The sequence below is a fragment of the Pseudomonas sp. UV AK001 genome (genome assembly GCF_046097675.1).
Classification (GTDB): domain Bacteria; phylum Pseudomonadota; class Gammaproteobacteria; order Pseudomonadales; family Pseudomonadaceae; genus Aquipseudomonas; species Aquipseudomonas kribbensis.
In genome coordinates, this window is record NZ_JBJUVZ010000004.1 from 1 (window position 1) to 56,721 (window position 56,721).

General features: G+C 61.2%; 51 protein-coding genes (1 of these 51 only partly in view). 30 read left to right on the plus strand and 21 right to left on the minus strand.

Annotated features, from left to right (window positions below; translation table 11 throughout):
* Positions 1-161: type VI secretion system tube protein TssD (tssD, locus tag ACKLNA_RS13420; RefSeq protein WP_408986348.1), on the minus strand; the 161-nt coding region annotated here is incomplete at its 3' end.
* Positions 162-689: 528 nt separating this feature from the next.
* Between tssD and ACKLNA_RS13425 the strand changes: the two genes are divergently transcribed.
* The 14 genes from ACKLNA_RS13425 (at position 690) to ACKLNA_RS13490 (ending at position 15,974) form a co-directional block, all read left to right on the plus strand.
* Positions 690-2,312: a methyl-accepting chemotaxis protein gene (locus ACKLNA_RS13425; protein ID WP_085712799.1), complete on the plus strand. Its 1,623-nt coding sequence runs from the start codon at positions 690-692 to the stop codon at positions 2,310-2,312.
* On the plus strand, positions 2,312-2,848 hold the full coding sequence (locus ACKLNA_RS13430; protein WP_408986130.1) for a chemotaxis protein CheW: 537 nt from the start codon (positions 2,312-2,314) through the stop codon (positions 2,846-2,848). Before ACKLNA_RS13425 ends, ACKLNA_RS13430 begins: the two co-directional genes overlap by 1 nt.
* Positions 2,845-4,122 (plus strand): CheR family methyltransferase, encoded by a 1,278-nt coding sequence (locus ACKLNA_RS13435; RefSeq protein WP_408986131.1) that lies wholly within the window; start codon positions 2,845-2,847, stop codon positions 4,120-4,122. The genes ACKLNA_RS13430 and ACKLNA_RS13435 overlap by 4 nt, the downstream gene beginning before the upstream one ends.
* Positions 4,119-4,802 (plus strand): chemotaxis protein CheW, encoded by a 684-nt coding sequence (locus ACKLNA_RS13440; RefSeq protein WP_408986132.1) that lies wholly within the window; start codon positions 4,119-4,121, stop codon positions 4,800-4,802. Before ACKLNA_RS13435 ends, ACKLNA_RS13440 begins: the two co-directional genes overlap by 4 nt.
* Entirely contained in the window at positions 4,799-7,093 is a 2,295-nt protein-coding gene (locus ACKLNA_RS13445) for a hybrid sensor histidine kinase/response regulator (protein ID WP_408986133.1), read from the plus strand. The genes ACKLNA_RS13440 and ACKLNA_RS13445 overlap by 4 nt, the downstream gene beginning before the upstream one ends.
* Positions 7,090-8,100, plus strand: coding sequence for a chemotaxis response regulator protein-glutamate methylesterase (locus ACKLNA_RS13450; protein ID WP_114881546.1), 1,011 nt, complete (start codon positions 7,090-7,092; stop codon positions 8,098-8,100). Before ACKLNA_RS13445 ends, ACKLNA_RS13450 begins: the two co-directional genes overlap by 4 nt.
* A gap of 48 nt (positions 8,101-8,148) precedes the next feature.
* On the plus strand, positions 8,149-9,150 hold the full coding sequence (locus ACKLNA_RS13455) for a PleD family two-component system response regulator (protein WP_085712805.1): 1,002 nt from the start codon (positions 8,149-8,151) through the stop codon (positions 9,148-9,150).
* A gap of 106 nt (positions 9,151-9,256) precedes the next feature.
* A protein-coding gene (gene prfB / locus ACKLNA_RS13460; protein ID WP_114881547.1) for a peptide chain release factor 2 occupies positions 9,257-10,352 on the plus strand; the annotation gives its coding sequence in 2 pieces (ribosomal slippage) (positions 9,257-9,328 and positions 9,330-10,352; 1,095 coding nt in all).
* A 68-nt stretch (positions 10,353-10,420) separates the two neighbouring features.
* Positions 10,421-11,923: a lysine--tRNA ligase gene (gene lysS, locus ACKLNA_RS13465; RefSeq protein WP_119427139.1), complete on the plus strand. Its 1,503-nt coding sequence runs from the start codon at positions 10,421-10,423 to the stop codon at positions 11,921-11,923.
* Between the two features lie 118 nt (positions 11,924-12,041).
* Entirely contained in the window at positions 12,042-12,746 is a 705-nt protein-coding gene (locus tag ACKLNA_RS13470) for a TetR/AcrR family transcriptional regulator (RefSeq protein ID WP_011332647.1), read from the plus strand.
* Between the two features lie 72 nt (positions 12,747-12,818).
* Entirely contained in the window at positions 12,819-13,373 is a 555-nt protein-coding gene (locus ACKLNA_RS13475) for a hypothetical protein (protein ID WP_248738195.1), read from the plus strand.
* A gap of 33 nt (positions 13,374-13,406) precedes the next feature.
* Complete coding sequence (locus ACKLNA_RS13480) at positions 13,407-14,684, plus strand: flavohemoglobin expression-modulating QEGLA motif protein (RefSeq protein WP_085712808.1); 1,278 nt, start codon at positions 13,407-13,409, stop codon at positions 14,682-14,684.
* 58 nt (positions 14,685-14,742) lie between these two features.
* A complete protein-coding gene (locus ACKLNA_RS13485) occupies positions 14,743-15,648 on the plus strand; it encodes an alpha/beta hydrolase (protein ID WP_408986134.1) in 906 nt (301 codons plus the stop codon).
* Entirely contained in the window at positions 15,645-15,974 is a 330-nt protein-coding gene (locus tag ACKLNA_RS13490; RefSeq protein WP_408986135.1) for a hypothetical protein, read from the plus strand. Before ACKLNA_RS13485 ends, ACKLNA_RS13490 begins: the two co-directional genes overlap by 4 nt.
* A 65-nt stretch (positions 15,975-16,039) precedes the next feature.
* Here the strand turns inward: ACKLNA_RS13490 and ACKLNA_RS13495 are convergent, their stop codons facing one another.
* The 3 genes from ACKLNA_RS13495 to ACKLNA_RS13505 all read right to left on the minus strand — a co-directional run bounded on the left by ACKLNA_RS13495 (position 16,040) and on the right by ACKLNA_RS13505 (position 17,999).
* Positions 16,040-16,828, minus strand: coding sequence for an OmpA family protein (locus ACKLNA_RS13495; protein WP_085712811.1), 789 nt, complete (start codon positions 16,826-16,828; stop codon positions 16,040-16,042).
* 55 nt (positions 16,829-16,883) lie between these two features.
* Positions 16,884-17,288, minus strand: a complete 405-nt coding sequence (locus ACKLNA_RS13500; RefSeq protein ID WP_085697302.1) for a DUF4398 domain-containing protein — start codon at positions 17,286-17,288, stop codon at positions 16,884-16,886.
* Between the two features lie 366 nt (positions 17,289-17,654).
* Positions 17,655-17,999, minus strand: coding sequence for a pilin assembly protein (locus tag ACKLNA_RS13505; protein WP_085729780.1), 345 nt, complete (start codon positions 17,997-17,999; stop codon positions 17,655-17,657).
* Positions 18,000-18,212: 213 nt separating this feature from the next.
* Between ACKLNA_RS13505 and ppc the strand changes: the two genes are divergently transcribed.
* From ppc to ACKLNA_RS13535, 6 genes are all read left to right on the plus strand, one after another.
* On the plus strand, positions 18,213-20,843 hold the full coding sequence (gene ppc, locus ACKLNA_RS13510) for a phosphoenolpyruvate carboxylase (RefSeq protein ID WP_408986136.1): 2,631 nt from the start codon (positions 18,213-18,215) through the stop codon (positions 20,841-20,843).
* A 300-nt stretch (positions 20,844-21,143) separates the two neighbouring features.
* The gene (gene adk, locus ACKLNA_RS13515) at positions 21,144-21,791 is read left to right on the plus strand and encodes an adenylate kinase (RefSeq protein ID WP_085712812.1); all 648 of its coding nucleotides are present in this window, start codon (positions 21,144-21,146) and stop codon (positions 21,789-21,791) included.
* Positions 21,792-21,884: 93 nt separating this feature from the next.
* Positions 21,885-22,559: a tRNA (adenosine(37)-N6)-threonylcarbamoyltransferase complex dimerization subunit type 1 TsaB gene (gene tsaB, locus ACKLNA_RS13520; RefSeq protein ID WP_119427144.1), complete on the plus strand. Its 675-nt coding sequence runs from the start codon at positions 21,885-21,887 to the stop codon at positions 22,557-22,559.
* A 173-nt stretch (positions 22,560-22,732) separates the two neighbouring features.
* Complete coding sequence (locus ACKLNA_RS13525; RefSeq protein WP_085712814.1) at positions 22,733-23,041, plus strand: hypothetical protein; 309 nt, start codon at positions 22,733-22,735, stop codon at positions 23,039-23,041.
* The gene (locus ACKLNA_RS13530; RefSeq protein WP_085712815.1) at positions 23,041-23,901 is read left to right on the plus strand and encodes a DUF72 domain-containing protein; all 861 of its coding nucleotides are present in this window, start codon (positions 23,041-23,043) and stop codon (positions 23,899-23,901) included. The genes ACKLNA_RS13525 and ACKLNA_RS13530 overlap by 1 nt, the downstream gene beginning before the upstream one ends.
* 29 nt (positions 23,902-23,930) lie before the next feature.
* Entirely contained in the window at positions 23,931-24,767 is an 837-nt protein-coding gene (locus ACKLNA_RS13535; protein ID WP_408986137.1) for an oxaloacetate decarboxylase, read from the plus strand.
* A 12-nt stretch (positions 24,768-24,779) separates the two neighbouring features.
* On the opposite strand, the gene ACKLNA_RS13540 is transcribed toward ACKLNA_RS13535, so the two are convergent.
* Entirely contained in the window at positions 24,780-25,394 is a 615-nt protein-coding gene (locus ACKLNA_RS13540; protein ID WP_119427148.1) for an energy transducer TonB, read from the minus strand.
* A gap of 93 nt (positions 25,395-25,487) precedes the next feature.
* On the opposite strand from ACKLNA_RS13540, the gene ACKLNA_RS13545 reads away from it, so the two are divergent.
* Positions 25,488-26,270 (plus strand): class I SAM-dependent methyltransferase, encoded by a 783-nt coding sequence (locus ACKLNA_RS13545; protein WP_085712818.1) that lies wholly within the window; start codon positions 25,488-25,490, stop codon positions 26,268-26,270.
* Positions 26,271-26,315: 45 nt separating this feature from the next.
* Here ACKLNA_RS13545 and ACKLNA_RS13550 read toward each other — a convergent pair whose 3' ends face one another.
* Positions 26,316-26,951 (minus strand): TetR/AcrR family transcriptional regulator, encoded by a 636-nt coding sequence (locus tag ACKLNA_RS13550; RefSeq protein WP_408986138.1) that lies wholly within the window; start codon positions 26,949-26,951, stop codon positions 26,316-26,318.
* Positions 26,952-27,045: 94 nt separating this feature from the next.
* On the opposite strand from ACKLNA_RS13550, the gene ACKLNA_RS13555 reads away from it, so the two are divergent.
* From ACKLNA_RS13555 to ACKLNA_RS13565, 3 genes are all read left to right on the plus strand, one after another.
* Positions 27,046-28,146, plus strand: coding sequence for an efflux RND transporter periplasmic adaptor subunit (locus ACKLNA_RS13555; protein ID WP_408986139.1), 1,101 nt, complete (start codon positions 27,046-27,048; stop codon positions 28,144-28,146).
* Positions 28,147-28,152: 6 nt separating this feature from the next.
* Positions 28,153-31,221: an efflux RND transporter permease subunit gene (locus ACKLNA_RS13560; RefSeq protein ID WP_408986140.1), complete on the plus strand. Its 3,069-nt coding sequence runs from the start codon at positions 28,153-28,155 to the stop codon at positions 31,219-31,221.
* Between the two features lie 585 nt (positions 31,222-31,806).
* The gene (locus tag ACKLNA_RS13565; RefSeq protein WP_408986141.1) at positions 31,807-32,970 is read left to right on the plus strand and encodes a Fic family protein; all 1,164 of its coding nucleotides are present in this window, start codon (positions 31,807-31,809) and stop codon (positions 32,968-32,970) included.
* On the opposite strand, the gene ACKLNA_RS13570 is transcribed toward ACKLNA_RS13565, so the two are convergent.
* The 3 genes from ACKLNA_RS13570 to plsB are packed head-to-tail and all read right to left on the minus strand — an operon-like array spanning position 32,967 to position 36,636.
* Complete coding sequence (locus tag ACKLNA_RS13570; protein WP_134825628.1) at positions 32,967-33,656, minus strand: DUF4197 domain-containing protein; 690 nt, start codon at positions 33,654-33,656, stop codon at positions 32,967-32,969. The two genes, ACKLNA_RS13565 and ACKLNA_RS13570, sit on opposite strands and share 4 nt — an antisense overlap.
* A 25-nt stretch (positions 33,657-33,681) precedes the next feature.
* Complete coding sequence (locus ACKLNA_RS13575; protein ID WP_408986142.1) at positions 33,682-34,080, minus strand: YbaY family lipoprotein; 399 nt, start codon at positions 34,078-34,080, stop codon at positions 33,682-33,684.
* Between the two features lie 51 nt (positions 34,081-34,131).
* Positions 34,132-36,636, minus strand: a complete 2,505-nt coding sequence (plsB, locus tag ACKLNA_RS13580) for a glycerol-3-phosphate 1-O-acyltransferase PlsB (RefSeq protein WP_408986143.1) — start codon at positions 36,634-36,636, stop codon at positions 34,132-34,134.
* Between the two features lie 237 nt (positions 36,637-36,873).
* On the opposite strand from plsB, the gene ACKLNA_RS13585 reads away from it, so the two are divergent.
* Positions 36,874-37,083: a cold shock domain-containing protein gene (locus tag ACKLNA_RS13585; protein ID WP_007954750.1), complete on the plus strand. Its 210-nt coding sequence runs from the start codon at positions 36,874-36,876 to the stop codon at positions 37,081-37,083.
* 152 nt (positions 37,084-37,235) lie between these two features.
* Here the strand turns inward: ACKLNA_RS13585 and ACKLNA_RS13590 are convergent, their stop codons facing one another.
* The 4 genes from ACKLNA_RS13590 to ACKLNA_RS13605 all read right to left on the minus strand — a co-directional run bounded on the left by ACKLNA_RS13590 (position 37,236) and on the right by ACKLNA_RS13605 (position 42,454).
* The gene (locus ACKLNA_RS13590) at positions 37,236-37,613 is read right to left on the minus strand and encodes a hypothetical protein (protein WP_085729795.1); all 378 of its coding nucleotides are present in this window, start codon (positions 37,611-37,613) and stop codon (positions 37,236-37,238) included.
* Positions 37,614-37,689: 76 nt separating this feature from the next.
* A complete protein-coding gene (locus tag ACKLNA_RS13595) occupies positions 37,690-38,499 on the minus strand; it encodes a putative RNA methyltransferase (protein WP_408986144.1) in 810 nt (269 codons plus the stop codon).
* Entirely contained in the window at positions 38,499-39,650 is a 1,152-nt protein-coding gene (gene dapE, locus ACKLNA_RS13600) for a succinyl-diaminopimelate desuccinylase (protein WP_408986145.1), read from the minus strand. The genes ACKLNA_RS13595 and dapE overlap by 1 nt, the downstream gene beginning before the upstream one ends.
* Before the next feature lie 212 nt (positions 39,651-39,862).
* Positions 39,863-42,454, minus strand: coding sequence for a glycosyltransferase (locus tag ACKLNA_RS13605; protein WP_408986146.1), 2,592 nt, complete (start codon positions 42,452-42,454; stop codon positions 39,863-39,865).
* Between the two features lie 273 nt (positions 42,455-42,727).
* On the opposite strand from ACKLNA_RS13605, the gene tcdA reads away from it, so the two are divergent.
* Positions 42,728-43,546: a tRNA cyclic N6-threonylcarbamoyladenosine(37) synthase TcdA gene (tcdA, locus tag ACKLNA_RS13610; protein ID WP_085702578.1), complete on the plus strand. Its 819-nt coding sequence runs from the start codon at positions 42,728-42,730 to the stop codon at positions 43,544-43,546.
* A 25-nt stretch (positions 43,547-43,571) separates the two neighbouring features.
* On the opposite strand, the gene ACKLNA_RS13615 is transcribed toward tcdA, so the two are convergent.
* The 4 genes from ACKLNA_RS13615 to ACKLNA_RS13630 form a co-directional block, all read right to left on the minus strand.
* The gene (locus ACKLNA_RS13615; protein ID WP_408986147.1) at positions 43,572-43,976 is read right to left on the minus strand and encodes a SufE family protein; all 405 of its coding nucleotides are present in this window, start codon (positions 43,974-43,976) and stop codon (positions 43,572-43,574) included.
* A complete protein-coding gene (locus ACKLNA_RS13620; protein ID WP_408986148.1) occupies positions 43,973-45,178 on the minus strand; it encodes an aminotransferase class V-fold PLP-dependent enzyme in 1,206 nt (401 codons plus the stop codon). Before ACKLNA_RS13620 ends, ACKLNA_RS13615 begins: the two co-directional genes overlap by 4 nt.
* Before the next feature lie 108 nt (positions 45,179-45,286).
* Positions 45,287-46,321, minus strand: coding sequence for a 2,3,4,5-tetrahydropyridine-2,6-dicarboxylate N-succinyltransferase (gene dapD, locus ACKLNA_RS13625; protein WP_085712832.1), 1,035 nt, complete (start codon positions 46,319-46,321; stop codon positions 45,287-45,289).
* A 31-nt stretch (positions 46,322-46,352) separates the two neighbouring features.
* Entirely contained in the window at positions 46,353-46,661 is a 309-nt protein-coding gene (locus ACKLNA_RS13630; protein WP_042607053.1) for an arsenate reductase, read from the minus strand.
* Positions 46,662-46,921: 260 nt separating this feature from the next.
* Between ACKLNA_RS13630 and ACKLNA_RS13635 the strand changes: the two genes are divergently transcribed.
* Positions 46,922-48,553 (plus strand): Na+/H+ antiporter, encoded by a 1,632-nt coding sequence (locus ACKLNA_RS13635; RefSeq protein WP_192552966.1) that lies wholly within the window; start codon positions 46,922-46,924, stop codon positions 48,551-48,553.
* 8 nt (positions 48,554-48,561) lie between these two features.
* Here ACKLNA_RS13635 and ACKLNA_RS13640 read toward each other — a convergent pair whose 3' ends face one another.
* The 4 genes from ACKLNA_RS13640 to map form a co-directional block, all read right to left on the minus strand.
* The gene (locus ACKLNA_RS13640; protein WP_408986149.1) at positions 48,562-49,290 is read right to left on the minus strand and encodes a M12 family metallopeptidase; all 729 of its coding nucleotides are present in this window, start codon (positions 49,288-49,290) and stop codon (positions 48,562-48,564) included.
* A 166-nt stretch (positions 49,291-49,456) separates the two neighbouring features.
* The gene (gene dapC / locus ACKLNA_RS13645; protein ID WP_085712836.1) at positions 49,457-50,656 is read right to left on the minus strand and encodes a succinyldiaminopimelate transaminase; all 1,200 of its coding nucleotides are present in this window, start codon (positions 50,654-50,656) and stop codon (positions 49,457-49,459) included.
* A gap of 43 nt (positions 50,657-50,699) precedes the next feature.
* Complete coding sequence (locus ACKLNA_RS13650) at positions 50,700-53,402, minus strand: [protein-PII] uridylyltransferase (protein ID WP_085712837.1); 2,703 nt, start codon at positions 53,400-53,402, stop codon at positions 50,700-50,702.
* Positions 53,403-53,441: 39 nt separating this feature from the next.
* Complete coding sequence (map, locus tag ACKLNA_RS13655; RefSeq protein ID WP_085729805.1) at positions 53,442-54,224, minus strand: type I methionyl aminopeptidase; 783 nt, start codon at positions 54,222-54,224, stop codon at positions 53,442-53,444.
* A 373-nt stretch (positions 54,225-54,597) separates the two neighbouring features.
* Here map and rpsB point away from each other — a divergent pair, with 373 nt between their 5' ends.
* From rpsB to pyrH, 3 genes are all read left to right on the plus strand, one after another.
* The gene (rpsB, locus tag ACKLNA_RS13660) at positions 54,598-55,335 is read left to right on the plus strand and encodes a 30S ribosomal protein S2 (RefSeq protein ID WP_003222119.1); all 738 of its coding nucleotides are present in this window, start codon (positions 54,598-54,600) and stop codon (positions 55,333-55,335) included.
* A gap of 190 nt (positions 55,336-55,525) precedes the next feature.
* The gene (tsf, locus tag ACKLNA_RS13665; RefSeq protein ID WP_408986150.1) at positions 55,526-56,389 is read left to right on the plus strand and encodes a translation elongation factor Ts; all 864 of its coding nucleotides are present in this window, start codon (positions 55,526-55,528) and stop codon (positions 56,387-56,389) included.
* 209 nt (positions 56,390-56,598) lie between these two features.
* On the plus strand, positions 56,599-56,721 hold the 5' portion of the coding sequence (gene pyrH / locus ACKLNA_RS13670; RefSeq protein ID WP_011332683.1) for a UMP kinase. It continues 621 nt past the right edge of the window; only the first 123 of its 744 coding nucleotides appear in the window; the start codon lies at positions 56,599-56,601; its stop codon lies off the right edge, out of view.

Here is a 56,721-nt window from a genome sequence, read left to right on the forward strand (position 1 = left end):
GGGTCACGCGGGATGATCACGTCGTGGGTGAAAGCCTGAACCATGACCTGGTCTTCGTGGCCTTCCTGGTAGGTGTTGCCAACGGAGTCGGCAGTGAAGGCGCCGGCAGTGATCAGGCCTTGTTTTTCGCCGGTAACCGACATGTACGCTGGTGTTGCCATGGGAGGTGCTCCTTGCGGATAAAGTTAGGGTGCCCGGGAGGCGAAATCGCCCGGTGGGTGCCTGACTGTTATCAAAGAGCGTGCCAGCTTTGCCAAAGTCTCCGTGATGCGGGGCCGAAACTGCTGTCAAGTGCATGTTTAAAGATGTTTCATGCCAAATTTAGGCTGAAAGTGCGCAACTTCTTGCGCAGTGGTGTGCAAGAAGTTGCGCACTTGGCTACAGGCGACGGAATCCGGGGGCTGTAGCGGAATCAGGCGGCGATTTTGCGAAACAAGTGCGCAAGAAGTTGCGCACCATGGCACATGGCTATGTCAGTGCCAGACCTCTCCGTTGCAGAAATGGCCAATCCATCGCCCCTTTTTGCCATTGCGCCACTGGCACGTTGCCCTGCGATTCCTTGAAAGTCCTTATCCAGAGCCCGTCCTGTTTACGCTCGGGCGGCGCGAGCGCGGCAAACCGTCTTATAAATGAAACACCGCCCTCAGCTATACTCCCCCGCAATTTCGATCTGGCCCCGAGGACTGACTGTGAAGAACTGGACGTTGCGCCAACGCATTTTGGCGAGCTTTGCGGTGATTATCGCCATCATGCTGTTGATGGTGGTCGTCTCGTATTCACGGTTGTTGAAGATCGAAGCCGGCGAGCAGAGCGTGCGTCAGGACGCGGTGCCGGGGGTGTATTTCAGCTCGATGATTCGCAGTGCCTGGGTCGACAGCTATCTGCAGACCCAGGAGTTGCTGGGCCTGAAAAAAGGCCAGGGGATCAGTGCCGAAGACGCGGCGGACTTCAAGTCTTTCGAAGCGCGTCTCAACGAGCAGATGGGCAACTACGAAAGCACTGTCACCACTGCAGAAGACCGGGCCGAGTACACCGTGTTCAAGCAGGACGTACTCAACTACAACAAGATTCAGGCCCAAGTGCTCGACCTGCATGTGCGCAACCAGGAGGACGCGGCCGCGAAGTTGTTCAATGAACAACTGACCCCGGCCTGGACCGCCGGCCGCATGAAGCTCAACGACATCATTCGCGAGAACAAGGCCGTTGCCGATGAAGCCATGAACAACATCGACGACGCGGTCGCGGCGGCGAAAGTCAGCATGGGCATCTCCCTGCTGGTGGCCGTGCTGGCCGCCGGCCTGTGCGGTCTTCTGCTGATGCGCGCGATCATGGCCCCGATGAACCTGCTCGTGCGGATTCTCGACACCATGCGCACCGGTGATCTGAGTTCGCGCCTGAACCTGGGCCGCAAGGACGAATTCAACGCCGTGGAAACCGGCTTCAACGACATGATGACCGAGCTCACCTCGCTGGTGTCCCAGGCCCAGCGCTCGTCGGTGCAGGTCACCACCTCGGTGACCGAGATTGCCGCCACCTCCAAACAGCAGCAGGCCACCGCCACCGAAACTGCCGCCACCACCACTGAAATCGGCGCAACGTCCCGCGAGATCGCGGCGACCTCCCGCGACCTCGTACGCACCATGACCGAAGTCTCCACCGCCGCCGATCAGGCCTCGGTGCTCGCCGGTTCCGGCCAACAAGGCCTGGCGCGCATGGAAGACACCATGCACTCGGTGATGGGCGCGGCGGATCTGGTCAACGCCAAACTGGCGATCCTCAACGAGAAGGCCGGCAACATCAATCAGGTCGTCGTGACCATCGTCAAGGTCGCCGACCAGACCAACCTGTTGTCCCTGAACGCCGCGATCGAAGCGGAGAAGGCCGGTGAGTACGGTCGCGGTTTTGCCGTGGTCGCCACCGAAGTGCGGCGTCTGGCGGATCAGACCGCTGTCGCCACTTACGACATCGAACAGATGGTCCGCGAGATCCAGTCGGCGGTGTCCGCCGGGGTGATGGGTATGGACAAGTTCTCCGAAGAAGTGCGTCGCGGCATGGCCGAAGTGCAGCAGGTCGGCGAGCAGTTGTCGCAGATCATCCATCAGGTGCAGGCGCTGGCGCCGCGGGTGTTGATGGTCAACGAGGGCATGCAGGCCCAGGCCACCGGTGCCGAGCAGATCAACCACGCGCTGGTGCAACTGGGTGATGCCAGCAGCCAGACCGTCGAGTCGTTGCGTCAGGCCAGTTTCGCCATCGACGAACTGAGCCAGGTGGCCGTGGGCCTGCGCAGCGGCGTTTCGCGATTCAAAGTCTGATGAGCGAAATCATCGCCAAACGCAGCGCTGCACCGGTGGCGAAGCAGGCGTTGTTCCTGCTGTTTCGCATCGGCAGCGAACGCTACGCTCTGCGCGCCACGGAAGTGGCGGAAGTGCTGCCGCGCCTGCCGCTGAAACCGATTGCCCGGGCGCCGCACTGGGTGGCGGGAGTGTTCGCCTATCGCGGTTCGGTGGTGCCGGTGATCGACCTCAGTGCCCTGACGTTCGGTCAGCCTGCCGAAGCGCGCACCAGCACGCGGCTGGTGCTGGTGCATTACCGCGCCGACGATTCGCAACCCTCGCAATGGCTCGGGCTGATCCTCGAGCAGGCCACCGACACCCTGCGTTGCAACCCGGATGATTTCCAGCCCTACGGCCTCGACAATCGTCAGGCGCCGTACCTCGGTCCGGTGCGTGAAGACGCCCGGGGGCTGGTGCAATGGGTGCGGGTCAACGATTTGCTCGACGATACGGTACGCCCGCTGCTGTTCCCGACGCCGCCGCTGGATCCGGCGCGGCTTGAGGATCTGCCATGAGCAGCGACCAGCGCTTCTTCGATTTCCTCAAGGAACGCATCGGGCTCGACGTCGCTTCGGTAGGGCCGGCAATCATCGAGCGGGCGGTGCGCCAGCGCATCATCCTGGCGCAAATGGTCACGGCCGATGAATATTGGCAAACACTGCAAGGTTCGCGGGACGAGCAGCAGGCGCTGATCGAGGCAGTGATCGTCCCCGAAACCTGGTTTTTCCGTTACCCGGAGTCCTTCGCCACCCTGGGGAAACTGGCGCGCAAACGCCTGGCCGAGCTGAACAACATGCGGGCGCTGCGCATCCTCAGCCTGCCGTGCTCCACCGGTGAAGAACCCTATTCGATTGCCATGGCGTTGCTCGATGCGGGCCTCAAGCCCCATCAGTTCAAGGTCGATGGCATGGACGTCAGCCCTTTGTCGGTGGAGAAGGCGCGGCGGGCGTTGTACGGCAAGAACTCGTTTCGCGGTCAGGAACTGGACTTTCGCGAGCGGCATTTTTTCGCCGAGAACGAGGGCTATCGGGTGAATGAAATCGTCCGCGAGCAGGTGCGTCTGCAAGTGGGCAACGTGCTCGATCCCGCGTTGCTGGTCAACGAGCCGCCGTTCGATTTCGTGTTCTGCCGCAACCTGTTGATCTATTTCGATCAGCCGACCCAGCAACAGGTATTTGCCGTGCTCAAGCGCCTGACCCATGTCGATGGCGTGCTGTTCATCGGCCCGGCCGAGGGCAGTCTGCTCGGAAAGCTGGGCATGCGTTCGATCGGGATTCCGCAGTCTTTCGCGTTCAGTCGCCACAGCGATCCGCAGCCCGAACCGCTGCCGATGCCGGTTGCTATCCCGACCCCGTTGCCTGTGCGCCAACCGGTACGCAGCACGCCACCGCCGCCGGTGCGCAATCGCCCGTTTGCCGCTGTGACGCCGTTGCCCGCCACTGCCAAAAGCCCGAACCCCGACGCGGCGACCCTGCTGGCCAACATTGCCGCCCTGGCCAACGAAGGCAAAAGCGCCGAGGCCCGTGCCGCGTGCGAACAGTATTCGCGCAGTCATGAACCGGTGGCCCAGGTGTTCTACTGGCTCGGACTGCTCAGTGATGTCGCCGGCTCTGCTCTGGAAGCCCAGAGCTACTATCGCAAAGCCTTGTACCTCGAACCGCAACACCCCGAAGCCTTGATGCACCTGGCCGCGCTGCTGCAGGCCCAGGGCGATACGGCCGGTGCCAGACGATTGCAGGAGCGCGCCGCCCGCAGCGGCCGCACCGCCGACAGTGAGCGTAAACGATGATCCCGTCCGACACCTTGAACGTCACCCACGAAGACGCCCGGGCCATCGACGATTGCTGGAACCGCATCGGCATCCACGGCGACAAGTCTTGCCCGTTGCTGGAAGAACACATTCATTGCCGCAATTGCTCGGTGTATTCCGCCGCCGCCACGCGCCTGCTCGACCGTTATGCGTTGCAGCAGGACGAGCGCGACCCGGTGGCGAGCCAGGTTGAAACCGAGCTGAAAACCCGCTCGCTGCTGATGTTCCGTCTTGGCGAGGAATGGCTCGGCCTGGCCACCCGCAGTCTGGTGGAGGTCGCACCGTTGCAGGCGATTCACTCCTTGCCGCACCAGCGCTCCCGGGCCTTGCTCGGTGTAGCGAACGTGCGCGGAGCGCTGGTGGCGTGTCTGTCGCTGGTCGAATTGCTCGATCTCGACGGTAACGCCGCCCCGATGACCGGCGCGCGGATCATGCCGCGCATGCTGATCATCGCGGCCAAGGGCGGGCCGGTGGTGGTGCCGGTGGACGAAGTCGACGGGATTCACGCCATCGACGAACGAATCCTCGATGCCGCGTCGCGTTCCGGGGCGCAGGCCAGTGCCAAATACACCCGAGGTGTGTTGCCTTTCAAAGGTCGCAGCCTGCGTTGGCTGGATGAAGAACAGCTGTTGTCCGCCGTCTCCCGGAGCCTCACATGACCCCCGAGCAAATGCGCGACGCCTCCTTGCTGGAGCTGTTCAGCCTCGAAGCCGAAGCCCAGACCCAGGTCCTGAGTGCCGGGCTGCTGGCGCTGGAACGCAATCCGACCCAGGCCGATCAGCTCGAATCGTGCATGCGGGCGGCACACTCGTTGAAAGGCGCGGCGCGGATTGTCGGCATCGACAGCGGCGTCAGCGTTGCCCACGTGATGGAAGATTGTCTGGTCAGTGCGCAGGAAGGGCGGTTGTTCCTGCGCCCGGAGCATATCGATGCGCTGTTGCAGGGCACCGATTTGCTGATGCGCATCGCCACCCCGGCCAATGGCCCGCAACCGGCGGACATCGAGGCTTACGTGGCATTGATGGGTGGTTTGCTCGACCCGGCGGCTCCGGCCGTGGTGGCCGCTGCACCGAGCGCGCCACCGATGGCCGAGTTGCAGCTTCAGCCACCGCCAGTGGTTGAACCGGCGCCCGTTGAAATCCCCGTCGAGGTGGCCGAGCCAGAGCCTGCGCCGCGCAAAAGCAAACGCACCACCGAAGGTGGCGAGCGGGTGCTGCGGGTCACTGCCGAACGCCTGAACAGCTTGCTCGATCTGTCGAGCAAATCCCTGGTGGAAACCCAGCGCCTCAAGCCGCACCTGGCCACCATGCAGCGCCTCAAGCGCATGCAGAACAATGGCCTGCGGGCGCTGGAAAGTCTCAACGTGCATCTCAAGGAACATGCCCTGAGCCTCGAAGCTCAAGAAGCGCTGGAAGATGCGCGGCGCCTGCTCGCGGAATCCCAACAATTGCTGGCGGAGAAAAACGCCGAACTCGACGAGTTTGCCTGGCAAGCGAGTCAGCGCGCGCAGGTGCTCTATGACACCGCACTGGCCTGCCGCATGCGACCATTCGCCGATGTGTTGTCTGGTCAGGTGCGCATGGTGCGCGATCTGGGCCGCAGTCTCGGCAAGCAAGTGCGGCTGGAGATCGAAGGCGAGAAAACCCAGGTCGATCGCGACGTGCTGGAAAAGCTTGAAGCGCCGCTGACCCACCTGCTGCGCAACGCGGTCGACCACGGCATCGAAACACCGGAAGAACGCCTGCTCAAAGGCAAACCCGAAGAAGGCCTGATCCGTCTGCGGGCCTCACACCAGGCCGGGCTCCTGGTGCTGGAGTTGAGCGATGACGGCAACGGTGTGGACCTGGAAAAAGTCCGCCGCAGCATCGTCGAACGTCAGTTGTCGCCGGCAGAAACTGCCGCTCAGCTGAGTGAAGAAGAGCTGCTGACGTTCCTGTTCCTGCCGGGTTTCAGTCTGCGGGACAAGGTCACCGAGGTGTCCGGTCGGGGTGTCGGCCTCGACGCTGTGCAGCACATGGTCCGCCAGTTGCGCGGTGCGGTGGTGCTGGAGCAGACGGCGGGCGAGGGCAGCCGCTTCCATCTCGAAGTGCCGCTGACTCTTTCCGTGGTGCGCAGTCTGGTGGTGGAAGTCGGCGACGAGGCTTACGCCTTCCCGCTGGCGCACATCGAACGCATGTGCGACCTGGCGCCGGACGACATCGTGCAGGTCGAGGGCCGCCAGCATTTCTGGCACGAGGGCCGGCATGTGGGGCTGGTCGCGGCCAGTCAGTTATTGCAACGTCCAGCCAGTCAGAACAGCGGTGACACGCTTAAGGTCGTGGTGATCCGCGAGCGTGATGCGATCTACGGCGTTGCGGTCGAACGTTTCATCGGCGAGCGCACGCTGGTGGTGCTGCCGCTGGACGAGCGACTGGGCAAGGTGCAGGACATTTCCGCCGGGGCCTTGCTCGACGACGGTTCGGTGGTGTTGATCGTCGACGTCGAAGACATGCTGCGCTCGGTGGACAAATTGCTGAACACCGGGCGTCTGGAACGCATCGCCCGCCATGGCAATCAGGCCGCAGAAGCCGCGCGCAAACGGATTCTGGTGGTCGATGATTCGCTCACCGTGCGCGAACTGCAACGCAAGTTGCTGCTCAATCGCGGCTACGACGTCGCTGTCGCGGTAGACGGCATGGACGGCTGGAACGCGTTGCGCTCCGAGGATTTCGATCTGTTGATCACCGACATCGACATGCCGCGCATGGACGGTATCGAACTGGTGACGCTGTTGCGCCGCGACAATCGCCTGCAATCGCTGCCGGTGATGGTGGTGTCCTACAAGGATCGAGAAGAAGACCGCCGCCGTGGACTGGATGCCGGGGCGGACTATTATCTGGCCAAGGCCAGTTTTCATGACGATGCCCTGCTCGACGCAGTGGTTGAGCTCATCGGAGGAGCGCGGGCATGAAGATCGCAATCGTCAACGACATGCCCCTGGCGGTGGAGGCCCTGCGCCGGGCGCTGGCCTTCGAGCCGGCGCATCAGGTGGTGTGGGTCGCCAACAACGGCGCCGAAGCGGTGCGCCTGTGCGCGGAAAACACCCCGGACCTGATCCTGATGGATCTGATCATGCCGGTGATGGATGGCGTCGAGGCCACCCGCCGAATCATGGCGGAGAGCCCCTGCGCGATTGTCATCGTCACCGTGGACCGCCAGCAGAATGTGCACCGGGTGTTCGAGGCCATGGGTCACGGAGCGCTGGATGTGGTCGACACCCCGGCCCTCGGTGCCGGCAATGCCCAGCAGGCGGCCGCGCCACTGTTGCGCAAGATTCTGAATATCGGCTGGCTGATCGGCGAGAAAACCGCTCGCGCCCGCCCGGCGCAGACCACGCCGCGCAGTTCGGCGTCGTGCCAGCGGCTGGTGGCGATCGGCTCGTCAGCCGGTGGCCCTGCGGCGCTGGAGGTTTTGCTCAAAGGCCTGCCACGCAACTTTTCTGCGGCCATCGTGCTGGTGCAGCATGTCGATCAGGTGTTCGCCGCCGGCATGGCCGAATGGCTGGCCAGTGCCAGCGGCCTCGATGTGCGTCTGGCCCGGGAGGGCGAGCCGCCGCAGGCCGGCGCGGTGTTGCTGGCCGGCACCAATCATCACATCCGGCTACTCAAGAACGGCACGCTGGCCTACACCGCCGAGCCGGTCAACGAGATCTACCGCCCCTCGATCGACGTATTTTTCGAAAGCGTCGCCAATTACTGGAACGGTGACGCAGTAGGGGTTTTATTGACCGGGATGGGACGCGACGGGGCTCAAGGGCTTAAGCTCATGCGCCAACAGGGTTACCTGACCATCGCGCAGGATCAGCAAAGCAGTGCGGTGTACGGCATGCCCAAGGCCGCCGCGGCCATCGATGCAGCCGTAGAAATCCGTCCACTGGAAAAGATAGCGCCACGATTGCTGGAGATTTTCCCCAAATGAACGCATTACTCCGCAATCCAGGCCCCCGCAGCACTCAGGTGACCGCCCATGAATGACTTACAGATCGATGACATCAAAACCGACGAGAACGCCGCCATGGTGTTGTTGGTGGACGATCAGGCGATGATCGGCGAAGCCGTGCGCCGCGGGCTGTCGAATGAAGAGAACATCGACTTTCACTTCTGCTCCGACCCGCATCAGGCCGTGGCCCACGCCGTGCGGATCAAGCCGACCGTGATCCTGCAGGATCTGGTGATGCCCGGCCTCGACGGCCTGAGCCTGGTGCGCGAATACCGCAATCACCCGGCGACCAAGGACATTCCGATCATCGTCCTGTCGACCAAGGAAGATCCGCTGATCAAGAGCGCGGCGTTCTCCGCCGGGGCCAACGATTACCTGGTGAAACTGCCGGACAACATCGAACTGGTGGCGCGCATCCGTTATCACTCGCGCTCCTACATGACCCTGCTGCAACGGGACGCGGCCTATCGCGCGTTGCGGGTCAGCCAGCAGCAATTGCTCGACACCAACCTGGTGCTGCAGCGCCTGATGAACTCCGACGGCCTGACCGGGCTGTCCAATCGCAGGCACTTCGACGAGTACCTGGAGCTGGAATGGCGCCGCTCGCTGCGTGACCAGAGCCAGTTGTCGTTGCTGATGATCGACGTCGATTACTTCAAGTCCTACAACGACACCTTCGGCCACGTCGAAGGTGACGAGGCCCTGCGCAAGGTCGCCACGGCGATCCGCGAGGCCAGCGCCCGGCCGTCGGACCTGCCGGCGCGTTATGGCGGCGAAGAATTTGCGCTGGTGCTGCCCAACACCTCGCCAGGCGGGGCGCGGCTGGTGGCGGAGAAGCTGCGCCAGACCGTGGCGGCGCTGAAGATTCCGCACAATGCTCCGGCCGAAGGGGCGAGCCTGACCATCAGCATTGGCCTGGCAACCATGGTGCCGGAGGCGGGCAGCGACTGCCGGTTGCTGATCTCGGCGGCGGACCGTGGCCTGTATCTGGCGAAGAACAACGGGCGCAACCAGGTGGGGATCGAATGAACCATCGGGTTCATTCGCCTCAAGAGCCGCCAGACGGGCTGCCGTGACAGCTTGATTACGTTATACTCGCCGGCTTTCAAAAGTTCGCCAACGAGTGCTGCCCGTCATGGAAATCAATCCGATCCTGAACACCATCAAGGACCTGTCCGAGCGCTCCGAATCTATTCGGGGGTATCTTTGACTACGATCAAAAGCATGAGCGTCTGATCGAAGTCAATCGCGAGCTTGAAGATCCTGCAGTCTGGAACAAACCTGAATACGCCCAGGAACTGGGCCGCGAGCGCTCGGCGCTGGCGCAGATCGTCGACACTCTGGACGAGCTGGCCACCGGCCTGGCCGACTCCCGCGAGCTGCTCGACATGGCCGTCGAAGAGAACGACGAAGGCGCCGTGAACGACGTCGTCGAAGTCCTTCAAGGTCTCGAAGAGTCCCTGGCCAAGCTGGAATTCCGTCGCATGTTCAGCGGCGAGATGGACCCGAACAACGCCTACCTGGACATCCAGGCCGGTTCCGGCGGCACCGAAGCCCAGGACTGGGCCAACATCCTGCTGCGCATGTACCTGCGCTGGGCCGACAAACGCGGTTTCGACGCGACCATCATGGAGCTGTCGGCCGGTGAAGTCGCCGGGATCAAGGGTGCCACCGTGCACATCAAGGGCGAATACGCCTTCGGCTGGCTGCGTACCGAGATCGGCGTGCACCGTCTGGTGCGCAAGAGCCCGTTCGACTCCGGCAACCGTCGCCACACCTCGTTCTCCGCTGTTTTCGTCTCGCCGGAGATCGACGACAAGGTGGAAATCGAAATCAACCCGGCAGACCTGCGGATCGACACCTATCGTTCCTCCGGTGCCGGTGGTCAGCACGTAAACACCACCGACTCGGCCGTACGTATCACCCACGTACCGACCAACACCGTGGTCAGCTGCCAGAACGAACGTTCCCAGCACGCCAACAAGGACACCGCCATGAAAATGCTGCGGGCCAAGTTGTACGAGCAGGAAATGCAGAAGCGCAACGCGGCGTCCCAGGCGCTGGAAGACACCAAGTCGGACATCGGCTGGGGTCACCAGATCCGTTCGTACGTGCTCGATGCCTCGCGGATCAAGGATCTGCGCACCAACATCGAACGCAGTGACTGCGACAAGGTGCTCGACGGCGACATCGACGAATACCTGGAAGCCAGCCTGAAATCGGGGCTGTAAGCTTCACCCGACCTCAAGTCCCCCGTCACCGGCGGGGGCAACGAACCTGTGATGGAAAATTTAAAGACATGAGCGACCAACAACTCGATTCGCAAGCCCTGCAACAGGAAGAAAACTCCCTGATCGCCCTGCGCAAGGAAAAGCTTGCTGCCGAGCGCGCCAAGGGCAATGCCTTCCCGAACGACTTCCGCCGCGACAACTACTGCGAAGCACTGCAGAAACAGTACGCGGACAAGACCAAGGAAGAGCTGGCAGAGGCTGCGATCCCGGTCAAGGTTGCAGGTCGCATCATGCTCAACCGTGGCTCGTTCATGGTGATCCAGGACATGACCGGTCGCATCCAGGTCTACGTCAACCGCAAGACCCTGTCCGAAGAAACCCTGGCCGCGGTGAAAACCTGGGACATGGGCGACATCATCGCCGCCGAAGGCACCCTGGCCCGTTCCGGCAAGGGTGACCTGTACGTCGAGATGACCAGCGTGCGCCTGCTGACCAAATCCCTGCGCCCGCTGCCGGACAAGCACCACGGCCTGACCGACACAGAACAGCGCTACCGTCAGCGTTACGTTGACCTGATCGTCAACGAAGACGTGCGCCAGACCTTCCGCGTCCGTTCGCAAGTGATCGCGCACATCCGCAGCTTCCTGATGAAGCGCGACTTCCTCGAAGTCGAAACGCCGATGCTGCAGACCATTCCTGGCGGCGCAGCGGCCAAGCCGTTCGAAACCCACCACAACGCGCTGGACATGGAAATGTTCCTGCGTATCGCGCCAGAGCTGTACCTGAAGCGTCTGGTGGTTGGCGGCTTCGAAAAAGTGTTCGAGATCAACCGCAACTTCCGTAACGAAGGCGTTTCGACTCGTCACAACCCTGAATTCACCATGTTGGAGTTCTACCAGGCTTACGCCGACTACGAAGACAACATGGACCTGACCGAAGAACTGTTCCGTGAACTGGCGCAGCTGGTTCTGGGCAGCACCGACGTGCCGTACGGCGACAAGGTGTTCCACTTCGGCGAGCCGTTCGTGCGCCTGTCGGTGTTCGACTCGATCCTCAAGTACAACCCTGAGCTGACCGCCGATGACTTGAACGACATCGACAAGGCGCGCGACATCGCCAAGAAGGCCGGCGCCAAGGTGCTGGGCTTCGAAGGCCTGGGCAAGCTGCAGGTGATGATTTTCGAAGAGCTGGTCGAGCACAAGCTGGAACAGCCGCACTTCATCACTCAGTACCCGTTCGAAGTGTCGCCGCTGGCCCGTCGCAACGACGACAACCCGAACGTCACCGACCGCTTCGAGCTGTTCATCGGCGGCCGTGAAATCGCCAACGCCTACTCCGAGCTGAACGACGCGGAAGACCAGGCCGAGCGCTTCATGGCCCAGGTGGCCGACAAGGACGCCGGCGACGACGAAGCCATGCACTACGACGCCGACTTCGTTCGCGCGCTGGAGTACGGCATGCCGCCAACGGCCGGTGAAGGTATCGGTATCGACCGTCTGGTGATGTTGCTGACCAACTCGCCGTCGATCCGCGACGTGATCCTGTTCCCGCACATGCGGCCGCAAGCGTAAGTGTTTCAATAAAAAAGCCGCCTGAAATGGGCGGCTTTTTATTGCCTGTCTGGTACAAACGTATCAAATGGTTACTTTTGAAAAAAACAACAGAGGAAGTCCTGTCGTGATCGGTGCAATGGCTCAAGAGGGTGCAGCGGGTATCGCCACTGCGGTCGCTGAAAGTGTTCAGTACCAGGGCCGCAAGGCCAGCCGACAGGGCAGCGAGCAGCGTCGGCAGGACATTCTCGATGCGGCGATGCGCATTGTCGTGCGCGATGGCGTGCGGGCCGTGCGTCACCGTGCGGTGGCGGCCGAGGCCGGTGTGCCGTTGTCGGCCACCACCTATTACTTCAAGGACATCGATGACCTGCTCACCGATACCTTCGCCCAATACGTCGAACGCAGCGCGGCCTACATGGCCAAGCTGTGGATCAACAACGAAGGCCTGCTGCGGGAAATGGTGGTCAGCGGCGACGGCAGCCCGGAGTCGCGCTCGCAACTGGCCGACGATATCGCCCGGCTGATGGCCGACTACGTGCACCGGCAATTGGTCAACCGCCGCGAGCATTTGATGGCCGAACAGGCGTTCCGTCAGGAAGCGCTGCTCAACCCGCGTCTGGCGGAACTGGTGCGTTCCCACCAGCAGATTCTGTTGCAGGGCACCTGCCAGTTGTTCCAGGTGCTGGGCTCCCGCGAGCCGCAGCAGGATGCCAAGGTGTTGACGGCGATTATCGGACGGATGGAATATCAGGGCCTGCTCAACGACGCCGAGCCTTTGGCCGAAGAGGACATGCTCGGCATTCTGACGCGCTATATGCATCTGGTGCTTGCGTCGGTGTAATTCTCGACCCTGATCGTTCCCACGCGGAGCGTAGGAACGATCAGAAGAAACGGGTGTTCAAGGGAGTGTCGAATGAAAGCCTGGCGTGGCGCGTTGATCGCGCTGTCGTTCCTGCTGCTCAGCGGTTGTCTGGTGACCTTCAAGGATCCGCTGCCCGCCCGTGAGCCGGCGCCCAGGGGCCTGCTCGGCGAATGGGCGAGCACCAATGCCTGGGGCGAGCCGATGAACCTGGAACTCACGCGTCTGGGCAATGACCGCTATCAGGCGGTCACCTGGTTCAAGGCCCGTCCCCATGAGCGGGAAGCTTATCCGTTCACTGTGTCGCGTCATGGCAACCGCTGGTATCTGTCGGCGAAGGTGCCGGCGCAGTATGGCGGGCACTTCACCATCGCCGGTTTCGAGATCACCGACAAACATGAACTGGTGATCTACAACCTCGATCTCGAACAGATCAACCAGGCCATTGCGCAGAAAAGCCTCGACGGCCAGGGCTTCCCGACCGATGACGGTCAGGGCGTGCAGGTCGACAGTCCGCTGGATAAGGTCTTTGCTTACCTCGACGACCCGGCCAATTCCGACGTTTTCGTCGAAGCGGCGCGCTACCAGCATCAGGCCAAGGCCAAATAATTCAGTTCGTCACGTTTTCTACAGGAGTTTCGGGTGGACGATTACCAGCAGACGATACGCACGCTGTCCGATCGCATTGTGCTGGCGCAGACGCCGATTCGCGTCCTTGACGCAGTCAAGTGGGACGAGAACATCCGCAAGGGGTTTCTCAAGGCCAAGGGCAAGGAATTGCCGGCGGTGGATCGCGACTACTACCTCAACCGGCCGCTGTCCTTCGATTCGAGCAAGGTCAAGCTGGAATTCCAGAACATCGAACGGGACATCACCCGCCAGCTCGGCCAGTTCAACCCGGTCGGCCAGATCATGCGCCGCATGTGCAAGGAATACCGGATGGTGGTGCGCATGCTCGAAGCGCGCGGCACCGAGGATTTCGGCCTGATTTCCCAGGAACTGTACGGCGCCGCGTCCGACGCGTTTCACGCCGGTGACCCGACGCTGGCCGACCTCGGTTTGATGATGTCGGACTACCTGAACAACATCGACGGCCGTGGCGACCTGAAGGACGAACCGAAGATCCTTACCGCCAAGGACGCCGTGCATTTGTTGCAGACGCGCCTGAACAAGGTGTTCGGCGAGGCCGAGGAAACCATCCGCGTGTTCGAGTCCGACGGTATCGTCGCCGACGCGGCAGCGGGCGCCGACTACATCAAGATCCGCACTGACGCGATGTTCAACGACCGCGACGTGCGCGCGCTGGAAGTCCACGAAGGCCTGGTGCACGTCGGCACCACGCTCAACGGTCTGAACCAGCCGATCTGCACCTTCCTGTCCAAGGGCCCGCCCTCGTCGACCGTGACTCAGGAAGGTCTGGCGATCCTGATGGAAATCATCACCTTCGCCTCTTACCCGAGCCGCCTGCGCAAACTGACCAACCGCACCCGCGCCATTCATATGGTGGAGGAGGGCGCGGACTTCCTGCAGATCTTCGAGTTCTTCCGCGAGCAGGGCTTCGAGATGGCGGAAAGCTACGGCAACGCCAGTCGGGTTTTCCGTGGATCGACGCCGACCGGTCTGCCATTCACCAAAGACTTGTCCTACCTCAAGGGCTTCATCATGGTTTACAACTACATTCAGTTGGCCGTGCGCAAAGGCAAGCTCGAGCAGGTTCCGCTGTTGTTCTGCGGCAAGACCACGCTGGAGGACATGCGAACCCTGCGGCAACTGGTGGATGAAGGCCTGGTGGTACCGCCGAAGTATCTGCCGGATCAGTTCCGCGACATGAACGCGTTGTCGGCGTGGATGTGCTTCTCCAACTTCCTCAATCACTTGAGCCTGGACCGGATCGAGGCCGATTACTCGAACATCCTGTAGCCCCCTTGAACGTTCCCACGCGGTGCGTGGGAACCCGAATTTCGCGAGGTTTCACCGGATGAGAATCCTCGGCATCCTCTGCCTGCTCCTGACCCTCGGCGGTTGCAGCTCTTTGCTGTTCTACCCCGAGCCGGGCCAGATATTCACCCCGGAAAAGGCCAAACTCGAATACCGCACCGTCACCCTGACCACCGCCGACGGCCTCAAGCTGAACGCCTGGTGGCTGCCTGCCAAACCCGGCGTCGAGGTCAAGGGCACGGTGCTGCACCTGCACGGTAACGGCGGCAACCTGCCGATGCACCTAGGCGGCAGTTGGTGGTTGCCGAAAAACGGCTATCAGGTGCTGCTGGTGGACTATCGCGGTTACGGCCTGTCCGAGGGCAAGCCGAGCCTGCCGGCGATCTATCAGGACATCGACGCGGCGTTTGCCTGGCTGGACAAGGCGCCGGAAGTCAAAGGCAAGCCGCTGATCCTGCTCGGTCAAAGTCTCGGCGGCTCGATGGCGGTGCACTGGCTGGTGCAACATCCGGAAAGACAAAAACAGCTCAAGGCTTTTGTGCTCGACGGGGTTCCGGCCAGTTACCGCAGCGTCGGCCAATACGCCCTCAGCACGTCGTGGATGACCTGGGCATTCCAGGTGCCGCTGTCGTGGCTGGTGCCGGACAGCGACAGTGCGATCAACTCGATGCCGCAGCTCAAAGGCGTGCCGAAATTGATCTTCCACAGCATCGACGATCCGCTGGTGCCACTTTCCAATGGCATCCGTCTGTATCAAGCTGCGCCGCCACCGCGCGTGCTGCAACTGACTCGCGGTGGCCATGTGCAGACCTTTGGCGATCCGGTGTGGCGCCAGGTCATGCTGCGTTACCTTGACGATCCCGAGCATTTCAACGGCCTGCGCCGCCTCGGCGAAGTCCCGAATTACCCGCCACCTCCGAATTCTGAAAACGAGAGTCCGCAATGAGTGAAGAACGCAACGCCATCCCGCTGATCATCACCGGTATCTGCAGCATCCTCGGCACCGTCGGCGCCCTGTGGTACTACGGCTACCTGCACTTCGCCAAACCCGAGGATGCGTTGCTGCTCAACGAATTCACCATGCTCAAGACCATTCCCGGCGAAGACTACAAGGTCTCCCTGGACCCGGCGCCGCAGGTGGCGCAGTGCATCGATGGCGTGCTGGTGCTGTTCGACACCGAACAGAAAGGCCTGACCGGGGTGCTGATCAACGGCCAGAAAAAGGCTGTGCGCTGCATGGGGCAGGACACGCCGCAGAAGCTCGAAGAGTAAACCTGCGACAAACAAAAGCCCCGCCTGATCAAATCAGGCGGGGCTTTTTCGTTGCGGCGTGAAGCTTAGTTCGAGCTGACAGCCGAACGTGGCATCACCGGCTGGTTGTCGTTGGAAATGGTCACTTCCACCCGACGGTTCATCGCACGGCCCGAGACGCTGCCGTTATCCGCGACCGGGTATTCCTTGCCGTAGCCCTGCACCACGATGCGCGACGGATCGACGCCCATCTTGATCAGCGCAACCTGCACCGAGGTCGCACGACGCTCGGACAGCGACTGGTTGTACGAAGCGGCGCCGGTGCTGTCGGTGTAGCCCTCGACGATCACCTTGCGATCAGGGTTTTCCTGAAGGAACTGCGCCAGTTTGTTGATGTTCACCAGACCGCTGGATTTCAGGTCGGCCTTGTTGGTGGCGAACAGCACGTCACCGAAGGTCACCAGCGTACCGCGATCGGTCTGCTTGGCATTGAGGCTGTCCTGCAGCTGTTTGATCTGTTGATCGCGGGCATCCAGACGGGCCTGGGCACGTTGGGCAGCGGCGTTCTTCAGGTTGTTTTCAGCGGTGCGCAGGGCGATGGTTTGCTTGGCCACTTCCACGCGCTGGTTGGTCAGGTAGGCCAACTGGTCGACCTTGGCCGCGTTTTCCTTGTCCAGATAGGCCTTGTCAGCCTTGTCCAGGTAATCGCTGGCGTCCTTGGTTTCCAGTGCCGCCACTTTGCTCGCCTGCGGGTTGGCCTGCAGGCCGGCGTAGTTGGTGCGCGCCTGTTCCAGGTTCGGGTTCGGCGGCGTCGAGCAGGCAGCCAGGGCAACGCTTGCGGCCAGGAGAGCGGGGATCATCAGTTGTTTACGCATAATCGTTCGTCCTTTCTATCGATAAGAGATTCAGTTTTGCGGTCGGGATGCGCGCTTATTGCACGGTGCGCTGACTTTCCTGACGCAGTTCCTGAACACCTTTCTGGGAATCCTTCACAGCCTGTTCGGCTTTCATCGCCTGAGCCTTGCGTTCGGCAACGCGGGCATCCCACTCGGCTTGCTCGGCCAGCGTGCGAGCCTCGTCATACTTCTTGTCGTGCATGGCGATTTCGGCTTGTTTGAGCTTGTCCTGCGCCTGCTTCATTTCCACGGCGGCGAACTCGGTACCGCCGGCGCTGACCGCGCTGTTCACGGCCGATTGAGTCACCGCGTATTGCTCGGTCGGTGGATTACCGGCACAACCGGCCAGCACGAAGCTGGTGCCGATGGCCAGGGCGGCCAGTTTCAGACCGCGCAGGTGGGAGAACGAGGTTTGGGTCTTCATGGTCTTCAACTCCATTGGTTAACTCCTTGGAAGCTTCGAAATCCATCCTGGTAGCGGAGCCGCAACCGTCATGTGCAAGTGCGTTTTGAAACGCTCGTTCCAGGCGTGGTTACCTGTTCCGACCGAAGGCTTTTTTTAAAAGTTCAGAAAAGATGGCTCATCGCCAAAAAATATTCTGACCGAATGGACAGGGCTCTAAACCGGGAACTTTGGCGGGGGAGAGTGGTACGCGCGGGCGAAAAAAGGCGTAAAAGCAGAGGAGAAACAGAGTCCCTGTGGGAGCTGGCTTGCCAGCGATGAGGTCATCAAATTCAACACATTTGCGGCTGAACCGGCGCCATCGAGGGCAAGCCATTTCCCACAGTTTTGGAGTGTCAGAGATCAGTGTTTTTGCTTGCCGGCAGCCGTCGACAAGTCCTGCAGATGACGCCGCGATAACGCAAGAAAACGCGGCGTAGGGCCAACATCTTCATACAGCGGATCGCCTTCTTCATCGGTAGCAACCACGGTCGAGCCCTTCACATACGGCAGGCTCGCCTCGAATTCTTCAAGCGCCGCACCGATCAGTTCGCCGAGCAGTTCTTCGGCGTGGCGTTTGGGGTACATCTCGGCAATCGCCGCCAGGCGCGCGGCAGCTTCCACATCCAGATGAATCGTGTAGCCGGTGTCGGTCAGGCGACCCTTGGCGGTTTCTTCCCAATGCTGGGCGAGTTCACGGATTTTCATGATGACCTCATGTCGTACCTGCTCGTGGCAGGTCTGGGTGAGTGTCCGCCGTCAGGCGGCGGCAGCCGTTGTGGGGCTTACTGTTGAGACTAGCTTCAGCGCGCAAGGTTTAAAGTCCCTTCGTCGTCTGCTTGTAAGAAGCGTTGCAGAGCGGCACTCTCTGTTCATCCACTCACTTGCGATCCGTCACCGATTACTGCTGGAGAGATGCTGATGACCGATATTGATGCACGCTTGCGCGAAGACGTTCACCTGCTCGGTGAGCTGTTGGGCAACACCATCCGTGACCAGTACGGCGAGGCGTTTCTCGACAAGATCGAGCAGATTCGCAAGGGCGCCAAGGCCGACCGACGCGGCTCGATGGATGCCGAACTCAGCGCCAGCCTCAATCAGTTGAGCGAAGACGAATTGCTGCCGGTGGCGCGGGCGTTCAACCAGTTTCTCAACCTGGCGAACATCGCCGAGCAATACCAGCTCATCCATCGCCGCGAAGAGTCGCAAGCCGCACCGTTTGAGTCCCGGGTGCTGCCGGAATTGCTCGCCCGTCTGCGCGAGGAAGGGCACAGCGCCGACTCCCTCGCCCGCCAGTTATCGCGACTGGAAATCGAACTGGTGCTGACCGCACACCCGACCGAAGTGGCCCGGCGTACGCTGATCCAGAAGTACGACGCGATTGCCGCACAACTGGCGGCCCAGGATCATCGCGACCTGACCAGCGCCGAGCGCGAGCAGATCCACAACACCCTGCAACGCCTGATCGCCGAAGCCTGGCACACCGAAGAAATCCGCCGCACCCGACCGACCCCGGTGGACGAAGCCAAGTGGGGTTTTGCGGTGATCGAGCACTCGCTGTGGCAGGCGATTCCCAACCATATGCGCAAGGCCGATCAGGCACTGTTTGCGGCCACGGGCCTGCGATTGCCGCTGGAGGCTGCTCCGATCCGCTTCGCTTCGTGGATGGGCGGTGACCGCGACGGCAACCCGAATGTCACCGCTGCGGTGACTCGCGAAGTGCTGTTGCTGGCGCGCTGGATGGCAGCAGATTTGTATTTGCGCGATGTCGATCACCTGGCCGCCGAACTGTCGATGCAGCAGGCCAGCGAGGTGCTCAAGGCCAAGGCCGGCGACAGCGCCGAACCCTATCGCGCCGTCCTCAAGCAATTGCGCGAACGCCTGCGCGCCACGCGCAACTGGGCTCATGCATCGCTGACCGCAACCACCCCGGCACCGGCCGATGTGTTGCACAACAATCGCGACCTGCTCGATCCGCTGGAGCTGTGCTACCACTCGCTGCACGAGTGCGGTATGGGCGTGATCGCCGACGGGCCGTTGCTCGATTGCCTGCGTCGGGCCGTGACCTTCGGCCTGTTCCTGGTGCGCCTCGATGTGCGTCAGGACTCGTCGCGGCACACCGCCGCCATGACCGAAATCACCGATTACCTCGGCCTCGGTCGCTATGAAGACTGGGACGAAGAACAGCGCATCAGCTTCCTGACCCGCGAACTGCAAAACCGTCGGCCGCTGCTGCCGGCGCATTTCAAACCCTCGGCGGACACCGCCGAAGTGCTCGCCACCTGCAAGGAAATCGCCGCCGCGCCGGGGGCTTCGCTGGGCTCCTATGTGATCTCCATGGCCGGCGCCGCCTCCGATGTCCTCGCGGTGCAACTGCTGTTGAAGGACTCTGGTGTGCTGCGGCCGATGCGCGTAGTGCCGTTGTTCGAAACCCTGGCAGACCTTGACAACGCCGGGCCGGTGATCGAGCGCCTGTTGCTGCTGCCGGGTTACCGCGCACGTCTGCAAGGCCCGCAGGAAGTGATGATCGGTTATTCCGACTCGGCCAAGGACGCCGGCACCACCGCAGCGGCCTGGGCGCAATACCGGGCGCAGGAGCGGCTGGTGGAAATCTGCCGCGAGCAGCAAGTCGAACTGCTGCTGTTCCACGGTCGCGGTGGCACCGTGGGCCGTGGCGGCGGCCCGGCTCACGCGGCGATTCTGTCGCAGCCGCCGGGTTCGGTGGCCGGACGCTTCCGCACCACCGAGCAGGGGGAAATGATTCGATTCAAATTCGGCCTGCCGGACATCGCCGAGCAAAACCTCAATCTGTATCTGGCTGCCGTGCTCGAAGCGACCTTGCTGCCCCCACCGCCTCCGACGCCGGAATGGCGGCATCTGATGGACGAATTGGCCGCTGACGGTGTGGCGGCCTATCGCGCCGTGGTCCGGGAGAATCCGCAGTTCGTCGAGTATTTCCGCCAGTCGACGCCGGAGCAGGAATTGGGGCGTTTGCCATTGGGCAGCCGTCCGGCCAAGCGTCGCGCCGGTGGCATCGAAAGTCTGCGGGCGATTCCGTGGATCTTTGGCTGGACCCAGACGCGTTTGATGCTGCCAGCGTGGCTCGGTTGGGAAACCGCACTGAGCAAGGCGCTGGAGCGCGGCGAAGGTGAGCTGCTGGGGCAGATGCGCGAGCAGTGGCCGTTCTTCCGCACCCGAATCGACATGCTGGAAATGGTCCTGGCCAAGGCCGACGCCGACATTGCGCTGTCCTACGACGAGCGACTGGTTGAGTCGGACTTGTTACCTTTGGGGGTGCACTTACGCGACCTATTGTCGCAGGCATGTTCCGTGGTCCTCGGCCTGACCGGTCAGTCGCAACTGCTGGCACATAGCCCGGACACCCTGGAATTCATCCGCCTGCGCAACACCTATCTTGACCCGCTGCATCTATTGCAGGCCGAACTGCTGGCGCGTTCGCGACAGCCGAACGTCGAGCAGGACAGCCCGGTAGAACAGGCGTTGCTGGTGTCTGTGGCGGGGATTGCCGCCGGTTTGCGAAATACCGGCTAAGGTTTTCTGCGTGGGGCGGGGTACCCGGGGCAAACGTCGGGTGCCGTTTAACGACCGTGGGAAAAATGCGGTCAGGCGACAGTTAATGATGGGGTTGCGACTTGGGGAACCGCGTCGCAAGGTCGCGGCGGGCGCCGGTTTCTCCGACTTTTGGCGTCTTGTGTGGGCGCAGCCTGCTGTGTATCTTGGTCAGCCTCTGGCCGTTTGGGCGGTCACGACCCTATTTCCAGGATTTCGCCCCATGAGGCGAATCCGTTGTTTTGCAAAAGCTTTTTATAAAAAAATTGAGGAGCACATCTAATGCGCGTCATTCTGCTGGGAGCTCCCGGGGCCGGTAAAGGTACTCAGGCTAAGTTCATCACCGAGAAATTCGGCATTCCGCAAATCTCCACCGGCGACATGCTGCGTGCTGCGGTCAAGGCCGGCACCGAACTGGGCATCAAGGCCAAGAGCATCATGGATGCCGGCGGCCTGGTGTCGGATGACCTGATCATCGCACTGGTAAAAGACCGCATCGCTCAGGCTGACTGCGCCAACGGTTTCCTGTTCGACGGTTTCCCGCGCACCATTCCTCAGGCTGAAGCGCTGGTGACTGCCGGTGTCGAGCTGGATGCCGTGGTTGAAATCGCCGTCGAAGACGAAGAAATCGTTCAGCGTATCGCCGGCCGTCGCGTTCACGAGGCCAGCGGCCGCGTGTACCACATCGTCTACAACCCGCCGAAGATTGCCGGTAAAGACGACATCACCGGTGAAGAGCTGGTGCAGCGCAAGGACGACACCGAAGAAACCGTGCGTCATCGCCTGTCGGTCTACCACTCGCAGACCAAGCCGCTGGTGGATTTCTACCAGAAGCTGTCGGCTGCCAACGGCAAGCCGAAGTACAGCCACATCCCGGGTGTCGGTTCGGTTGAAGCGATCACCGCCAAGGTTCTTGAAGCGCTGAGCTGAAAAACCTGATCCGCTGCATCATCCACGGCCCGCTTGCGGGCCGTAGTTGTTTATACTGGCGCACTTTTCCCCACCTGATTTACGGACACATCGATGAGCACCTTGCTGGCCCTGGACACCGCGACTGAAGCTTGCTCCGTTGCCTTGCTGCATGACGGCAAGGTCACGAGCCATTACGAGGTGATCCCGCGCCTGCACGCGCAGAAACTGCTGCCGATGATCCAGCAACTGTTGGCCGACGCCGGTACAACGCTGCAAGCGGTGGACGCGATTGCCTTCGGTCGTGGCCCGGGCGCGTTCACCGGTGTGCGGATCGCCATCGGCGTGGTTCAAGGTCTGGCGTTCGCGCTGGATCGTCCGGTGTTGCCGGTGTCGAACCTGGCGGTACTGGCGCAACGTGCTTATCGCGAACACGGCGTAAGCCAGGTCGCGGCGGCCATCGATGCGCGGATGGATGAAGTGTATTGGGGCTGCTACCGCGAGACGGCCGGGGAGATGCGTCTGGTCGGCACCGAGGCGGTGTTGCCGCCGGAAGTCGCTGCACTGCCGGACGATGCTACAGGCGACTGGTTCGGTGCCGGCACCGGTTGGGGCTACGGCGAGCGCATCGCTGTCAACCTGAGCGGTTCCGACGCGGGCATGCTGCCCCACGCCGAAGATCTGCTGACGCTGGCGCGTTTCGCCTGGGAACGTGGCGAGTCGATTCCGGCCGACGATGCCCAGCCGGTTTACCTGCGCGATAAAGTCGCCACGCCGAAAGCCCGCTGATGATTTCGACCCTGTGGCATTCGCCGCAGGGTCATGCCAAAGCCTGCCAATCGTCCGTTTCCAACCCCGCGCTTTAAACCTTTTGTCTTTTATGTGTTCTAGTTATCACTCGGCGATTTGCTAAGTCGGTCAGGTGCCGCTAAATTGCCATCATCGATACCGAGCATGACTTTATGCGTATAGACGGCGTTTCCACTCATTCCTACCCCATCAAGCGCAAGCCTCGCAAAGGCAATCCGGCGCTGGATGAATCCGTCGAGGATATTGAAGGCGAGCTGGAATTCCCCACCGAAGCGCAACTGGCTGCCCGCGCCGCCAAGGCCTCCGCGCAACGCCTGAGCAATCTGCCCGCCCGCCAACAAGACATGATTTATCACCGTGCGATGAAAAAAAGCGTGGCCATGGCCCTGGCCAGCTACCTGAGCACCGCCGGTTTTGTCGATTGGGACGCAGACGTGCTGGGCCTAGACCTGTACATCTGATGGATCTGCCTTACTACCTCGGTTGCCCGTCCTGGAGTGAAAACGCCTGGCGCGAGTATCTGTATCCGGTAGACGCCAAGACCTCCGATTTCCTCGGTCTGTATTCGCAAGTGTTCAACGCCGTGGAAGGCAACACGACTTTCTACGCCAGCCCGTCGCCGGCCACCGTGCAGCGTTGGGCCGAGGTCATGCCCGAACACTTTCGTTTCACCGCCAAATTCCCCGGCGACATCAGCCACGGCGGTGACCTGCGCGATCAACTGACCGCCGCCGAAACCTTCATCCAGTTGCTCAGCCCGCTCGGCGAGCGCGTATCGCCACTGTGGCTGCAACTGTCGAAAAGCTTTACCCCGCAACGCTTGCCAGAACTCGCAGCCTTCATTGACGCGTTTGATCGACCGCTGGCGGTGGAAGTGCGCCATGAGCAGTTCTTCGCCAAGGGCGAGAGTGAGCGCCTGCTCAATCGCCTGTTGCTGGATCGAGGGGTGGAACGTATCTGTCTTGATCCGCGCGCGTTGTTCAGTTGCCTGTCCACCGAGTCTTCGGTGATCCACGCGCAATCGAAAAAGCCCCGCGTGCCAACCCGCCCGGCAGCGTTCACCCAATTTCCGCAGGTACGTTTCATCGGCCATCCCGAGCTTGAGGCCAACGACCCGTTCCTGGTGCCGTGGGTGGCGAAGATTGCCGAGTGGATCGAAGAGGGCCGTACGCCGTACATCTTCCTGCACACCGCCGATAACATCCTGGCGGCCAAACTCGCGCAGCGATTCCATGCACAGCTGATGCAACGTTTGCCTGGCCTGCCATCGCTGCCTGAGCTATACAGAGAACCCGCTGCCGAGCAACTTGGCTTGCTCTGAGGCGTTTTTTTCTGCCCAGGAGCCTGCCGATGGACGCCCAAGCCCGCAAAGAACAAGTCCGTAAAGCCGAAACCTTCAAAGCCCTGCATGAACGGCCCGGGATTTTCGTGATTCCCAATCCGTGGGATGCCGGTTCCGCGAAGATGCTTGCCAGTCTGGGTTATCAGGCACTGGCGACCACCAGTGCCGGATACGCGTTTTCCCAGGGCAAGCCCGATGGCGCGCTTGGTCTCGAAGAAACCCTGAACAATGTTCGGGCAATTGCTGCAGCCACGGACTTGCCGGTGGCGGTGGATCTGGAAAACGGTTTTGCCGACGCTCCGGCCGAGTCGGCGCAAAGCCTGCTGCGCGCCGCCGAAGCGGGCGCCGTGGGTGGCTCGATCGAAGATGCCACTGGCCGTCCCGACACGCCGATCTACTGTTTCGAACATGCCGTGGCGCGGATCGAAGCCGCCGTTGCCGCTGTTCGAACCTTACCGTTTCCCTTCACCCTGACGGCCCGCGCGGAAAACTACCTGCACGGCAATCCGGATATCAACGACACCATTCGCCGTTTGCAGGCGTTCGCCGAGGCGGGGGCCGACGTGCTCTATGCTCCGGGCCTGAGAACGGCTGAAGAAGTGTTGGCGGTGGTGCGAGCGGTGGCGCCGAAACCGGTCAACGTGTTGATGTCCGGTGGCCTGAAACTGACCGTGCAGCAACTGGAAGAAATGGGTGTGAAGCGCATCAGTACCGGCTCGGCGCTGGCGCTGGCGGCGTTTGGCGAGTTCTTCCGGGCTGCCGAGGAAATCCAGCAATCGGGCACGTTCGGCTTCACTTCGCGTTCAATGCCGTACGCCAAGGCCAATCAATTCTTCAAGGGTTGAAGCGAGGCGGGATCAGGCGGCGATGCGCAAGTTCTGCTGAACGATCGGGCGTACCCAGCCGTTATCGAAGTCCAGGGCTTTCTGCTGTTCGACGATCTCTTCCGGCGGGAACGGCGGGTAAGGTTGCAGCAGATCCAGGTCGAACTCGGCAATCGGCAGGTACAGCGGCTTTTTCTGCGGGGCAGGGCCCGGTTCCGGAATCGGCTGGCCGTTGTTGATCACGACCGGACGAACCCAGCTGCTGTCGAAGTCCTGCTGCTTTTGCTGAGTCTTGATGTCTTCCGGCGGGAACGGTGGGTACGGCTCGGCCAGTGTCATATCGATTTCGGCAATCGGCAGGAACAGCGGCTCGGGCGGGCGTACCTGGGTTTCCACTACATCGCATTCGCGCTGGTCGATGATGTGGGCGTGCAGCTCGCTGCCGATAGTCGGTTCTTCAGGGCTTTCCAGATCGACCGGTGGGAATGTCCCGCAGGCCGGCACCACATCACTCGATTGTTCGGCCAGTGCCTGGGCAAAGAAATCCTGCCACAGGTGGCTGACGCCGCCCAATGCTTGAGTGTTATGACGGCTGAAATCGCCTGTGGGCGAAATGTAGCCAATCGATGTGGGAAGAATGCCTGACATTTTTTTCGGTCGACGCTCAGCTCTGGCAAAATGCGCGTTGATTGGGTTATCGGCGGTTTTTGCCGATCCTTAACTTTTTTGAGCGTGTTTTCCATGATTGAGCAACCCGCGGCCTGCCGCATCCATGTCGAAGCCCTCGGCCCGACGTTCGAAGCGCAGGCCGAGCAGTGGGCGCAGCGCCTGAATCTGCCGTTGCAGGTGGCCGACGGCGAGTTTGCCTTACAGGTCGGCGAGCAGGGCTTGCAGCTGCAACAGCTGGGGCCGGATGCGCCGGGCCCGGTGCGGGTCGATTTCGTCGAGGGTGGCGCGGCCCACCGTCGGTTGTACGGCGGTGGCAGCGGACAGATGATCGCCAAGGCGGTCGGTATCGCCCAAGGCGTGCGCCCGCGGGTGCTGGATGCCACGGCGGGGCTCGGGAAAGATGCGTTCGTGCTGGCGAGCCTGGGCTGCGAGATGAGCCTGATCGAGCGTCAGCCGCTGATCGGCGCGTTGCTGGAGGATGGTCTGGCCCGGGCGGCGGAAGATTTCGACGTGGCACCGATCGTGGCGCGGATGACGCTGCTCAAGGGCAACTCCATCGACGTGATGCGCAATTGGGAGGGCGAGCCGCCGCAGGTGATCTACCTCGACCCGATGTTCCCGCACCGTGAGAAAACCGCGCTGGTGAAGAAGGAAATGCGCCTGTTCCGCCCGCTGGTGGGTGACGATCCGGATGCACCGGCCTTGCTGGAAGCGGCGCTGGCGCTGGCCACGCACCGGGTGGTGGTCAAGCGTCCGCGCAAGGCGCCGTGCATCGAAGGGCCGAAGCCGAGCCATGCGCTGGATGGCAAATCCAGCCGCTATGACATCTACCCGAAGAAAGCGCTCAAGGCCTGAACCGTTCCACAAGAAAATCCCACGCATGGCGTGGGATTTTTGTTTTCAGGGTCGATAGGCGCGCATGAACAACTCGACCACTTCCTGCACATGGCATTCCGCCGCCTCGCCGGTCAGTGGTTCACCGCAGCCATACAGCAACCGGAAATTCCCCGCGCCCTTGATCAGGCAGAAGAAGTGTTCGGCGGCGTTGTGCGGGTTGTCGATACGCAGCGCGCCAGTCTCATCGATCCGCCGCAGAAGCCGCTCCATGCCTTGCACCATGCGCTGCGGGCCGGCCTCGAAGAAGATCAGCGACAGCTTCGGATCCTGACTGCCCAGCGCCATGATCAGGCGATGCAGGTTCACCGACTCATCGCTGTTGATCAGGTGGTGGAAGCCTCTGGCAATGTTCAGCAACACATTTTCCACCGCGATGCCGTCCGGCAATTCGAAGAACAGCGGCGGCAATTGCTCCTCGCATTTGGCCACAACGGCGGCGGAAAACAGCGTCTCCTTGTCATTGAAATGGCTGTAGACCGTCAGCTTCGACACGCCAGCCTCGGCGGCCACCGCGTCCATGCTGGTGTTGGCATAGCCGTGACTCAGGAACAGGATTTTCGCCGCTTCGAGAATCGCCTGGCGCTTGGCCGGATCCTTCGGGCGGCCGGGGCCGTTTGGAGCTGAAAGATTGTTCGACATTCTTCGCTTTTAATACTGGACTGGTGAGTTTGCTATTAATAACATACCGGCCAGTATAAATATTCCAAGCCTCCTTAGCGAAAGGTCCTTCACCATGTTCCGCCATGCGTTGTCCTTTGCGGTGCCAGTCACTCTGGCGTTTTTATTGTCGGCATGTGGCAAGGAAGAGGTGACGCCAGTCAGCGTGCGACCGGCCATGGTGGTGCAGCCAGAGCCTTCGGCGCAGGCGATGGAAAGTTATCCGGGCGAGGTTCGCGCCCGCTACGAACCGGATCTGGCATTCCGCATCGGCGGCAAAGTCAGCCGACGACTGGTCGAGGAAGGCCAGCGCGTGAAGGCTGATCAACCCCTGGCCGAACTCGATCCGCAGGACGTACGCCTGCAACTGGAAGCCACCCGCGCCCAGGTCACCGCCGCCGAAGCCAATCTGAATCTGGTGCGCGCCGAGCGTGACCGTTACAAGACCCTGATGGAACGGCAGATGGTCAGCCGCTCGGCCTACGACAATGCCGAAAACCTCTACCGCTCCGGTGAGGCGCGTCTCAAGCAGATCAAAGCCGAATTCAACGTCTCGACCAACCAGGCCAGTTACGCCGTGCTGCGTGCGCCTCAGGATGGCGTGGTGGCCAAGCGCTCGGTGGAAGTCGGGCAAGTGGTCGCCGCCGGGCAGACCGTATTCACCCTCGCCACCGATGGCGAACGCGAAGTGCTGATCAGCTTGCCGGAGCAGAGCTTCGGCCGCTTTAAGGTCGGCCAGCCTGTGTCCGTGGAGCTGTGGACGCAACCGAACCAGCGCTTCGCCGGCAAAATCCGTGAACTGTCGCCAGCGGCCGATCCAAAATCCCGGACCTTCGCCGCCCGCATCGCCTTCACCGCCGGCAACGTGGCTGTCGAACTAGGCCAGAGCGCCCGGGTGTTCGTGCAGACCGCTGACGTGATCCCGCTGTCGGTGCCGCTCTCGGCCCTGACTGCCGAAAACGGCGCGACCTACGTCTGGGTTGTCAGCGCCAACAATACCTTGAAGAAAACCCCTGTGCGTGTCGGCCCGTTCGGTGAGAAAACCGTGCCGGTGCTCGAAGGACTCAACGCCAGCGACTGGGTCGTGGCCGCCGGCGTGCATGTGCTGCTGGAGGGGCAGCAGGTGCGTCCCGTGGATCGCTCCAACCGTGTGGTCAATCTGGCGGACAAGGAGTAAGTCCCGATGCGCTTCAACCTTTCCGAATGGGCGCTGCGTAATCGCCAGATCGTACTGTTCCTGATGCTTTTGCTGGCCATCGTCGGCGCCTTGTCCTACACCAAGCTCGGCCAGAGTGAAGACCCGCCGTTCACCTTCAAGGCCATGGTCATTCAGACCCGCTGGCCCGGCGCCACGGCGCAGGAAGTCTCGCGTCAGGTCACCGAGCGCATCGAAAAGAAACTGATGGAAACCGGCGAGTACGAACGCATCGTTTCGTTCTCCCGTCCCGGTGAATCACAGGTCACCTTCATTGCCCGCGACTCGATGCATTCGGTCGAGATTCCGGATCTCTGGTACCAGGTGCGCAAGAAGGTCGGCGATATCCGCCAGACCCTGCCACCGGGCATTCAGGGCCCATTCTTCAACGATGAATTCGGCACCACGTTCGGCAATATCTACGCCCTCACCGGCGACGGCTTCGACTACGCCGTGCTCAAGGATTACGCCGACCGCATCCAGATCCAGCTGCAACGGGTCAAGGACGTGGGCAAGGTCGACCTGCTCGGGCTGCAGGACGAGAAGATCTGGGTCGAGCTGTCCAACGTCAAACTCGCCACCCTCGGCTTGCCGCTGGCGGCAGTCCAGCAGGCACTGGAAGAGCAGAACGCGGTGTCCACCGCCGGGTTCTTCGAAACCGGCAGTGAGCGATTGCAGCTACGGGTTTCGGGGAATTTTCAGACAGTCGACGAGATCAAAAACTTCCCGATCCGGGTCGGTGATCGTACGTTCCGCATCTCCGATGTCGCCGACGTGCGGCGCGGTTTCAATGATCCGCCGGCGCCGCGCATGCGCTTCATGGGCGAAGACGCGATCGGGCTCGCGGTGGCGATGAAGGACGGCGGTGACATTCTGGTGCTGGGCAAGGCCCTGGAAACCGAATTCTCCCGAATCCAGAAAAACCTCCCGGCCGGCATGCAACTACGCAAGGTCTCCGATCAGCCGGCGGCGGTGAAAAGTGGCGTCGGCGAGTTCGTCCAGGTCCTGGTCGAGGCGCTGGCCATCGTGTTGCTGGTGAGTTTCTTCTCCCTCGGCGTGCGCACCGGCATGGTGGTGGCGTTGACCATTCCGCTGGTGCTGGCGATGACCTTCGCCTGCATGTATTACCTCGGTATCGGCCTGCACAAGATTTCCCTCGGCGCGCTGGTGCTGGCCCTGGGTTTGCTGGTGGACGACGCGATCATCGCCGTGGAAATGATGGCGATCAAAATGGAGCAGGGCTTCGACCGGATCAAGGCGGCCAGTTACGCCTGGACCAGCACCGCATTCCCGATGCTCACCGGTACGCTGATCACCGCCGCCGGTTTCCTGCCGATTGCCACCGCGCAGTCCGGCACCGGTGAATACACCCGCTCGATTTTCCAGGTTGTCACCATAGCGTTGCTGGCTTCGTGGGTGGCGGCGGTGATGTTTGTGCCGTACCTCGGGGAAAAACTCCTGCCGGACCTGGCGAAAATTCACGCGGCCAAACACGGCAGTGGTGACGGTCAGCCGGACCCTTATGCCACACCGTTTTATCAGCGGGTTCGACGTCTGGTGGAGTGGTGCGTGCGTCGGCGTAAAACGGTGATCGTGCTGACGGTGGGGCTGTTTGTCGCTTCGGTGATGCTGTTCAAGTTCGTCCCGCAGCAGTTCTTCCCGGCCTCCAACCGGCTGGAACTGATGGTTGACCTGAAGCTGGCGGAAGGCGCGTCGCTGGCCAACACCACCGCCGAGGTCAAGCGACTGGAGGCGATGCTCAAGGATCATGCCGGCATCGACAATTACGTGGCCTACGTCGGCACCGGCTCGCCGCGTTTCTACCTGCCGCTGGATCAACAGCTGCCGGCGGCCAGCTTCGCCCAGTTCGTCGTGTTGGCGAAAACCATCGAGGAACGCGAAGCCCTGCGCACATGGCTGATCGATACCTTGAACGAACAATTCCCGGCCCTGCGCTCGCGGGTCACTCGACTGGAAAACGGCCCGCCGGTTGGCTATCCGGTGCAGTTCCGCGTCACGGGCGAGCACATCGAGGAAGTCCGTGCGCTTGCCCGGAAAGTCGCGGCCAAGGTGCGTGAGAACCCGCATGTGGTGAACGTGCATCTGGACTGGGAAGAACCGAGCAAGGTCGTGTACCTGAACATCGATCAGGACCGCGCCCGGGCTCTGGGTGTCAGCACGGCGAATCTGGCGAAATTCCTTAAGAGTTCGCTGACCGGTTCCAGTGTCAGCCAGTACCGCGAAGACAACGAACTGATCGAAATCCTCCTGCGCGGCACCGTGCATGAGCGTACCGAGCTGTCGCTGCTGCCGAGTCTGGCGGTACCGACCGACAACGGTCGCAGCGTTGCGCTGTCGCAGATTGCCACGCTGGAATATGGCTTCGAGGAAGGCATCATCTGGCATCGCAACCGACTGCCGACCGTAACCGTGCGGGCCGACATCTATGGCAAGGAGCAACCGGCGACGCTGGTGAAACAGATCCAGCCGACCCTCGATCCGATCCGTGCCGAATTGCCTGACGGTTATCTGCTGGACGTCGGCGGAACCGTAGAAGACTCCGAGCGCGGGCAGAAGTCGGTGAATGCCGGGGTGCCGATGTTCATTGTCGTGGTGCTGACGTTGCTGATGGTGCAGCTGCGCAGTTTCTCGCGCACGGCGATGGTGTTTCTGACGGCGCCGCTGGGGCTGATCGGGGTGACATTGTTTTTGCTGGTGTTCCGTCAGCCGTTCGGGTTTGTGGCGATGCTGGGGACGATTGCGCTGTCGGGGATGATCATGCGCAACTCGGTGATTCTGGTGGATCAGATCGAGCAGGATATTGCGGCGGGGCTCAAGCCCTGGCAGGCGATCATCGAGGCCACGGTGCGGCGGTTCAGGCCGATTGTGTTGACGGCGCTGGCGGCGGTGCTGGCGATGATTCCGCTTTCACGCAGTGTGTTTTTCGGGCCGATGGCAGTGGCGATCATGGGGGGGTTGATTGTGGCGACTGCTTTGACGCTTTTGTTTTTGCCGGCGTTGTATGCGGCTTGGTTCCGGGTTCGCAAGGAGTCTTGAGGCTGTTTGAGCGTGGCGGCCTTTGGGCCGGCCATGCTCTGGGTGTTTTGGGTACATATCCGTTGCTGCGGTAACGGCTTCTTATGGTTTCGCCCTTACGGCGAGTCCCTTTTGGCAAACGCCCCAAAAGGAACCAAAAGGTCTGGGCCCCGGCGTTCGGCCCCTCGCTGGGGCTCGGGGTTCCTTCGCTCCGGGATTAATCCGGGGGCATCGCCTCCGGTTTGCTTCGCTGCACCTCCTCTCGATGTGTTCGACTTCGTCGAACGGCGCTGCGCGCCTGCCCCCGGATGAATCCCTCCACTCAGCCGGCCGAAGGGGCCGGCACGTCAAAAGCGTTACTCGAGCTAACGCTCATCGTGTTGAGTGGGGTGGCTATGCCACATTTTTGGGGAGCACGTTTCAACTGTGGGAGCTAGCCTGCTAGCGATGGCGGTCTGTGGGCCGACCTATTTCTTTTGAGAGCAAGCAGCTTTGTAGGACCTTGCGCCGTCTCCTACGTTTTTTTCAGACGGCTCCGATATTGAGTCGCTGTGTTGGCGGTGCTGTACTCGAGGCTGTTTTTCAGCCTTGTTTGAGTCAGCTTTGATGAAGAAACCGCCGGTATTGAAGGGTCGGGCCGATCCGGTCTTTGAGTTGTTGATGCGCGCGCCTCACAAGCAGCGTCTGGCGGATTATCTTGCGTTGCTCAAGCCGCTGGATGATCAGGGGCGGTATCTGCCTTTTGAGGATTTGCGGTATCGCTGGGCCAGCGGGCTGGATTCGCGTTTGTGTTGGGCGTTGGTCAAGAAGGCGCGGGTCGCTCAGTACATTCATCTTCTGCCGCTAGGGGAACCGGCGCAGTGGGGGAAGTTTGTGCCGACGCCCACCGCGCAGAAGGCCCTTTCAGTGGTTGATCGGCAAACTACGACGGCGTCGCTGGAGTACATGACCAGCCAGATAGGCGAGCGGGCGCATTTCAGTTATTTGCTCAACGATCTGATCGAGGATGAGGCGATCAGCAGCAGTCAGCTGGAGGGCGCCGCGACCACTACCCGTGTTGCCAAGGACATGCTCAAGCAACGGCGTCAGCCGCGTACGCCGGATGAGCGGATGGTCATGGGTAATTACCGGATGATGAATTTCGCCTGGGAAAAACGTTACGAGCCATTGAGCGTGGAGTTGATTGCGTCGATCCATCGAGTCGGTGTCGAAGGCATTGATGACGAGCAGTATCACCCCGGGCTTTTCAGGGCCAATGATGAAGTGGTGGTGCAGGACGGCGAAGGGAATACCGTGCACTCGCCACCGCCTGTGGCCGGACTGGTGAGGCGACTGGATTTGCTCTCGCAGTGGATCAATCAACCACAGGGTTCACCTCGGCAAAAAAACTATCTGCATCCGCTGATCAAGGCGATCACGCTGCACTTTGCCTTGGGTTACGAACATCCGTTTCGCGACGGCAACGGGCGGGTCGCCAGGGCGCTGTTTTACTGGTTCATGTTCAAGCATGAGTTTTCGGCGTTTCGCTATATCGCGATCAGTCTTTTACTGCGCAACGCGCCGGTAAAGTACGGGCGGTCGTATTTGCACAGCGAAGCCGATGAGCTCGATCTGACGTACTTCATCGAGTTTCAGTGTTCGGTGATTCTGCGGGCGGTGGAGGGGTTTACCGATGTGTATCGCAAGAGTGTGGCGTACAGCGATATTGGACGGCGGAACGGATTGAATAACGGGAGCGAGACACCTCACTCCCGTGTCGTGTCGGCTTAGAGCGTACCGAACACTTTTTTCGCCAGACTCGTCGCCGCAGCGGCCGGGTTCTTGCGGATGGTTTCTTCCTGTTTGCCGATCATTTCGAACAGGCCGTTCAGCGCTTGTTCGGTGACGTAGCTTTCGATGTTCGCGCTCTTCGCGTCGACCACGCCCAGAGTCGCAGCCTGGCCGGCGAACGAGTTGTACTTCTGCGCCACGCCTACCTTGTCGGTCGCCTGTTTGACGATCGGCAAGAACTTGGCGCGGATCTGTTCGCGGCTGGACTTGTCCAGGTATTGGGTGGCGGAGTCGTTGCCACCGCTGAGGATGCCTTTGGCGTCGGCCACGCTCATTTTCTTCACGGCGTCGACCAGGATCGGCTGGGCCTGGGTCACGGCGGTTTCCGCAGCCTTGTTCATGGCGGTTTCCAGTTCATCGACCTGGGCGCCCATGCCGAACGCTTTCATCTTGCCGGCGACTTTGCCGAGTTTGCCCGGCAGTTCGATTTTTACGTCCGGGTTGTTGCTGAAACCACCCGGCGTGCCGAGCTGTTTGACGGCCAGTTGCGCACCCTGGGTCAGGGCATCCTTGAGGCCGCCGGTGGCGTCGCCTTGCGACAGGTCGCTGAGGGACAGGGCCATGGCGCTGGCGGAGATCATCAGGCCCGCGCACAGGCCGGCGAAGCGAAGGGTAGGGCGGAGCATCAAGGCTTCCTTGTTCATAAAAGCGTTAGCGGGCGGCGTCGACGCGGATCTTCAGCGGCTGCGGATCCTTGCCATCAAGCTGCACGGCATGGTTTTCGGTGGTGATGAACATCAGCTCGCCGTTGACCTCAATGCGTGCGCTGACCGAGTAGCGGTGGCCGGGTTTGACCTGGGCCGGATCGTAGCTCAAATGGAACGGCAACGGCACTTGTCCCTTGATCGGGCCTTTCTGTTCATCGAGCACGACGGCCGGCGCATCGGCCAGCGAAACGTCCTGCAGGCTCACACTCAAGGTCGCGCTTGGTGGCAGGGCGATGCGTTGCAGGTAGAACACTTCGCCGTCGAGGCTCGCTTTGCCGCTCGGTGTAGTGGACTGGCAGGCGCTGAGCAAAGTGGCTGCGGCCAGCAGGGTTAGTTTTTTCATCGGAAATCTCCGTATCGACGGCGCCAGAAGAAGCCTGGCGCCTGTAGGAATCTAGTCGCTTTGTGCGGGGGCTGCGGGCTGATCGGCTGCATCTTCGCTGCGATGTAGCGCCACCTGGCGGATCGACAATCGAATTTCCGCCGGCAACACCCGTTTCGCTGCACCTTCGGCCAGTTCTCCAAGCAGTTCGTGATAACTCAACTTGCCCGCTTCGTCGCGACGCAGCACGTCGAGATCGAGCATCGTCTGGATGAAGTGGCGGAACAGGCTCTTGTCGAAGAACTCCGGTGCGTTCAGGCCATGCAGGATCGACAGGCGCTGGGCCATGACCGTGCACAGGTCTTCCAGTTCTTCAGCGCTGATGGTGTTCTGGCCGGCGTTTAGCAACAACGACACGGTCATGTAGAAGCGCTGCAGGGTCTGGGCGATGCTCTTCGACAGCAGGGTCAGCAGCACGAAATGCCGTGAGCTCGGCGCCGGGCGCAGGTAGACGTCTTTCTCGAAACGCAGCAGGCCCTGTTCGACGAAAGCCTCCAGCCACTGATCGATCACCGCATCCAGCTCCTCCAGGCTCCAGCGGATGAACAGCTCCGCTTGCAGGTACGGATACAGCGCTCGGGTGTAGCGCAGGATCTGCTCGCGGCTCATGCGCGAAGTGCTCTGGAAGAAGCTCGCGAGCAACGCCGGCAGGGCGAAGATGTGCAGGACGTTGTTGCGGTAATAGGTCATGAGGACGGCGTTCTGCTCGTCCAGATACAGAATCTTGCCCAGTGCATCGTTCTGCTCGGACAGCAGATCCATGTCCTTCACATGCTCGATCAGTGCCCGGCCATCGCCTTCCGGCAAGGTGGTGTGTGGCGAGTACGGGACTTTGCGCAGCAGCGCCAGATACAGATCCAGCACCCGCGCCATGGCCCGATCGTCCAGTGCCAGACGAGTGGTCGACAGCAGCGCCAGCGCCACCAGGTTGACCGGGTTGATCGCCGCCGCTTCGTTCAGGTGCTGCGCGACTTTCTCGCCGAGGCGATTGGTGGTTTCGTTGAGCCACGCCGGTTTGAATTGCGGGCCCAGTTCCTGCTGGCGCCAGCCCGGCTGCTCGCTGTCGAGGAACTCCGCCAGTTTGATCGGCTCGCCGAAGTTCACCGCCACCTGGCCGAAGCGCTGCTTGAGCGCGCCGATGACTTTGAAGATGTCGAAGATCGACTCTTTCTTCTTGCTCGCGCCGCGCAGTTCGCCGAGGTAAGTCCGGCCTTCAAGCACGCGCTCGTAACCGATGTACACCGGCACGAACACGATCGGCATCCGCGAGGAACGCAAGAAGCTGCGCATCGTGATTGCCAGCATCCCGGTTTTCGGCTGCAGCATGCGCCCGGTACGCGAGCGACCGCCCTCGACGAAGTATTCGACCGGGAAGCCCTTGGTGAACAGGGTGTGCAGGTATTCGTTGAACACCGAGGTGTACAGCGGATTGCCCTTGAACGTACGGCGCATGAAGAACGCACCGCCACGGCGCAGCAGACTGCCGATCACCGGCATGTTGAGGTTGATCCCGGCCGCAATGTGCGGAGGGGTCAGGCCGTTGCGAAACAACAGGTACGACAGCAGCAGGTAGTCGATGTGGCTGCGGTGGCACGGCACGTAGATCACTTCGTGACCCTGGGCGACCTTCTGCACGCCTTCGATGTGGTTGACCTTGATTCCGTCGTAGATCTTGTTCCAGAACCAGCTCAGCACCACTTCAAGAAAACGGATCGCGGTGTAGGTGTAGTCCGAGGCGATCTCGTTGCCGTAGCGCAGGGCCTGGGCCTTGGCTTTTTCCGGGGAGATGTTTTCGCGTTCGGCTTCATCGAGGATCGCCTGCCTGACCAGTGGCTGGTTGAGCAGGCCCTTGACCAGGTTGCGGCGGTGGGAGATGTCCGGGCCGATCACCGCAGCCTTGAGGTTGCGGAAGTGCACCCGCAGGATCCGCTGGGCCATGCGCACGGTGCGCTCGTGGCCCTTGTTGTGTTCGATCAGTTCGCGCAGGTGGATCGGCGCGGAGAATTGCACGCGGGTCTTGCGCCCCAGAATCATGATGCTCAGCAGCCGGCGCAGGCGCCCGGTGACGGCCCAGCTGTCGGCGAACAGGAGTTTCCAGGGGCTGTTTTCGCTGTCCGGCGACTGACCCCAGAACACGCTGACCGGAATGATCTGCGCGTCCTCGGCGGCATTCTGGCTGAGGGCGCTGACCAGTCGGGTCAGGGTCGGCGGTGCGCCGCGTTTGTCCTGGCGGCCGAGCCAGTCCGGGTCCGGCGTCAGGTAGAAGAACGCCGCCGGTTCGATCAGCGAACCCACGGACACCGGCAGCACCGGGCGCGGCAGACCGGCCTTGGTGCACTCGGTGTCGACCACCGCCAGATCAGTCAGCGATGGGTTTTGCAGGACGTAGAACACCGGACGACTGCGGTCGAGGTTGAGGGTGAACGACGACTGGTTGATCGTCTCGGAGCGAACCCAGAGATACAACAGTCGGCGCAAGGTGCCAAACACAAGACGGCGGAACGGGGAACGGGTCATACGGCTTCTGCGTGAGTGGATAAACCGAGCGTTTGCTCGGGCGGTCGATAGTGTGCCGGATTCATGGAAAATCGGCAAAAAAGCGGCGAAGTAATCTCCTGTTGAGAGTTTTGCCGCCTGTCATATACTCGGCGGTCTGTCGCCGGGGCCCTTTTATGGACGTCGGACGCAGGCTGACGTTCCGCAAAGGCTTTCCTGCGAAAAGCCTGTTCAATAATAAAAAAGGAGTATGAACAGATGGCAACACGTGAGACCGGCAACGTGAAGTGGTTCAACGACGCCAAGGGCTACGGCTTCATTCAGCGCGAAGACGGGGTGGACGTGTTCGTGCACTACCGCGCGATCCGCGGCGAAGGCCACCGTTCGCTGACCGAAGGTCAGCAGGTTGAATATGCGGTGGTGGAAGGGCAGAAGGGGTTGCAGGCTGAAGACGTGGTCGGGTTGTAAACCACACTCTTCGGATCCCCGGAAAACACTGTGGGAGCGGGCTTGCCCGCGAATGCGGTTTGTCAGCCACCTCTATGTTGGATGTGCCGCCGCCTTCGCGGGCAAGTCGAAGCGTCGAACCGCCGCTCCCACAGGTTTTGTGTACTGCTTTGTTATGCAGTTTTCCAGGTGATTTCTTCTTCACCGTCTTCGCTGATCCGGATCCAGCGGTCCGCCGTTTCCTCACCTTCTTCCTCGACCCACGTCCCCGGCGCGCAGCGCACTTCGACGTTCAGCGCGGCAAACGCTGCACGGGCACAGGCGATATCGTCATCCCATGGCGTCTGGTCGCTTTCCAGGTACAGGCTGTTCCACTTGCCCACGGCTTTCGGCAGCCAGGTCACCGGGATGTTGCCGGCCTTACACTTGTACGTCTGACCTTTCTGTACCCAGTCGCTGCACGGGCCAAGGGCGGCGCCCAGCCAGGCGGAAATGGCCTTGTGGTCGACGTCGGCGTCTTTCAGGTAAATCTCGATGTCCGGTTGGCGCATGGATATCCTCACTGCGGGTCTGAAAAATCCATTCGCGGATTTAGCCGGCCCCGGGCTGCTTGCCCGAGTCCAAAAGTTATTGAAGAACGAAATAATCGTAGCGCATCGACACGGTGGTCACGAACGGCTCGGCCTGTTCGATCACCGCCGCACGGCGCTCGGCACTGGCGCGCCAGCCGTGGGGTGTCATCGCCAGCAGGTTGGCGCGATCCTCGGGCTTGTCCAGCGTCAGTTTGAATTCCAGGGTTTCGCTGTGGGCCAGCGCCATGCCTTCCGGCACCAGGGCCAGGTGCTTGTCGTCGGTGTATTCGCGCACTTCGTCGTACAGGCGTTCGCGCAGTTCCATCAGGTGGCCGCTGGTCGGGCCGACTTTCATCAGGCCGCCGCCGACGCTGAGCAGACGCTTGGCTTCTTCCCAGTCCAGCGGACTGAAAACGCTGGCGAGAAACTGGCAACTGCCGGAAGCCAATGGCACACGGGCCATGCTCGCAATCAACCACGTCAGCGAAGGATTGCGTTTGCAGGCGCGCTTGACCGCCTCTTTCGAGATGTCCAGCGCGTAACCGTCAGCATCCGGCAAGGCCTCGGCGATCTGCGCGGTGTAGTAACCCTCGCCACAACCGATATCGACCCAGCGGGCCGGCGCATAACCCGCCGCCAGTTCCGCCAGGCGCTTGGCCACCGGCGCATAGTGGCCGGCGTTCAGGAAGTCGCGGCGGGCCTCGACCATCGCCTGATTGTCGCCGGGATCACGGCTGTTCTTGTGCTGCACCGGCAACAGGTTCAGGTAACCCTGACGCGCACGGTCGAAGCGGTGGCCGGCAGGGCAGACCACGCCGTTGTCCACCGCGTTCAGCGGTTCACTGCAGATCGGGCACGCAAGCATCAGGCGAGCAACTTGATCAGGGTCTGGTAGTAGATCTCGGTCAGTACATCGAGATCGGCCGCCAGCACGCGCTCGTTGACCTGGTGGATGGTCGCATTGACCGGGCCCAGTTCAACAACCTGCGTACCCATGGTCGCGATGAAACGGCCATCGGAGGTGCCACCGCTGGTGGACGCCTTGGTCTCGCGGCCGGTGATCTGCTTGATGCTCGACGACACCGCGTCGAGCAGCGCGCCCGGCTCGGTGAGGAACGGCAGACCGGACAGCGCCCAGTCGATGTGCCAGTCCAGACCGTGCTTGTCGAGGATGTCGGCGACGCGTTTCTGCAGCCCTTCGACGGTCGATTCGGTGGAGAAACGGAAGTTGAACAACGCCACCAGATCGCCCGGAATCACGTTGGTCGCGCCGGTGCCGGAATTGACGTTGGAAATCTGGAAACTGGTCGGCGGGAAGAAATCGTTGCCGTGATCCCAGTGCTCGGCAGCCAGTTCGGCCAGGGCCGGAGCCGCGAGGTGGATCGGGTTCTTCGCCAGGTGCGGGTAGGCCACGTGGCCCTGCACGCCACGCACGGTCAGTTTGGCGCCGAGGGAGCCGCGACGACCGTTCTTCACCACGTCGCCCACCAGCGTGGTGCTCGACGGTTCACCGACAATGCACCAGTCCAGACGCTCGTTACGGGCGGCCAGACGCTCGACCACAGCCTTGGTGCCGTGATGCGCCGGGCCTTCTTCGTCGCTGGTGATCAGGAACGCCACCTTGCCCTTGTGATCCGGGTAGTCGGCGACGAAGCGCTCGGCTGCCACGGTCATCGAGGCCAGGCTGCCTTTCATGTCCGCCGCACCACGGCCGCAGAGCATGCCGTGTTCGTCGATCACCGCGTTGAACGGGTCGATCTGCCAGGCGGTCACCGGGCCGGTCGGCACCACGTCGGTGTGGCCGGCGAAGCACAGCACCGGGCCGTCGCCTTTACCGTGAGTCGCCCAGAAGTTATCCACATCTTCGATGCGCATCGGCTCGAGGGTGAAACCGGCATCGCCCAGGCGCTGCATCATCTGCTTCTGGCAATCGGCGTCGACCGGCGTCACGGACGGACGGCGGATCAGGTCGATGGCGAGTTGGAGGGTCGGCGAAAGGTCGGCGTGGGCCGTCATGGAAAACTCCGGATGCTGTAAATGTGGGAGCGAGCTTGCTCGCGATGACGATGTCCTGTTCAACATAAGTGTTGAATGTGACGGACTCATCGCGAGCAAGCTCGCTCCCACAGGTCTAGTGGCAGGCCATCGGGGCCTTGGCCCTGCAAAATGGCGGTTATCTTAAAGCAAAACGGCGACCATTGGCCGCCGTTTAGTGCTTCGTCGAGGAATTAGACGACAGGTGCCGGTTCAGGCGCCGCCGTAGGTTTCGGCAGCGACGAGAGGAACGCCATGATCAGCGCCGCCACGTACGGCAGCGACTGCACCAGCAGCATCGCCACCCAGAAACGCATGTCGTTGCTCGGAATGCCCTGCACCAGGTAAATCCCCAGCGCCGCGCCCCACAACAGCAGCATGATGAACAGCTCTTCCCGGGCTTCGGAAATCGCCACCCAGAAACCATGGTTGTCAGCATTTTTCGGGGTGCGGAAGAACGGAATGCTGCTGGTGAAGAAGCCGTACAGCACCGCTTTGGCGATGGTGTGCGACAACGCCAGACCGGCCAGTGCCGCGCAGAACGCATCCTTGAGGTTCACGCCCACGGCGCGACGGTACAGGAAGATGATCTTGCCGACCTTGAACACGAACAGCGCCAGCGGCGGGATCGCGAAGATCAGCAGCGGCGGGTCGACCCGTTGCGGCACGATGATCATCGCCGCCGACCACAGCAACGCGCCGACGGTGAAGAAAATGTTCATGCCGTCCGCCACCCACGGCAGCCAGCCCGCGAGGAAGTGGTAACGCTGGCCGCGAGTCAGCTCGGTATCCTTGCCGCGCAGCAGGCTGCGGGTGTGACGCTTGATGATCTGGATCGCGCCGTAGGCCCAGCGAAAACGCTGTTTCTTGAAGTCGATGAAGGTGTCCGGCATCAGACCCTTGCCGTAACTGTCGTGGTAATACGCCGCCGACAGTCCTTTCTCGAAAACGCGCAGACCAAGTTCGGCGTCTTCACAGATGCACCAGTCGGCCCAGCCCAGTTCTTCCAGAACCGAACGCCGGGTCATGGTCATGGTGCCGTGCTGGATGATCGCGTCGCGATCGTTGCGGGTGACCATGCCGATGTGGAAGAAGCCTTTGTACTCGGCGTAGCAGAGCTTCTTGAAGGTGCTTTCGTTCTGATCACGGTAGTCCTGCGGCGACTGCACCACGGCGATTTTCGGGTCGGCGAAGTGCGGCACCATGTGCTTGAGCCAGTTCGGGTGCACGCAGTAGTCGGAGTCGATTACCGCGATGACTTCGGCGTCCTTGGCGGTGTGCGGGATCAGGTAGTTCAGCGCACCGCCCTTGAAGCCGGCCAGGGGCGAGACGTGGAAGAACTTGAAGCGCGGGCCGAGGGTTTCGCAGTAGTCGCGCACCGGTTCCCAGACCGCCGGATCCTTGGTGTTGTTGTCGATGATCAGGACTTCGAAGTCCGGATAGTCGAGGTTGGCCAGGGCGTTGAGGGTCTGTTTGACCATCTCCGGCGGCTCGTTGTAGCACGGCACGTGGATCGAGACTTTCGGGCGGTAGTCCGAATCGCCGACCACCGGCAGGAATTCACGGCGACGCTTGTGAATCCACACGGCTTCGGCCAGTTCGTGGGCCTCGGTCAGCAGCACGATGAACACCCCGAGCGCACCGAGCGCCAGCAGGAAGCCCACCGTCAGGCTGAACCACGTGCTGTATTGCTGGCTGTAGTCGTAGCCGATCCACACCAGCACCGAACCGCACAGGAACGCGATAAAGGTCAGGAAAGTACGGCCGCGCTGGCGCAGGGCCGAACCGTCGATCATCAGCAGGGTCAGCGACAACAGCGCCAGCACCACCGAACCGATGGCCAGCACGCGCCATTGCGGGATCGCCACCACCGGGCCTTCGAAGTTGAATTTCTGCTGGCGCGCGGCATTGAACACGCCCCAGTAGGCGCCGACCGAACCTTCGTCGCTGGCCTTCCACGGCTGGTCAAACGCTTCGATCACGAAGTAGTTGAAGCCCTGGCGGTTGAGTTTGTTGACCAGCGTGCGCAGGTAAATCGCCTGATCCGCCGGCGACGCATCGGCGCCACCGCGCATGCGGCCGTTGCTCGGCCAGCCCACTTCGGACAGCAGCAGCGGCTTTTTCGGGAACATTTTTTTCAGGTCACGAGCGCGGTCGAAAACGAACTGCCCGGCCTTGTCCACCGGAATGAATTCCCAGTAAGGCAGGATGTGCGCGGCGATCAGGTCGACGTGCTTGGCCAGTTGCGGGTATTTCTCCCAGATATGCCATTGTTCGGAGGTGGTGACCGGCACCTTCACCGCAGCACGGACACGATCCAGCAGGACGATCAGTGCCTCAGGCGTGATTTCCTCCCGGAACAATGCTTCGTTGCCAACTACCACGCGAACCACACTGCGCGAGGAATTGGCCAACTCGATAGCTTTAGCGATCTCCCGCTCGTTGCGTTCCTGGTCGGGGCTGATCCAGATCCCCAGGGTCACGCGCAGGCCGAACTCTTCAGCCAGTTTCGGGATGTCTTGCAGGGAACCGTCGACCGAGTAGATGCGGATGTTGTCCGTCAGCTTGCTCATGATTTCAAGGTCGCGGCGCATTTCGTCGTCAGTCGGATACTGATCCTTCTGCGGGAACTGTCCTTGCTGGAACGGTGAATAGGAGAAACCGGAGATCTGCTCCGGCCAGTTCGGCGCGGAGACGGGGCGGTTGATCAGTGCCCAGAAACCGGTGAACAGGGCGGCGATTGCCAGAACCACCACCAGATTGAGTCCAAATTTACGCGATGACATAGCTGTGTCGGGTTCCAAGGTCTGTGGAACGAAGGGTCGGCTGGTTGACGCCTGAGGGCGCGCATCCTACACCGGCAGTTCGCCGAGTCCTACAACAGACAGGGAAATGCCGGACGTTGGGCAATCCAACCCGACTTAAGTTCTTTCGTTTCAGTATGTAAGGCAAAACTTTGTTACGTGCAGCTTTAATTAAAGCAGGCAGATTCGCCGTTCATAGCGCAAAGGTGCTCTTGGCCGCCGACGGCCCTATAATGCGCGCCGGTTTTTGGGGTAATGGTCATGAGTACAGAAGATCCGCGGTTTGCAGGCATCGCCCGTTTGTATGGCATTGAAGGGATGGAGCGTCTGCGCGCCGCCCACGTGGCGATTGTCGGCGTTGGCGGCGTCGGTTCCTGGGCGGCGGAAGCCATGGCCCGTTGCGGGGTGGGCGAGATTTCCCTGTTCGACCTAGACGATGTCTGCGTCAGCAACGCCAACCGCCAGTTGCACGCGCTGGACAGTACCGTCGGCAAACCCAAGGTCGAGGTGATGGCCGAGCGTCTGCGCGGGATAAACCCGGACTGCAAGGTGCACGCCGTGGCGGACTTCGTCACCCGCGACACCATGGCCGAATACATCACGCCGAACATCGACTGCGTAATCGACTGCATCGATGCGGTCAACGCCAAGGCCGCGCTGATCGCCTGGTGCAAGCGCCGCAAGATCCAGATCATCACCACTGGCGGCGCCGGCGGGCAGATCGATCCGACGCTGATTCAGGTCTGCGACCTCAACCGCACCTTCAACGATCCGCTGGCCTCGAAAGTGCGTTCGACATTGCGTCGCGACTATGGCTTCTCGCGCACCGTGACCCGTCATTACAGCGTGCCCTGCGTGTTCTCCACCGAACAGCTGCGTTATCCGAAACCGGACGGCAGCATTTGCCTGCAGAAGAGTTTTGTCGGCGACGGCGTGAAGCTGGACTGCGCCGGCGGGTTTGGCGCGGTGATGATGGTGACGGCGACATTCGGCATGGTTGCGGCAACCAAGGCTGTGGACAAGATTGTCGCGGGCGTCCGGCGCCCGGCGGATCGGGTCAAGCCTCAGGCCTGAAGCAGAGGGCTGCGCAGCAGCCCTTTTACTGCGCCAGCTCGTTCATCCGTTGCAACACGGCATTCAGGCCATTGCTGCGCGATGGCGACAGCTGTCGCGACAACCCCAGTTGATTGAACCAGTCCGGCAGATCCACCTGCTGCAATTCTTCAGCATTCAAGCCGTTGACCCGCAACAGCAACAACGCCACCAATCCGCGAATCATCCGCGCATCGCTGCTCGCCGCGAACTGCCAGTGGCCATCGCGCAACTCGCCGACCAGCCACACCTGACTCTCACAGCCATGCACCCGATTTGCTTCGCACTTGTCCGCATCGCTCAACGGCGGCAGGCGATCACCAAACTGCATCAGCAGACGCGCCCGTTGCTCCCAACCGGCGGCGTTCTGAAAGGTTTGCAGCGCTTCGGCGGCCTCGACCGGCAGACTCATCGCAACAACTCCAGTGCCTGATCCAGCGCTTCAAAGAAACGCTCGAGATCTTCGGAGTCGTTGTATAGCGCCAGGGATACTCGGATCGCCCCGGCCAGTTCAAAGCGCTTGAGCAACGGCATCGCGCAGTGGTGACCGGCACGCACGGCGATGCCCTGTTCGGTCAGCAAATGCGCCAGATCGGCGTTGTGCACGCCTTCGACGACAAAACTGGCCAGCGCCAGCTGCGGTTTGCCCAGCAGTCGGATGCCGTTGCGGGCCGCGAGGCCACGTAACAGGTAATCGTGCAGTGCTGCTTCGTGGGCGGACACCGTGTCCTGATCCAGACCCGCGAGGTAGTCGAGAGTCGCACCAAGTCCGATCACACTGGCAATCGGCGGCGTTCCGGCTTCGAAGCCCAACGGAGCAGGGCGGAAACGGGATTCGTGATAATTGGCTTCCAGCACCATTTCGCCGCCGAACTGCCACGGGCGAAGTTGTTCGAGCGCTTCGTTGCGCCCGAACAGCACGCCGAGGCCATCGGGGCCGTACAGCTTGTGGCTGGAAAACACATAAAAGTCGCAACCCAGTGCCTGCACGTCATGGCGGCCGTGGACCACGCCTTGGGCGCCATCAACCACCGTCAGCGCGTTTTGCGCCCTGGCCATCGCCAGCAGGGCCGGCAACGGTTGCCACGCGCCGAGCACGTTGGACAACTGGCTGACCGCCAGCAGACGGGTGCGCGGACCGATCAGGTGAACGGCGGCGGCGAGGTCGATCACGCCGTCATCGTCCAGCGGCAGGATCACCAGTTTCAGGTCGCGACGTTGTGCCAGTTGCTGCCACGGCAGCAGATTGGCGTGATGCTCCAGGGCGCTGATGACAATTTCATCGCCCGGATGGAAAAAATGTTCCAGGCCGTAAGCCAGGAGATTCAGCGCACTGGTGGCGCCGTGGGTGAAGATGATCTGCCCGCTGTCACCGGCATTCAGCCACTGGGCGACCTTCAGGCGACTGTCCTCAAATGCCTGCGTGGCGTGAGCGCCGGGCAAGTGCTGCGCACGGTGCACGTTGGCCGCGCCGTTGGCGTAGTAATGCGCCAGTGCGTCGAGCAGGGCCTGGGGTTTTTGCGTGGTGGCGGCGTTGTCCAGATACGTCTGGTCTTGCCGTTGCAGGGCGGCGATGGCCGGGAAATCGGCGCGCCAGGGGGAGGGAATCATCATGTGGTATACGCCTGACCCTGTGGGAGCGAGCTTGCTCGCGAAGGCGTCCTTGAGGACGCCAAAAAGCTTCGCGAGCAAGCTCGCTCCCACAGGTTATCAATGTGCTGCTTAGTTGTGAGCGTGCAGCGCTTCGTTCAGTTCGATCGCCGATTTGTGGGTCTTGCATTCCACGGCACCGGTTTCCGAATTGCGACGGAACAGCAGGTCGGTCTGACCGGCCAGTTCACGGGCCTTGACCACTTTGACCAGGTTGTTGTGCTCGTCCAGCAGCGCGACTTTGGTGCCGGCGGTCACGTACAGACCCGACTCGACGGTGTTGCGGTCGCCCAACGGGATACCGATACCGGCGTTGGCGCCGATCAGGCAGCCTTCGCCGACCTTGATCACGATGTTGCCGCCGCCCGACAGGGTGCCCATGGTCGAGCAGCCGCCGCCCAGGTCCGAACCCTTGCCGACGAATACGCCAGCGGAGACGCGGCCTTCGATCATGCCCGGGCCTTCGGTACCGGCGTTGAAGTTGATGAAACCTTCGTGCATCACGGTGGTGCCTTCGCCCACGTAGGCGCCCAGACGCAGACGTGCGGCGTCAGCGATACGCACGCCGGCCGGTACCACGTAGTCGGTCATTTTCGGGAACTTGTCCACCGAGAACACTTCCAGCAGCTCGCCGCGCAGGCGGGCTTCGAGTTGCAGCTCGGCCAGTTCGCTCAGGTCGATCGCGCCCTGGCTGGTCCAGGCCACGTTCGGCAGCAGCGGGAAGATACCGGCCAGGCTCACACCGTGCGGCTTGACCAGACGATGGGACAGCAGGTGCAGCTTCAGGTACGCCTCTGGCGTGGAGGTCAGCTGAGCGTCTTCAGCCAGCAGGGTAGCGACCAGCGGCTTGTGGCTTTCGGCCAGACGGGTCAGCAGCTTGCCCTGGACGGCGTCGATGCCTTTCACGGCTTCAGCCAGTTGTGCGGCCTGTGCGGTGGTGAAGCTGATGGCCTGGTTGCCTTCGGTGTAACCGAGGATCGGTGCAACGGCAGCGACCAGTTCGGCCGAAGGATTGAGCAGCGGCTGGGCGTAGAACACTTCCAGCCACGCGCCTTGACGGTTCTGGGTGCCGACGCCGAAGGCGATACTGAACAGGGAGTTGGACATGTGAATACCTCTACAAAAAGTGACGGGCTGCTTACTTGAGCGCGGCCGCGTAGATATCTGGCTTGAAGCCAATCAGGGTTCGGTCACCGAGATCGAGCACCGGGCGCTTGATCATCGAGGGTTGAGCGAGCATCAGTTCGATGGCTTTCGACTGGTCGAGATCGGCTTTGCGTTCGTCGTCGAGCTTGCGAAAGGTCGTGCCTGCGCGGTTCAACACCGTTTGCCAGCCGTGTTCGTCACACCATTGGGTCAGGTGTTCACGGTCGATGCCGGCGGTTTTGTAGTCGTGGAAGTCGTAGCTGACAGCGTGTTCATCGAGCCAGGTGCGCGCCTTCTTCATGGTGTCGCAGGCTTTGATGCCGAAAAGGTGCAACGTTTTGCTTGAAACGGTCAAGGAATCGCCCCCTTTACAGGTTGCCGGAAAGAAAAGGTGACGGATTATGCCACGACCGGACGGTTTCGGCGTCGCCGCTGGCCGGGGTTTGTCCCATTGTCACTGGCCGCCGTCCACCGATGTGCGACATAGGTGCAACGGTCAGCCACAGCCTAAGCGGCTAATATGGCAGTTCAACGCTGTCGATTGTCCGGGATTTCCGCTTTATGCAAACCGCTTATACCGTCCTGATCCTGCTGATGCTGGTCAGCGTTTCGCGTCTGGTCGGACGGGTCATCCCGTTGCCGCTGCCACTGGTGCAAATTGCCGCCGGGGCCTTGCTGGCCTGGCCGACTCTTGGCCTGCATGTGGCGCTCGATCCCGAGCTGTTCCTGTTTCTGTTCTTGCCGCCGCTGTTGTTCTCCGATGGCTGGCGCATGCCCAAACGCGAATTGTGGCGCCTGCGCGGGCCGGTGCTGACGCTCGCGGTCGGGTTGGTGCTGTTTACCGTGGTCGGTGCCGGCTACTTTATTCACTGGCTATTGCCGACGATTCCGTTGCCGGTGGCCTTCGCGCTGGCGGCGGTGCTGTCGCCGACCGACGCCGTCGCGGTGTCGGCGATTTCGCAGAACCGCCTGCCGACGCCGCTGATGCACATGCTGCAAGGCGAAGCGTTGATGAATGATGCTTCGGGTCTGGTGACCTTCAAGTTCGCTCTGGTGGCGGCGGTTACCGGTGCATTCTCGTTGGCCAATGCGAGCCTGACGTTTGTGCTGGTGGCGGTGGGCGGGTTGGCGGTCGGTGTGGCGCTGAGTTGGCTGGTCGGCCGGTTGCGCGCCTGGATGATCGCCCGGGGCTGGGACGATCCGGCGACCCACGTGGTGTTCATGTTGCTCCTGCCGTTTGCCGCTTACGTACTGGCCGAACGGCTCGGCGCCTCGGGCATTCTCTCGGCAGTGGCGGCGGGAATGATGCAGAGCTGGCTCGATCTGCTGCCGCGCCAGACCAGCACCCGCTTGCTCAATCGCAGTGTCTGGTCGTTGCTGGAGTTTGCCTTCAACGGATTGATCTTCCTGCTGCTCGGTCTGCAATTGCCGGACATCATCAAGGCTGTCGTCAGCCACGAAACCTCATTGTGGCCGACGCTGTTCTACCGCTGTCTCGACGTGGTGGCGATATTCCTGGCGCTGGTGCTGCTGCGCTTCATCTGGGTGCAAAGCATCTGGCGTCTGTCGGTCCTGCTGCGTCGCTTGCGCGGCAAGGGCGACCTGACACAGGTGCCGACGGCTCGTTCCTGCTGGCTGCTGACGGTCGGCGGGGTGCGCGGTGCGGTGACCCTGGCGGGCGTGATGTCGGTGCCGATGCTGATGGGCAGCGAGGCCTTTCCCGAGCGTGATCTGCTGATCTTCATTGCCGCCGGTGTGATCCTGATGTCGCTGGTGGCAGCCTGCATCGCCTTGCCGTTACTGCTGCGCGGAATCCAGAAAAGCCCCGACGACAAACGCCGTCAGGAAGTCCGCGACGCCTGGCGCAAGACCGCCGAAGCGGCAATCCACGCGCTGGAGATCGAAGAGGTCAATCCGCAGGATGCCGCGCAGGCCGCACTGTCGGCGGAGCTCAAGGCGCGGATCATGTCCGAGTATCGCCATCAACTGGAGGTGTTCAATGATTCGGCGGAAGCCCAGGCGCTGGCATTCCAGATGGACCTGCTTGAACGCCGCCTGCGTCTCAAGGCGCTGCGCGCGCAACGCCTTGAGTTGTACAGCCTGAGCCGTCAGCACCAGATCGGCGATGACGTGTTGCGGGAGGTGTTGGGCGAACTGGATTTGAGTGAGGCGAATCTGGGGCAGGTCAAATAGGAAAAGCGTTACTTGGGATAGAGCAATCTCATCAGACGTTTGTCTTTTCTACTGATGCGGCGGTTGATCGGCACCTCCCAGTCGCCCACTGTCAATGTGTTTGCCACCGGGTGGTGCATGATCGATTTCCGGTCGTAGGAGGTGTAGATCGCGTCCAGTGTGTCGAAGGACGCGAACAGGTTTCTGTCGACCTGCTCCTCGGTGAGCGGGTTCATTTCCCGATTTTTGTAGAACTCGTACACCTTAGGCTTATCCCACGGAATATTGGCCTTGGGGTGCTGATGTTCGTGCATTGCACCCAATGCGTGGCCGAATTCGTGGATCACGATCACCTCGAAGTCTTCATGTTCCGGTTTGACCCCCAGATTCATGGTGGGATGGTCGGGGTGGATCAACAGCGCATCGGTGCCCAGCATCGAGCTGTTGTTATTGTTCTTTGTCGCAATCCGGATGTCGCCTTTCAAATCGTCGACAAATTCAAATTTCAGGTTGATGTACGGCAGCCATTGCCTGGCTGCAGCGATAATCCTGTTCTTGTGATCGGTATCGGGTGAATCCATGAAAGCAACTTTCAGGGTGCGGCCGTTGGCCCAGAGTTTTGAATAGTGAACGATGGAGCGTTTACGTCGAGTTCCGGAACTTGTACCGGCATTGGCGGGGTTTTCATTGATGGCTGCCGTATAAGCGGCTTGATCATCGGGCCATTGAATGAGTTGGCAATCCAGCAGGTTGTTCATTTGCACTTCTTCCTTGAAGTTAAAATTTGAGTCTGTTTGGACGTAGAGACAGGCGCGACTCAAGACTAACGTCTGGCCGGAAGGCAGGTGAGATAAATAGTTGGAGGATCTGTAACCCGATGTATGAGGCGCCCGTGCCGGATTGCCCGGCACGGGCGTTCAGGCCTTACTTGTGGCGCAGGACGAAATCGCGGATGCGTTCGGCCGCTTCCACACATTCCGCCAGTGGTGCGACCAGCGCCATGCGCACGCGGCCGGCACCCGGGTTGACCCCGTCGACATCCCGGGACAGGTACGAACCCGGCACCACGGTCACATGCTCTTCGGCAAACAGATCACGGCAGAACGCGGCGTCATCACCTTGAACGTTCGGCCAGAGATAGAAGCTGCCATCCGGACGCTGCACATCCATCACCGGGCTGAGGATCGCCAGCACGGCGTCGAACTTCTCGCGATACAGCGCACGGTTGGCGCGTACATGCACTTCATCATTCCACGCAGCAACGCTGGCCAGTTGGGTCTGAACCGGCATCGCGCAGCCGTGGTAGGTGCGGTACAGCAGGAAGCCTTTGAGGATGTCTGCATCACCGGCAACAAAGCCCGATCGCAGACCCGGCAGGTTCGAGCGCTTGGACAGGCTGTGGAACACCACGCAGCGCTTGAAGTCCTTGCGACCCAGTTCGGCGCAGGCGCTGAGCAGGCCTGGCGGTGGCGTCTGTTCGTCAAAGTACAGTTCGCTGTAGCACTCGTCGGCGGCGATCACGAAGTCGTATTCGTCGGCCAGGGCGATCAGCTTTTTCAGCACGTCGACCGGAATCAGCGCGCCGGTCGGGTTGCCCGGCGAACACAGGAACAGAATCTGGCAGCGTTTCCAGATGTCTGGCGATACCGCGTCGAAGTCCGGGTTGAAGCCGTTCTCGTCCAGGCATGGCAGGTAGTGCGGCTTGGCGCCGGCGAGGAACGCCGCGCCTTCGTAGATCTGATAGAACGGGTTCGGGCTGACCACCAGTGCGTCGTCGCCACGGTTGACCACGGTCTGGGTAAACGCGAACAGCGCTTCACGGGTGCCGTTGACCGGCAGCACGTTGCGCGCCGGGTCGATCCAGCCGCTCGGCACATTGAAACGACGCTCGCACCAGGCGGCGATGGCTTCGCGCAAGGCCGGAATGCCGAGGGTGGTCGGGTACACCGCCATCTGATCCAGGTTGTTGGCCAGGGCTTCGGCGACAAAGCTTGGCGAACGGTGTTTCGGCTCGCCGATGGACAGCGCGATCGGGCGCTTGTCCGGGTTCGGCGTGACGCTGCCGAGCAGGGCGCGGAGCTTTTCGAACGGGTAGGGCTGCAACTGGGTCAGAGCGTTGTTCATCGGTGCGGGGTCTCGTGCAAAGCGGTTGAATCCGGGCGCGCAATCAAATACTGATGCGCGACAGTTTGATATCGGGTTCCTGATTGACGCTGAGCTGCTCGACGATGGCATCCTGCAAACGGCTGCACAGCAGCGGGTCGGACAGCGGCTGATTGTGGGCGTCGGTGATGAAGAACACGTCTTCCACCCGCTCGCCCAGGGTGGCGATCTTGGCGTTCTGCAGCGACAGATCGAACTCCAGGAAAATCCCGCCGATCCGTGCCAGCAGGCCGGGCCGGTCGGGTGCAGTGAGCTCCAGAACCGTTACCGGACGCTGGGCGTCGTTGTGGATCGTCACTTGTGGTGCGAACGCAAAGTGCTTGAGCTGGCGCGGCACTCGACGCTGGATAATGGTCGGGTAATCGTCAGGATTGCGCAGGGCTTCGGTCAGACCGTCACGGATCTGCTTGATCCGTAGTGGATTGTCGCCGATCGAATCGCCGTCGGTGTCGAGCACGATATAGGTATCGAGGGTGAACTGGCTGCTGGACGTGATGACCCGGGCGTCGTGAATGTTCAGGTTGAGCTGGTCCATCGCGGCCACGGTCACGGCAAAGAAGTCGTGCTGGTCCGGGGCATAGATGAAGATCTGCGTACCGCCCTCGAATTCGCGCTGGGTAGTTTCCTTGATCAGCACCAGCGGGCCGCCGTCGGCCGGCTGCTGGAGAATCGCATCACTGTGCCAGGCCACGTCGCCAGCGGTGTGGCGCAGGAAATAATCGTCGCCCAGTTGCGCCCACAATTGCTCGACGTCGTCCGGATCGGTACCACCGCGCACCAGAATATCCAGCGCTGCGCTCTGGGTCTGGCGGATCTGTTCTTCGCGATCCACCGGGTTTTCCAGGCCGCGACGCAGGGCGCGCTTGGTCTCGGTGTACAGCTGGCGCAGCAGGCTGGCGCGCCAGGAGTTCCACAGGGTCGGGTTGGTTGCGTTGATGTCGGCCACGGTCAGCACGTACAGGTAGTCGAGGCGGGTTTCGTCGCCGACGATCTGGGCGAAGTCATGGATCACCTGCGGGTCGGACAAGTCCTTGCGCTGGGCGGTGGTCGACATCACCAGATGGTTCTGCACCAGCCAGACGATCAGGCGGCTGTCCCACACCGGCAGTTGATGGCGCTGGCAGAACGCCTCGGCATCCACTGCGCCGATGTCCGAGTGGTCGCCGTGCCGGCCCTTGCCGATGTCGTGATACAGGCCCGCCATGTAGATCAGTTCGGGCTTCGGCAGTTTGGCCATGAGCTTGGCGGCCAGCGGGAATTTTTCCGACACCTGTGAGTACTGCAATTTGCGCAGGTGTTTGATCAGATTCAACGTGTGGGCATCGACCGTATAGATGTGGAACAGGTCGTGCTGCATCTGACCGACGATGAAACCGAATTCCGGCAGGTAACGCCCGAGAATGCCGTAGCGGTTCATCCGCCGCAGGTTGCGGTGAATGCCGATCTTGCACTTGAACAGTTCGATGAACAGGCTGGTGTTGCGGATGTCGTTGCGGAAATTGTCATCGATCAGGTGACGGTTTTCCCGCAGCAGGCGAATGGTGTCGGCGCGCACGCCCTTGATTTCCGGCTGCTGGGCCATCAGCACGAAGATCTCGAGCATGGCGAACGGCGTGCGGCGGAACACGTTGTCGTTACGTGCCTCGATGTAGCCGTCGTGCAGCTGGAAGCGCGAGTTGATCGGCTGCGGCGGCGCTTCGTCTTCCGGGGCGAGGATGACTTCCTCGAAGTGCTGGATGATCAGGTCGCTGAGCTGGGCGATGCTCATCACCACGCGAAAGTACTGCTGCATGAAGTTTTCGACGGCCTGCTTGGCGTCGTCACCTTCAAAGCCCAGCAGCCCCGCGATGGTGCGCTGGTGATCGAACAGCAGGCGGTCTTCGGAGCGGCCGGCCAGCATGTGCAGGGCGTATCGCACTTTCCAGAGGAATTCCTGGGACGACGCCAGCAGGGCGTTTTCACTCTCGACCAGGAAACCTTCGCCGGCCAGGGCGCGCAGATTCAGGGTGCCGTACTGGCGACGGGCGACCCACAGAATCGTCTGAATGTCCCGTAGTCCGCCGGGCGAGCCTTTGACGTTGGGTTCCAGGTTGTATTCGGTGTCGTTGTACTTGTGGTGACGGGCCTTCTGCTCGGAGCGTTTGGCCAGGAAGAATTCCTTGCTCGGCCACATGTGGGCGGTGCTGGTGACATCGAGCATGCGCTGGCGCAGACGCTCGGGGCCGCAAATGGTGCGGCTTTCCATCAGGTTGGTAACCACCGTCAGGTCGGCGCGGGCCTCTTCGGCGCACTCGTCCACCGAGCGAACGCTCTGACCGACTTCCAGGCCGATGTCCCACAACAGCGTCAGAAAACGCTCGATGGAATCACGGAAAATTTCGTGGTCGGCGCTGTCCAGCAGAATCAGCAGGTCGATGTCGGAATAGGGGTGCAATTCGCCGCGACCGTAGCCGCCGACCGCGACCAGCGCGATGTCGGCGTCTTCGCTCCAGTTGAACTGGTCCCAGGCCTTTTGCAGGATGTTGTCGACGAACCAGGCGCGATCCTCGATCAGTCGCCGGATGTCGCGGCCGCTGCGAAAGCGTGCATCGAGCACTTCGCGTGCCTGGCGGATCGCCTTCTTGAACGCGGCGATAGGGCTCGCTTTCAGGGCCAGTTCAGCCTGGAACTGGCCGCGGTCGAAGAGTTCGGGATCCACCTGCGGCATCGATTGGCATTCCTTCTATAGGCTGGGAGCAGTTCCGGATCAGGCCGATACGCGCGGAATCGTGTCGTCGCTGCGCAGGGTGAAGATTTCGTAACCGGTGTCAGTGACAAGCAAAGTGTGTTCCCACTGTGCCGACAGCTTGCGGTCCTTGGTGATCGCGGTCCAGCCGTCGCCCAGCACCTTGGTGTCGGCCTTGCCCTGGTTGATCATCGGTTCGATGGTGAAGGTCATGCCGGCTTTCAGTTCCATGCCGGTGCCGGCGCGGCCGTAGTGCAGGATCTGCGGCTCCTCGTGGAACACCTTGCCGATGCCGTGACCGCAGAATTCGCGCACCACGGAGAAACCGTTCTTTTCAGCGTGCTTCTGGATGATCTCGCCGATGTCGCCGAGACGGCAGCCGGGTTTGACGATCTCGATCGCCTTGTACATGCATTCCTGGGTGACCTGGGACAGGCGCTCGGCCCAGACCGGTACGGTGCCGACGTGGAACATGCGGCTGGTGTCGCCGTGGTAGCCGTCCTTGATCACCGTGACATCGATGTTCAGGGTGTCGCCGTTTTTCAGCGGCTTGTCGTTCGGAATGCCGTGGCAGACCACGTGGTTGATCGAGGTGCAGATCGACTTCGGGTAGCCCTTGTAGTTGAGCGGGGCAGGGATGGCTTTCTGCACATCGACGATGTAGTCGTGGCAGATCTGGTTCAGCTCATCGGTGGTCACGCCCGGCTTGACGTGCTCGGCAATCATTTCCAGCACATCGGCGGCCAGTTTGCCGGCGACACGCATGCCAGCGATGTCCTCGGGAGTTTTGAGGGTGACGGTCATACAGGCTCTCTCTGCGCTCGACGGCGCTTGCTGATACGGACAGGACGGCGGTTTTCGCCTGGCAGCCCTGAAAAACGCGATTCTAACAGACCAAAGGCGCAAATCCGCGCCTGCGTGCATCGCTTCTCTCTATACAATAGTGCGCGCAAGGCCGATTCCAAGGGGCCGGCATCCATGTCCCTGACGGGATTGAAGATTCCGGGTTCCGTTTGTAGCCTTGCTGTGGTATAAAATGCGCCGCTTTCCGGGGATAGCTCCGGAAGCATTAACCCACACACGTGTCGACACGATGGCCTGGGTGCCTTTGATCCTCGGATCAGGGGTTGGTCATTGGGATACGTGGAGGCCCAACCCGACTTATCAAGGAACTATCATGTCCCAAGTCAACATGCGCGATATGCTGAAGGCCGGTGTGCACTTCGGTCACCAAACCCGTTACTGGAATCCGAAAATGGGCAAGTACATTTTCGGCGCGCGTAACAAGATTCACATCATCAACCTTGAAAAAACCCTGCCAATGTTCAACGAAGCTCTGACTTTCGTAGAGCGTCTGGCCCAGGGCAAAAACAAGATTCTGTTCGTCGGCACCAAGCGTTCCGCTGGCAAGATCGTTGCTGAAGAAGCAGCACGTTGCGGTTCGCCGTACGTCGATCACCGCTGGTTGGGCGGCATGCTGACCAACTTCAAGACCATCCGTGCTTCCATCAAGCGTCTGCGTGACCTTGAAGTACAAGCCGAAGACGGTACTTTCGCCAAGCTGACCAAGAAAGAAGCGCTGATGCGCTCCCGTGATCTTGAGAAGCTGGATCGCTCCCTGGGCGGCATCAAGGACATGGGCGGTCTGCCAGACGCACTGTTCGTGATCGACGTTGACCACGAGCGCATCGCAATCACCGAAGCCAACAAGCTGGGCATCCCGGTGATCGGCGTTGTCGATACCAACAGCAGCCCGGAAGGCGTTGACTACATCATCCCAGGCAACGATGACGCAATCCGCGCTATCCAGCTGTACATGGGTTCGATGGCTGACGCAGTAATCCGTGGTCGCAACAATGTTGCTGGCGGTACTGTTGAATTCGCAGCTGAAGAAACTCAGGCTGCAGCTGAGTAATTGACGCCCTGGCGTTGACTCAGTAAGCAAAAAGGGGGCTTGGCCCCCTTTTTGCCACCTCGAAAACCATCTGTCGGCAGCGCAGCTACAGCATCTGTAACGTGCAGCAGCTACAAGGTGGTTCGGGAAGAATTGAACGCCCGTTCGATCGGGTGGAATGGTTGAAAACCTATCCAAGAGGAATTTGAAAATGGCAGCAATTACTGCAGCGTTGGTCAAAGAACTGCGCGAGCGTACCGGCGAAGGCATGATGGATTGCAAGAAGGCCCTGGAAAAGGCTGGCGGCGACATCGAAAAAGCCATTGATGACATGCGTGCTTCGGGCGCGATCAAGGCTGCCAAGAAAGCCGGCAACGTTGCCGCTGAAGGTGCTATCGCTGTCAAGGCTGACGGCAAGTCCGCCGTTCTGCTGGAAGTGAACTCGCAGACCGACTTCCTGGCCCTGCAGGACGACTTCAAGAACTTCGTCAGCGAAAGCCTCGAAGAAGCCTTCGGTCAGAAGCTGACCGACGCGGCTCCGCTGATCGCTTCGCGTGAAGCTGCTCGTGAAGCCCTGGTTGCCAAGTGTGGCGAAAACGTCAACATCCGTCGTCTGGCGCGTGTTGAAGGTGACGTTGTAGGTGCCTACCTGCACGGCAACAAGATTGGTGCAGTGGTTGTTCTGAAAGGCGGCGACGTCGACCTGGCCAAGAACATCGCCATGCACGTTGCAGCTTCGAACCCAGAGTTCCTGGACGCGTCGGAAATCTCCGCCGAGGCCATCGAGCGCGAGAAGAACGTATTCCTGCAGCTGAATGCCGACAAGATCGCTGGCAAGCCGGAAAACATCGTTGAGAACATGATCAACGGTCGTATCACCAAGTTCAAAGCCGAAGCCTCGCTGAAAGAGCAAGCCTTTGTCATGAACCCTGAAGTCAAGGTTGGCGAGCTGGCCAAGAAAGCCGGTGCCGAAATCGTTTCCTTCACCTACTTCAAAGTAGGCGAAGGCATCGAGAAGCCAGTTGATGACTTCGCTGCCGAAGTTGCCGCTCAAGTGGCTGCCGCCAAGCAGTAAGACGGTTTTTCAACTGTCGCCCGAAAGAGGCTGCCCGCTCACGCGCGCAGCCTCTTTTCAGATAGGGTTACCAATTTTTAATTGGTTTCCCCTTGGAACTGACTTACAAAGCCATGTTCCGATGGCGCGGAAGCAGCGCCACGCTAGAGTGAACGCAGCTGCAAACAGCTCGCAAAGAATTTTTAAATACGCCGCAGGAGAGATTCGCAATGGCTCAGCAGGGCAGTGGTTATCAGGCTCGCTATAAACGCATTCTACTCAAGCTTAGCGGCGAGGCCCTGATGGGCTCGGAAGAGTTCGGGATCGATCCGAAAGTGCTGGATCGCATGGCG

Excerpts from the sequence above, each read along its gene's own strand:
- ACKLNA_RS13430 (WP_408986130.1), top strand. The coding sequence starts at position 2,312 with ATGAGCGAAATCATCGCCAAACGCAGCGCTGCACCGGTGGCGAAGCAG.
- ACKLNA_RS13435 (WP_408986131.1), top strand. The coding sequence starts at position 2,845 with ATGAGCAGCGACCAGCGCTTCTTCGATTTCCTCAAGGAACGCATCGGG.
- ACKLNA_RS13440 (WP_408986132.1), top strand. The coding sequence starts at position 4,119 with ATGATCCCGTCCGACACCTTGAACGTCACCCACGAAGACGCCCGGGCC.
- ACKLNA_RS13445 (WP_408986133.1), top strand. The coding sequence starts at position 4,799 with ATGACCCCCGAGCAAATGCGCGACGCCTCCTTGCTGGAGCTGTTCAGC.
- ACKLNA_RS13450 (WP_114881546.1), top strand. The coding sequence starts at position 7,090 with ATGAAGATCGCAATCGTCAACGACATGCCCCTGGCGGTGGAGGCCCTG.
- ACKLNA_RS13455 (WP_085712805.1), top strand. The coding sequence starts at position 8,149 with ATGAATGACTTACAGATCGATGACATCAAAACCGACGAGAACGCCGCC.
- lysS (WP_119427139.1), top strand. The coding sequence starts at position 10,421 with ATGAGCGACCAACAACTCGATTCGCAAGCCCTGCAACAGGAAGAAAAC.
- ACKLNA_RS13470 (WP_011332647.1), top strand. The coding sequence starts at position 12,042 with ATGGCTCAAGAGGGTGCAGCGGGTATCGCCACTGCGGTCGCTGAAAGT.
- ACKLNA_RS13475 (WP_248738195.1), top strand. The coding sequence starts at position 12,819 with ATGAAAGCCTGGCGTGGCGCGTTGATCGCGCTGTCGTTCCTGCTGCTC.
- ACKLNA_RS13485 (WP_408986134.1), top strand. The coding sequence starts at position 14,743 with ATGAGAATCCTCGGCATCCTCTGCCTGCTCCTGACCCTCGGCGGTTGC.
- ACKLNA_RS13490 (WP_408986135.1), top strand. The coding sequence starts at position 15,645 with ATGAGTGAAGAACGCAACGCCATCCCGCTGATCATCACCGGTATCTGC.
- ACKLNA_RS13495 (WP_085712811.1), bottom strand. The coding sequence starts at position 16,828 with ATGCGTAAACAACTGATGATCCCCGCTCTCCTGGCCGCAAGCGTTGCC.
- ACKLNA_RS13500 (WP_085697302.1), bottom strand. The coding sequence starts at position 17,288 with ATGGAGTTGAAGACCATGAAGACCCAAACCTCGTTCTCCCACCTGCGC.
- ACKLNA_RS13505 (WP_085729780.1), bottom strand. The coding sequence starts at position 17,999 with ATGAAAATCCGTGAACTCGCCCAGCATTGGGAAGAAACCGCCAAGGGT.
- ppc (WP_408986136.1), top strand. The coding sequence starts at position 18,213 with ATGACCGATATTGATGCACGCTTGCGCGAAGACGTTCACCTGCTCGGT.
- adk (WP_085712812.1), top strand. The coding sequence starts at position 21,144 with ATGCGCGTCATTCTGCTGGGAGCTCCCGGGGCCGGTAAAGGTACTCAG.
- tsaB (WP_119427144.1), top strand. The coding sequence starts at position 21,885 with ATGAGCACCTTGCTGGCCCTGGACACCGCGACTGAAGCTTGCTCCGTT.
- ACKLNA_RS13525 (WP_085712814.1), top strand. The coding sequence starts at position 22,733 with ATGCGTATAGACGGCGTTTCCACTCATTCCTACCCCATCAAGCGCAAG.
- ACKLNA_RS13530 (WP_085712815.1), top strand. The coding sequence starts at position 23,041 with ATGGATCTGCCTTACTACCTCGGTTGCCCGTCCTGGAGTGAAAACGCC.
- ACKLNA_RS13535 (WP_408986137.1), top strand. The coding sequence starts at position 23,931 with ATGGACGCCCAAGCCCGCAAAGAACAAGTCCGTAAAGCCGAAACCTTC.
- ACKLNA_RS13540 (WP_119427148.1), bottom strand. The coding sequence starts at position 25,394 with ATGTCAGGCATTCTTCCCACATCGATTGGCTACATTTCGCCCACAGGC.
- ACKLNA_RS13545 (WP_085712818.1), top strand. The coding sequence starts at position 25,488 with ATGATTGAGCAACCCGCGGCCTGCCGCATCCATGTCGAAGCCCTCGGC.
- ACKLNA_RS13550 (WP_408986138.1), bottom strand. The coding sequence starts at position 26,951 with ATGTCGAACAATCTTTCAGCTCCAAACGGCCCCGGCCGCCCGAAGGAT.
- ACKLNA_RS13555 (WP_408986139.1), top strand. The coding sequence starts at position 27,046 with ATGTTCCGCCATGCGTTGTCCTTTGCGGTGCCAGTCACTCTGGCGTTT.
- ACKLNA_RS13560 (WP_408986140.1), top strand. The coding sequence starts at position 28,153 with ATGCGCTTCAACCTTTCCGAATGGGCGCTGCGTAATCGCCAGATCGTA.
- ACKLNA_RS13565 (WP_408986141.1), top strand. The coding sequence starts at position 31,807 with ATGAAGAAACCGCCGGTATTGAAGGGTCGGGCCGATCCGGTCTTTGAG.
- ACKLNA_RS13570 (WP_134825628.1), bottom strand. The coding sequence starts at position 33,656 with ATGCTCCGCCCTACCCTTCGCTTCGCCGGCCTGTGCGCGGGCCTGATG.
- ACKLNA_RS13575 (WP_408986142.1), bottom strand. The coding sequence starts at position 34,080 with ATGAAAAAACTAACCCTGCTGGCCGCAGCCACTTTGCTCAGCGCCTGC.
- plsB (WP_408986143.1), bottom strand. The coding sequence starts at position 36,636 with ATGACCCGTTCCCCGTTCCGCCGTCTTGTGTTTGGCACCTTGCGCCGA.
- ACKLNA_RS13585 (WP_007954750.1), top strand. The coding sequence starts at position 36,874 with ATGGCAACACGTGAGACCGGCAACGTGAAGTGGTTCAACGACGCCAAG.
- ACKLNA_RS13590 (WP_085729795.1), bottom strand. The coding sequence starts at position 37,613 with ATGCGCCAACCGGACATCGAGATTTACCTGAAAGACGCCGACGTCGAC.
- ACKLNA_RS13595 (WP_408986144.1), bottom strand. The coding sequence starts at position 38,499 with ATGCTTGCGTGCCCGATCTGCAGTGAACCGCTGAACGCGGTGGACAAC.
- dapE (WP_408986145.1), bottom strand. The coding sequence starts at position 39,650 with ATGACGGCCCACGCCGACCTTTCGCCGACCCTCCAACTCGCCATCGAC.
- ACKLNA_RS13605 (WP_408986146.1), bottom strand. The coding sequence starts at position 42,454 with ATGTCATCGCGTAAATTTGGACTCAATCTGGTGGTGGTTCTGGCAATC.
- tcdA (WP_085702578.1), top strand. The coding sequence starts at position 42,728 with ATGGTCATGAGTACAGAAGATCCGCGGTTTGCAGGCATCGCCCGTTTG.
- ACKLNA_RS13615 (WP_408986147.1), bottom strand. The coding sequence starts at position 43,976 with ATGAGTCTGCCGGTCGAGGCCGCCGAAGCGCTGCAAACCTTTCAGAAC.
- ACKLNA_RS13620 (WP_408986148.1), bottom strand. The coding sequence starts at position 45,178 with ATGATGATTCCCTCCCCCTGGCGCGCCGATTTCCCGGCCATCGCCGCC.
- dapD (WP_085712832.1), bottom strand. The coding sequence starts at position 46,321 with ATGTCCAACTCCCTGTTCAGTATCGCCTTCGGCGTCGGCACCCAGAAC.
- ACKLNA_RS13630 (WP_042607053.1), bottom strand. The coding sequence starts at position 46,661 with ATGAAGAAGGCGCGCACCTGGCTCGATGAACACGCTGTCAGCTACGAC.
- ACKLNA_RS13635 (WP_192552966.1), top strand. The coding sequence starts at position 46,922 with ATGCAAACCGCTTATACCGTCCTGATCCTGCTGATGCTGGTCAGCGTT.
- ACKLNA_RS13640 (WP_408986149.1), bottom strand. The coding sequence starts at position 49,290 with ATGAACAACCTGCTGGATTGCCAACTCATTCAATGGCCCGATGATCAA.
- dapC (WP_085712836.1), bottom strand. The coding sequence starts at position 50,656 with ATGAACAACGCTCTGACCCAGTTGCAGCCCTACCCGTTCGAAAAGCTC.
- ACKLNA_RS13650 (WP_085712837.1), bottom strand. The coding sequence starts at position 53,402 with ATGCCGCAGGTGGATCCCGAACTCTTCGACCGCGGCCAGTTCCAGGCT.
- map (WP_085729805.1), bottom strand. The coding sequence starts at position 54,224 with ATGACCGTCACCCTCAAAACTCCCGAGGACATCGCTGGCATGCGTGTC.
- rpsB (WP_003222119.1), top strand. The coding sequence starts at position 54,598 with ATGTCCCAAGTCAACATGCGCGATATGCTGAAGGCCGGTGTGCACTTC.
- tsf (WP_408986150.1), top strand. The coding sequence starts at position 55,526 with ATGGCAGCAATTACTGCAGCGTTGGTCAAAGAACTGCGCGAGCGTACC.